The sequence below is a fragment of the Phenylobacterium sp. T106 genome, from assembly GCF_057219735.1.
This window is the reverse complement of record NZ_JBXVWA010000003.1, coordinates 276,057-331,408: the sequence shown is the minus strand read 5'-3', so window position 1 is coordinate 331,408 and position 55,352 is coordinate 276,057. Positions and strand designations below refer to the sequence as shown.

Annotated in this window: 54 protein-coding genes and 1 pseudogene (1 of these 55 only partly in view); 35 read left to right on the top strand and 20 right to left on the bottom strand. The window is 70.2% G+C overall.

What is annotated here, in order from left to right:
- Positions 1-1,286, top strand: the 3' portion of a protein-coding gene (locus tag AC2D8W_RS09250) for a sensor histidine kinase (RefSeq protein WP_484671296.1). The gene continues 229 nt to the left of window position 1, outside the view; 1,286 of the gene's 1,515 nt are visible here — the last part of the coding sequence; its start codon lies off the left edge, out of view; its stop codon occupies positions 1,284-1,286.
- On the opposite strand, the gene AC2D8W_RS09245 is transcribed toward AC2D8W_RS09250, so the two are convergent.
- On the bottom strand, positions 1,269-1,766 hold the full coding sequence (locus AC2D8W_RS09245) for a DUF3833 family protein (RefSeq protein ID WP_484671295.1): 498 nt from the start codon (positions 1,764-1,766) through the stop codon (positions 1,269-1,271). The two genes, AC2D8W_RS09250 and AC2D8W_RS09245, sit on opposite strands and share 18 nt — an antisense overlap.
- A gap of 90 nt (positions 1,767-1,856) precedes the next feature.
- On the opposite strand from AC2D8W_RS09245, the gene AC2D8W_RS09240 reads away from it, so the two are divergent.
- Both AC2D8W_RS09240 and AC2D8W_RS09235 read left to right on the top strand, forming a co-directional pair.
- Entirely contained in the window at positions 1,857-3,014 is a 1,158-nt protein-coding gene (locus tag AC2D8W_RS09240) for a helix-turn-helix transcriptional regulator (RefSeq protein WP_484671294.1), read from the top strand.
- A 158-nt stretch (positions 3,015-3,172) separates the two neighbouring features.
- Positions 3,173-3,718, top strand: a pseudogene (locus tag AC2D8W_RS09235) (choice-of-anchor R domain-containing protein); the annotation flags it as partial.
- On the opposite strand, the gene AC2D8W_RS09230 reads toward AC2D8W_RS09235, so the two are convergent.
- Positions 3,715-5,502, bottom strand: a complete 1,788-nt coding sequence (locus tag AC2D8W_RS09230) for a long-chain-acyl-CoA synthetase (RefSeq protein ID WP_484671293.1) — start codon at positions 5,500-5,502, stop codon at positions 3,715-3,717. The pseudogene AC2D8W_RS09235 and the gene AC2D8W_RS09230 sit on opposite strands and share 4 nt — an antisense overlap.
- A 367-nt stretch (positions 5,503-5,869) precedes the next feature.
- Between AC2D8W_RS09230 and AC2D8W_RS09225 the strand changes: the two genes are divergently transcribed.
- Positions 5,870-6,721: a hypothetical protein gene (locus AC2D8W_RS09225; RefSeq protein WP_484671292.1), complete on the top strand. Its 852-nt coding sequence runs from the start codon at positions 5,870-5,872 to the stop codon at positions 6,719-6,721.
- A 57-nt stretch (positions 6,722-6,778) separates the two neighbouring features.
- Here AC2D8W_RS09225 and AC2D8W_RS09220 read toward each other — a convergent pair whose 3' ends face one another.
- Together AC2D8W_RS09220 and AC2D8W_RS09215 are read right to left on the bottom strand one after the other, a co-directional pair.
- On the bottom strand, positions 6,779-7,873 hold the full coding sequence (locus AC2D8W_RS09220; protein WP_484671291.1) for a hypothetical protein: 1,095 nt from the start codon (positions 7,871-7,873) through the stop codon (positions 6,779-6,781).
- A gap of 107 nt (positions 7,874-7,980) precedes the next feature.
- Positions 7,981-8,478, bottom strand: a complete 498-nt coding sequence (locus AC2D8W_RS09215; protein ID WP_484671290.1) for an FKBP-type peptidyl-prolyl cis-trans isomerase — start codon at positions 8,476-8,478, stop codon at positions 7,981-7,983.
- A 181-nt stretch (positions 8,479-8,659) separates the two neighbouring features.
- On the opposite strand from AC2D8W_RS09215, the gene AC2D8W_RS09210 reads away from it, so the two are divergent.
- The 5 genes from AC2D8W_RS09210 (at position 8,660) to AC2D8W_RS09190 (ending at position 13,820) form a co-directional block, all read left to right on the top strand.
- Positions 8,660-9,229 carry an OmpA family protein gene (locus AC2D8W_RS09210; protein WP_293485516.1) on the top strand — a complete coding sequence of 190 codons (570 nt, stop codon included), beginning with the start codon at positions 8,660-8,662 and terminating at the stop codon, positions 9,227-9,229.
- Between the two features lie 13 nt (positions 9,230-9,242).
- Positions 9,243-9,989: a hypothetical protein gene (locus AC2D8W_RS09205; protein WP_484671289.1), complete on the top strand. Its 747-nt coding sequence runs from the start codon at positions 9,243-9,245 to the stop codon at positions 9,987-9,989.
- Between the two features lie 66 nt (positions 9,990-10,055).
- Entirely contained in the window at positions 10,056-11,669 is a 1,614-nt protein-coding gene (locus tag AC2D8W_RS09200) for a flavin-containing monooxygenase (protein WP_484671288.1), read from the top strand.
- An 86-nt stretch (positions 11,670-11,755) separates the two neighbouring features.
- The gene (locus tag AC2D8W_RS09195; RefSeq protein ID WP_293485927.1) at positions 11,756-12,256 is read left to right on the top strand and encodes a hypothetical protein; all 501 of its coding nucleotides are present in this window, start codon (positions 11,756-11,758) and stop codon (positions 12,254-12,256) included.
- 436 nt (positions 12,257-12,692) lie between these two features.
- The gene (locus tag AC2D8W_RS09190) at positions 12,693-13,820 is read left to right on the top strand and encodes a zinc-binding dehydrogenase (protein WP_484671287.1); all 1,128 of its coding nucleotides are present in this window, start codon (positions 12,693-12,695) and stop codon (positions 13,818-13,820) included.
- Positions 13,821-13,860: 40 nt separating this feature from the next.
- Here AC2D8W_RS09190 and AC2D8W_RS09185 read toward each other — a convergent pair whose 3' ends face one another.
- Positions 13,861-14,991, bottom strand: a complete 1,131-nt coding sequence (locus AC2D8W_RS09185; protein ID WP_484671286.1) for a hypothetical protein — start codon at positions 14,989-14,991, stop codon at positions 13,861-13,863.
- Positions 14,992-15,216: 225 nt separating this feature from the next.
- On the opposite strand from AC2D8W_RS09185, the gene AC2D8W_RS09180 reads away from it, so the two are divergent.
- Both AC2D8W_RS09180 and AC2D8W_RS09175 read left to right on the top strand, forming a co-directional pair.
- Positions 15,217-16,407 (top strand): cytochrome P450, encoded by a 1,191-nt coding sequence (locus AC2D8W_RS09180; RefSeq protein WP_484671285.1) that lies wholly within the window; start codon positions 15,217-15,219, stop codon positions 16,405-16,407.
- Positions 16,407-17,132: an SDR family oxidoreductase gene (locus tag AC2D8W_RS09175; RefSeq protein WP_484671284.1), complete on the top strand. Its 726-nt coding sequence runs from the start codon at positions 16,407-16,409 to the stop codon at positions 17,130-17,132. The genes AC2D8W_RS09180 and AC2D8W_RS09175 overlap by 1 nt, the downstream gene beginning before the upstream one ends.
- Positions 17,133-17,189: 57 nt before the next feature.
- Here AC2D8W_RS09175 and AC2D8W_RS09170 read toward each other — a convergent pair whose 3' ends face one another.
- On the bottom strand, positions 17,190-19,004 hold the full coding sequence (locus AC2D8W_RS09170) for a peptide MFS transporter (protein WP_484671283.1): 1,815 nt from the start codon (positions 19,002-19,004) through the stop codon (positions 17,190-17,192).
- A gap of 409 nt (positions 19,005-19,413) precedes the next feature.
- Between AC2D8W_RS09170 and AC2D8W_RS09165 the strand changes: the two genes are divergently transcribed.
- The 4 genes from AC2D8W_RS09165 (at position 19,414) to AC2D8W_RS09150 (ending at position 22,607) form a co-directional block, all read left to right on the top strand.
- Positions 19,414-20,754 (top strand): hypothetical protein, encoded by a 1,341-nt coding sequence (locus tag AC2D8W_RS09165; protein ID WP_484671282.1) that lies wholly within the window; start codon positions 19,414-19,416, stop codon positions 20,752-20,754.
- Positions 20,755-20,917: 163 nt separating this feature from the next.
- Positions 20,918-21,799, top strand: coding sequence for an IS1 family transposase (locus AC2D8W_RS09160; protein WP_484671281.1), 882 nt, complete (start codon positions 20,918-20,920; stop codon positions 21,797-21,799).
- Positions 21,800-21,804: 5 nt separating this feature from the next.
- Complete coding sequence (locus tag AC2D8W_RS09155) at positions 21,805-21,999, top strand: hypothetical protein (RefSeq protein WP_484671280.1); 195 nt, start codon at positions 21,805-21,807, stop codon at positions 21,997-21,999.
- 104 nt (positions 22,000-22,103) lie between these two features.
- Entirely contained in the window at positions 22,104-22,607 is a 504-nt protein-coding gene (locus tag AC2D8W_RS09150; protein WP_484671279.1) for a DUF427 domain-containing protein, read from the top strand.
- A 200-nt stretch (positions 22,608-22,807) separates the two neighbouring features.
- On the opposite strand, the gene AC2D8W_RS09145 is transcribed toward AC2D8W_RS09150, so the two are convergent.
- The 4 genes from AC2D8W_RS09145 to AC2D8W_RS09130 all read right to left on the bottom strand — a co-directional run bounded on the left by AC2D8W_RS09145 (position 22,808) and on the right by AC2D8W_RS09130 (position 28,009).
- Positions 22,808-23,302, bottom strand: coding sequence for a CYTH domain-containing protein (locus AC2D8W_RS09145; RefSeq protein ID WP_293485913.1), 495 nt, complete (start codon positions 23,300-23,302; stop codon positions 22,808-22,810).
- Positions 23,303-23,508: 206 nt separating this feature from the next.
- Complete coding sequence (locus AC2D8W_RS09140) at positions 23,509-24,864, bottom strand: glutamate--cysteine ligase (RefSeq protein WP_293485911.1); 1,356 nt, start codon at positions 24,862-24,864, stop codon at positions 23,509-23,511.
- Positions 24,865-24,986: 122 nt separating this feature from the next.
- The gene (locus AC2D8W_RS09135; RefSeq protein ID WP_484671278.1) at positions 24,987-26,399 is read right to left on the bottom strand and encodes a sensor histidine kinase; all 1,413 of its coding nucleotides are present in this window, start codon (positions 26,397-26,399) and stop codon (positions 24,987-24,989) included.
- Between the two features lie 167 nt (positions 26,400-26,566).
- Positions 26,567-28,009 (bottom strand): aldehyde dehydrogenase family protein, encoded by a 1,443-nt coding sequence (locus AC2D8W_RS09130; RefSeq protein ID WP_484671277.1) that lies wholly within the window; start codon positions 28,007-28,009, stop codon positions 26,567-26,569.
- A 308-nt stretch (positions 28,010-28,317) separates the two neighbouring features.
- Between AC2D8W_RS09130 and AC2D8W_RS09125 the strand changes: the two genes are divergently transcribed.
- The 3 genes from AC2D8W_RS09125 (at position 28,318) to AC2D8W_RS09115 (ending at position 29,915) form a co-directional block, all read left to right on the top strand.
- Positions 28,318-29,046, top strand: a complete 729-nt coding sequence (locus AC2D8W_RS09125; protein WP_484671276.1) for an SDR family oxidoreductase — start codon at positions 28,318-28,320, stop codon at positions 29,044-29,046.
- 17 nt (positions 29,047-29,063) lie between these two features.
- A complete protein-coding gene (gene folB, locus AC2D8W_RS09120; RefSeq protein WP_293481403.1) occupies positions 29,064-29,417 on the top strand; it encodes a dihydroneopterin aldolase in 354 nt (117 codons plus the stop codon).
- 96 nt (positions 29,418-29,513) lie between these two features.
- Entirely contained in the window at positions 29,514-29,915 is a 402-nt protein-coding gene (locus AC2D8W_RS09115) for a DUF4870 family protein (protein ID WP_484671275.1), read from the top strand.
- A 79-nt stretch (positions 29,916-29,994) separates the two neighbouring features.
- Here the strand turns inward: AC2D8W_RS09115 and AC2D8W_RS09110 are convergent, their stop codons facing one another.
- Positions 29,995-30,882, bottom strand: coding sequence for a branched-chain amino acid aminotransferase (locus AC2D8W_RS09110; protein ID WP_484671274.1), 888 nt, complete (start codon positions 30,880-30,882; stop codon positions 29,995-29,997).
- A 220-nt stretch (positions 30,883-31,102) separates the two neighbouring features.
- On the opposite strand from AC2D8W_RS09110, the gene AC2D8W_RS09105 reads away from it, so the two are divergent.
- From AC2D8W_RS09105 to AC2D8W_RS09095, 3 genes are all read left to right on the top strand, one after another.
- Positions 31,103-31,813: a response regulator gene (locus AC2D8W_RS09105; protein ID WP_293481406.1), complete on the top strand. Its 711-nt coding sequence runs from the start codon at positions 31,103-31,105 to the stop codon at positions 31,811-31,813.
- A 61-nt stretch (positions 31,814-31,874) separates the two neighbouring features.
- Entirely contained in the window at positions 31,875-33,236 is a 1,362-nt protein-coding gene (locus AC2D8W_RS09100; RefSeq protein ID WP_484671273.1) for a sensor histidine kinase, read from the top strand.
- 61 nt (positions 33,237-33,297) lie between these two features.
- Entirely contained in the window at positions 33,298-33,711 is a 414-nt protein-coding gene (locus AC2D8W_RS09095) for a DUF2147 domain-containing protein (RefSeq protein ID WP_293481408.1), read from the top strand.
- Between the two features lie 564 nt (positions 33,712-34,275).
- Here AC2D8W_RS09095 and proC read toward each other — a convergent pair.
- From proC to AC2D8W_RS09080, 3 genes are all read right to left on the bottom strand, one after another.
- A complete protein-coding gene (gene proC / locus AC2D8W_RS09090) occupies positions 34,276-35,070 on the bottom strand; it encodes a pyrroline-5-carboxylate reductase (RefSeq protein ID WP_484671453.1) in 795 nt (264 codons plus the stop codon).
- Positions 35,071-35,201: 131 nt separating this feature from the next.
- Complete coding sequence (locus AC2D8W_RS09085) at positions 35,202-35,705, bottom strand: type III secretion system chaperone family protein (RefSeq protein ID WP_293484133.1); 504 nt, start codon at positions 35,703-35,705, stop codon at positions 35,202-35,204.
- A gap of 139 nt (positions 35,706-35,844) precedes the next feature.
- Complete coding sequence (locus AC2D8W_RS09080; protein WP_293484131.1) at positions 35,845-36,102, bottom strand: accessory factor UbiK family protein; 258 nt, start codon at positions 36,100-36,102, stop codon at positions 35,845-35,847.
- A 120-nt stretch (positions 36,103-36,222) separates the two neighbouring features.
- Here AC2D8W_RS09080 and lgt point away from each other — a divergent pair, with 120 nt between their 5' ends.
- The 3 genes from lgt (at position 36,223) to pgeF (ending at position 39,112) form a co-directional block, all read left to right on the top strand.
- Entirely contained in the window at positions 36,223-37,116 is an 894-nt protein-coding gene (gene lgt / locus AC2D8W_RS09075) for a prolipoprotein diacylglyceryl transferase (protein ID WP_484671272.1), read from the top strand.
- Positions 37,113-38,165 (top strand): class I SAM-dependent methyltransferase, encoded by a 1,053-nt coding sequence (locus AC2D8W_RS09070; protein WP_484671271.1) that lies wholly within the window; start codon positions 37,113-37,115, stop codon positions 38,163-38,165. The genes lgt and AC2D8W_RS09070 overlap by 4 nt, the downstream gene beginning before the upstream one ends.
- Positions 38,166-38,341: 176 nt before the next feature.
- A complete protein-coding gene (gene pgeF / locus AC2D8W_RS09065) occupies positions 38,342-39,112 on the top strand; it encodes a peptidoglycan editing factor PgeF (protein ID WP_484671270.1) in 771 nt (256 codons plus the stop codon).
- Here the strand turns inward: pgeF and ybaL are convergent.
- Positions 39,106-41,061: a YbaL family putative K(+) efflux transporter gene (gene ybaL, locus AC2D8W_RS09060; protein WP_484671269.1), complete on the bottom strand. Its 1,956-nt coding sequence runs from the start codon at positions 41,059-41,061 to the stop codon at positions 39,106-39,108. The two genes, pgeF and ybaL, sit on opposite strands and share 7 nt — an antisense overlap.
- A 172-nt stretch (positions 41,062-41,233) precedes the next feature.
- On the opposite strand from ybaL, the gene AC2D8W_RS09055 reads away from it, so the two are divergent.
- The 7 genes from AC2D8W_RS09055 (at position 41,234) to AC2D8W_RS09025 (ending at position 47,731) form a co-directional block, all read left to right on the top strand.
- Positions 41,234-42,169, top strand: a complete 936-nt coding sequence (locus AC2D8W_RS09055; RefSeq protein ID WP_293484121.1) for a ribose-phosphate pyrophosphokinase — start codon at positions 41,234-41,236, stop codon at positions 42,167-42,169.
- Between the two features lie 105 nt (positions 42,170-42,274).
- Positions 42,275-43,324 carry a hypothetical protein gene (locus tag AC2D8W_RS09050; protein ID WP_293484119.1) on the top strand — a complete coding sequence of 350 codons (1,050 nt, stop codon included), beginning with the start codon at positions 42,275-42,277 and terminating at the stop codon, positions 43,322-43,324.
- 143 nt (positions 43,325-43,467) lie between these two features.
- Positions 43,468-44,079: a 50S ribosomal protein L25/general stress protein Ctc gene (locus AC2D8W_RS09045; RefSeq protein WP_484671268.1), complete on the top strand. Its 612-nt coding sequence runs from the start codon at positions 43,468-43,470 to the stop codon at positions 44,077-44,079.
- A gap of 26 nt (positions 44,080-44,105) precedes the next feature.
- Positions 44,106-44,726, top strand: a complete 621-nt coding sequence (gene pth, locus AC2D8W_RS09040) for an aminoacyl-tRNA hydrolase (protein ID WP_484671267.1) — start codon at positions 44,106-44,108, stop codon at positions 44,724-44,726.
- The gene (locus tag AC2D8W_RS09035) at positions 44,723-45,484 is read left to right on the top strand and encodes a hypothetical protein (protein ID WP_293484113.1); all 762 of its coding nucleotides are present in this window, start codon (positions 44,723-44,725) and stop codon (positions 45,482-45,484) included. The genes pth and AC2D8W_RS09035 overlap by 4 nt, the downstream gene beginning before the upstream one ends.
- A gap of 16 nt (positions 45,485-45,500) precedes the next feature.
- A complete protein-coding gene (locus AC2D8W_RS09030) occupies positions 45,501-46,199 on the top strand; it encodes an SDR family NAD(P)-dependent oxidoreductase (RefSeq protein ID WP_484671266.1) in 699 nt (232 codons plus the stop codon).
- Complete coding sequence (locus tag AC2D8W_RS09025; RefSeq protein ID WP_484671452.1) at positions 46,196-47,731, top strand: cryptochrome/photolyase family protein; 1,536 nt, start codon at positions 46,196-46,198, stop codon at positions 47,729-47,731. The genes AC2D8W_RS09030 and AC2D8W_RS09025 overlap by 4 nt, the downstream gene beginning before the upstream one ends.
- A 4-nt stretch (positions 47,732-47,735) precedes the next feature.
- Here AC2D8W_RS09025 and AC2D8W_RS09020 read toward each other — a convergent pair whose 3' ends face one another.
- Positions 47,736-48,110 carry a VOC family protein gene (locus tag AC2D8W_RS09020; protein ID WP_293484109.1) on the bottom strand — a complete coding sequence of 125 codons (375 nt, stop codon included), beginning with the start codon at positions 48,108-48,110 and terminating at the stop codon, positions 47,736-47,738.
- Positions 48,111-48,579: 469 nt separating this feature from the next.
- Between AC2D8W_RS09020 and ychF the strand changes: the two genes are divergently transcribed.
- The 3 genes from ychF to AC2D8W_RS09005 all read left to right on the top strand — a co-directional run bounded on the left by ychF (position 48,580) and on the right by AC2D8W_RS09005 (position 51,108).
- On the top strand, positions 48,580-49,677 hold the full coding sequence (gene ychF, locus AC2D8W_RS09015; protein WP_293484107.1) for a redox-regulated ATPase YchF: 1,098 nt from the start codon (positions 48,580-48,582) through the stop codon (positions 49,675-49,677).
- A gap of 73 nt (positions 49,678-49,750) precedes the next feature.
- Positions 49,751-50,425, top strand: coding sequence for a dienelactone hydrolase family protein (locus AC2D8W_RS09010; protein ID WP_293484105.1), 675 nt, complete (start codon positions 49,751-49,753; stop codon positions 50,423-50,425).
- A gap of 2 nt (positions 50,426-50,427) precedes the next feature.
- Positions 50,428-51,108, top strand: coding sequence for a dienelactone hydrolase family protein (locus tag AC2D8W_RS09005; RefSeq protein WP_484671265.1), 681 nt, complete (start codon positions 50,428-50,430; stop codon positions 51,106-51,108).
- A gap of 21 nt (positions 51,109-51,129) precedes the next feature.
- Here AC2D8W_RS09005 and AC2D8W_RS09000 read toward each other — a convergent pair whose 3' ends face one another.
- Positions 51,130-51,597 carry a hypothetical protein gene (locus AC2D8W_RS09000; RefSeq protein ID WP_293484101.1) on the bottom strand — a complete coding sequence of 156 codons (468 nt, stop codon included), beginning with the start codon at positions 51,595-51,597 and terminating at the stop codon, positions 51,130-51,132.
- 74 nt (positions 51,598-51,671) lie between these two features.
- Here AC2D8W_RS09000 and AC2D8W_RS08995 point away from each other — a divergent pair, with 74 nt between their 5' ends.
- A complete protein-coding gene (locus AC2D8W_RS08995; protein WP_484671264.1) occupies positions 51,672-52,445 on the top strand; it encodes a pepsin/retropepsin-like aspartic protease family protein in 774 nt (257 codons plus the stop codon).
- Positions 52,446-52,498: 53 nt separating this feature from the next.
- Here AC2D8W_RS08995 and AC2D8W_RS08990 read toward each other — a convergent pair whose 3' ends face one another.
- The 3 genes from AC2D8W_RS08990 to petA are packed head-to-tail and all read right to left on the bottom strand — an operon-like array spanning position 52,499 to position 55,214.
- Entirely contained in the window at positions 52,499-53,344 is an 846-nt protein-coding gene (locus tag AC2D8W_RS08990; protein ID WP_484671263.1) for a cytochrome c1, read from the bottom strand.
- 5 nt (positions 53,345-53,349) lie between these two features.
- Positions 53,350-54,669 carry a cytochrome b gene (locus tag AC2D8W_RS08985; RefSeq protein WP_293484095.1) on the bottom strand — a complete coding sequence of 440 codons (1,320 nt, stop codon included), beginning with the start codon at positions 54,667-54,669 and terminating at the stop codon, positions 53,350-53,352.
- Between the two features lie 5 nt (positions 54,670-54,674).
- The gene (petA, locus tag AC2D8W_RS08980) at positions 54,675-55,214 is read right to left on the bottom strand and encodes a ubiquinol-cytochrome c reductase iron-sulfur subunit (protein WP_293484093.1); all 540 of its coding nucleotides are present in this window, start codon (positions 55,212-55,214) and stop codon (positions 54,675-54,677) included.
- Between the last annotated feature and the right edge of the window lie 138 nt (positions 55,215-55,352).

Genomic DNA, 55,352 nt, shown 5'->3' with positions numbered 1-55,352 from the left:
TTCGCGAGTCGTTCCGGCACGTCCTGGAGACCGGCCGGCGGGATTCCATCCCCCTCATCCCCTATCCGCTCGAGCGGCCGCCCGAACGGGGCGGCGGCCTGGAGATGCGCTACTGGTCGGCGGTCCACGTCCCGCTCCTGGACCGACAGGGCCGCACGCAGTTCATCGTCCAGAACACCGTCGATGTGACGGAACTCGAACGCCTCAAGACCCTGGCCTACGGCCCGGGCGGCGAGCCGACCGCCGGCGTCAAGGAACTGTTGCTGCGGGCCCGGGAGGCCGAGGCCGAGAACCAGTCGCTCGTGCGCGAGACCCGCGGCCTGCGCGACCTCTTCATGCAGGCGCCGGGCTTCATGGCGGTGCTCGCCGGACCGGACTTCCGCTTCGCGCTCGTCAACAGCGCCTACCAGCAGCTCATCGGCCACCGCGCGGTCATCGGCCGCCCGCTGGCGGAGGCCCTGCCCGAGGTGGGGGCCCAGGGTTTCGTGGACCTGCTTCACACCGTCGCCCGGACGGGTCAGCCGCACATCGGCAAGGCGGTGAGCGTACGCCTCCAGCGGACGCCCGACGGCGAGCTCGAGGAGCGGTTCGTCGACTTCATCTACCAGCCGATCCTGGGCGAGAACGGTGAAGCCTCGGGCGTCTTCGTGGAAGGCAGCGACGTCACCGACCGCGTCCTGGCCGAGCGTCGCCAGAAGCTGCTGCTCGACGAGCTGAACCACCGGGTGAAGAACACCCTGGCGACGGTGCAGGCGATCGCCGACCAGACCCTGCGTGCGTCTCCCTCGGCCGCCGCCTTCCGGGAGGCGTTCGAGTCGCGCCTGATCGCCCTGTCCTCGACCCACGACCTGCTGACGGCGAGCAGCTGGGCCGGCGCCAAGCTCTGCGACGTCCTGCGGGCCGAGTTCCGGCCCTTCGCGCCGAACCGCTACAAGTTCGAGGGCGAGGACCTGGAGCTGCCGCCGCATGCGGCGCTCAGCCTCGGGCTGGTGATCCACGAACTGGCGGCGAACGCGGCGAAGTACGGCGCCCTCTCCAACAGCGAAGGCTGCGTCGAGGTGAGCTGGACAGGCGATGGCGGACGCCTCGACCTCGTCTGGCGGGAACGGGGCGGGCCTCCGGTCGCGCCGCCCACGCGACGCGGGTTCGGCTCGCGCCTGATCGAGCGCAGCCTGCAGGGCGCGCTGGGCGGCTCGGCCCGGCAGGTCTTCGAGCCCGACGGTCTGGTCTGCGTCATCGCGCTTCCGCTGGCTGCCCAGCAGAAGCCGTCAGGCGAGGCCGTCTGACGCCGGCAGCTTGCGGTAGGTGACGTAGGCGGTGGCGAACGGCAGCCCGAGCCGTCCTGCCGTCCCCTTGGCGACGTAGCCGTCGTCGTCGATGCGGAAGAACCAGTCGTCGAAGTTCAGCCGGATGGTCTTTCCGTCCGGCTGCGGCGTGTCGCGGCTGTAGCGCCAGTGGAAAGCGCAGCCGGCCTGCTCGCCTTCCGCCTCGCCGGTGCTCCGCGCCTCGCTTCCGGCGTAGCCGCCGTCGGCCTCGCGCCAGATCTCCCAGTCGAGAGTGTCGACGTGGCCGTCGTCGAACGTCCAGGTCTCCCGATAGCGGATCCGGCCGCCCTCCGCGGCGGCGTGTCCTTCCGCGGCGACGGTGAACCGCTTCTGCACGGCGCCCGTCGCGCCCTCCATCACGCCCCACCCTTCCAGGCGGCCGTCGAAAAACGTCTCAGGGCGGAACACCGGGCTCTTGCCGGCGAAGTCTTCGATCTTCATCCGGCCTGAACCGCCGGGGCGCGGGTGGGTTCCCCTCGCGGTTGGGCCGGTGACTGTCGCGTGGGCGGCGATAGCTGTACTTTGCCCGCCATGGCGGCCGAGATGAACCTCGCGGACTACGACGCCGTCGTCGCGGACATCTACGACGCGGCGCTGGCGCCGGCCCACTGGGACGTCGCCCTCACGCATCTCGTCAGCCGCTTCGGCGAGGATCGCTGGGACGTGGCGATGCTGCTGTGGGAGCGGGTGTCGCCCCCCGCGGGCCGTTTCCTGGGCGCCTGCGGCGTGCACGCCATGGCGCAGCACGGCTACGTCCACGTCTTCGCCGGAGCCAACGACTGGAGCGTGCGCGGCCATCGCCAGCCGGTCGGCTCCGTCTTCCACTCGGACCAGCTGATCGACCGCGCCGCCTTCCGGCGCAGCCCGTTCTTCACCGAGTACCTCGACAGCTACGGCTTCGAGGTGGGGCTGATCGCCCTGCTCGACCGTCACGGCGGCGACCATCTGTGCCTGTGCTTTCCGGGGCCCGACGGCAGCTCCGAGCGGCTGGCGGGCGCCGTGCGCCGCCTCACCCCGCACTTCCAGCGCTCGGTCCGGATCTCGCGGCGACTGGCGGAGGCCGAACTGGCCGCGGCCACGGCCCGCGGGGCGCTGGACGCGGCGCCCTCGGCCATCCTGATGTGCGACGCCGGCCTGCAGCTGACCTATGCCAATCCGGCCGGCGAGGCGCTGCTGCGGGACGGGTACATCGGCCTGCGTGACGGTCGCCTTGCGCTGCCGCAGCCGGGCGAGACGCGGCGGCTGCAGGCGCTGGGGAACCCCGCGGAGCCGCTGCGCTGCGCGGCGTTCGCCCTCGAGACGGAAGGCCAAGCCCCTGTCGCGGCCATGGCCGTGCGCATCGCGCCGGGGTCGGGCCTGGTGCATCCCGACTTCGGCTCGGCGGGCCTGATGATCGTGGGAGGACGCAACCACCGCACGACGTTTGCGCACGTCGACCGCCTGAAAGACTGGTTCGGCCTCACGCCGGCCGAGGCGCGGCTGGCCGCCGCCCTGGCCGAGGGCGCCAGCCTGGAGGACTTCGCCGCCACGCGCGGCGTGTCGCTGAACGCCGCGCGGTTCCTGCTGAAGGGCGTCTTCGCCAAGACCGACACGAACCGCCAGCCGCAGCTGGTGGCGCGCCTGCACGAGACCCCCCTGCGGTGGGATGCGGCCAGCGGCACCCCCGATCTGGACAGCCCGCTGCCCTGACCTACTCAAACGCGTAGCGCCGGGCGGCCGGGCTCGGCGCAACGCTGGGGCCTTCAAACGATGGAGGCTCACAAATGCGACCTGCTCACCTCGCCTTCGCGGCCGTGCTCGCCGCGGCGCCCGCCGCCCGGGCCGACGTGCTCCTGTCGAACCTCGCCGAGGACCTGCGCAGCACCTCGCCGCTCTCGGACGCGCTCTGGGCCGCCCAGGCGTTCACCAACGATGGCGACAGCCACGTCCTGACCAGCATCCGCGCGGTGGTGGGCGATGCGAGCGGCGATCCCGACGCCTTCGCCGAGCTTCGGGCAGGATCCCCCACCGGCGCGCTCCTCACCACCTTCGCCCTGCCCGCGCTCGGCGGCGCGCTCGGGGCGCGCAGCTTCACGCCCCTCGCCAGCGTCACCCTCGACCCCGGCGAGACCTACGTCTTCGTCCTTGGCGTCACCGGGGGCGGCTTCGGCTGGAGCTACGCCGAGGGCAATGATCAGGTCGGAACCGGGTCCTTCGGCGCCTACTACTATTCCGAGATGCAGGGCGCCGACTGGACGAACTTCGGCGGGGACAACCCCTTCTTCATGGAGGTGAACGTCTCCGGCGCGGTTCCGGAGCCGGCCGCCTGGGCGCTGATGATCCTGGGCTTCGGCGCAACGGGCGCCATGCTCCGTCGCCGCGGGAGCCCCCGGCCTCGGACGGCGGCCGTCTAGAACTTCAGCGCGCCCGCGACGATCTTCTCGAACACGGCCTTGGTGAGCTTCACGTAGCCGCGCTTCGGGTCGTGGAAGAAGAGCGGACCCTTGATCCGGGCAGGGTCGAACCCGTCCTTCACCAGGTCGCCCTTCTTGATCTTGAAGGTGCCCGTCGTGTCCATCGCGGGCAGCAGCCGCAGGAAGACGGGCTGGGCGTAACCGGGGAGCTCTCGCTTGACGTGGGCGCCGAAGGCCTGGGGGTCGAACGCCCCGTCGAACACGATGGCCGCCATGCCGGCGCGGCCCTCGGCGCCCTCCACCGCCACGCCGTAGACGTTGGCGGTCGCGACGCCCGGGAATGCCTGCAGGCGGGCTTCGACCTCGCTGGTCGAGACGTTCTCGCCCTTCCAGCGGAAGGTGTCGCCGATCCGGTCGACGAAATAGACGTAGCCGTCGGCGTCGGTCCGCATCAGGTCGCCGGTGGCGAACCATGCGTCGCCGCGCTCCAGGACGTTGGTCAGCACCTTTTTCTCGGACGCCGCCTTGTCGAGGTAGCCGGAGAAGTCCGTGCGGGCGTCGCCGGCGATGCGGCCGACGCACTGGCCGACCTGGCCGGGCCCGCACTCGATGCACAGGCCATCGAGCCCCCGCACCAGCTCGCCGCTCTCGACGTCGAACTGCATGATCCGGAAGTTGACCTGTTTCTTGAGCCACTTCGGCGCCCGGCCGATGGCGCCTTCCCGTCCGTCCCAGTTGAACATCGAGACGTTCCCCTCGGTGGAGCCGTAGAACTCCAGGATCTCGGGGATGCGGAAGCGCTGCTTCAGCGTCGGCCAGATGTCGGGTCGCAGGCCGTTGCCGAAGGCGAGGCGGAGCTTGTGGCGGGTCTCGTCGGGATCCTCGACGTGGTTGACCAGATAGCGGCACAGCTCGCCGATGTAGACGAACATGGTGCAGCCCTCGGCCGCGATCTCGGGCCAGAAGTGGCTGGCCGAGAACTTGCGGCGCAGGACCACCGAACCGCCGTTCAGCAGGGCGGCGCCCAGGGCGCAGAGGCCCCCGGTGGCGTGATAGAGCGGCAGCGCCACATAGATGCGGTCGCTGGACCTGGCGCCCGTCGCCCCGGCGAACCCCCGCATGTAGAGCTGGGCGCGCATGTGCGTGATGCGGGCGGCCTTCGGCAGGCCGGTGGTGCCCGATGTGTAGATGAGGAGCGCCGTGTCGGCGGCGGTCATGTCCTCGCGCACCGAGCGGTCGGGCGGGAGCTGGCTGCAGCTCTTGAGGGCCTGGACGAGGTCGCGCTGGTCGCCGTGCGCCGGCCCCAGGACCCACTCATGCATCGTCCGGTCGAGCAGCTTTCGCGCCTGCTCGAAGACCGGGGAGGTCTCGGCGTCGACGATGACGTGCTGGGCGCCCGAGATGTTCAGGCAGTGCGCCAGGGGCATGCCCGCGAGCTGGTTGTTCACCAGCGCCGTCACCACGCCGACCTTGGACAGGCCGTACCAGATGGCGAAGTACTCCAGCCGGTTCGGCATGAAGAGCGCCACGACCTGCCCGCGCCGGATATTCAGCCCCTTCGCCCAGTGCGCGTAGCGGTTCGCCATGGCGTCGAGCTCGCCATAGGTGACGGACCGGCCCTCGAAGGTCATGGCGGGGCGTTCCCGCCACTGCTCCACCGCCGCCTGCAGGTCGTCGCAGATCAGGTTGTCGGACTCGCGGGCGATCGACTTGACCCGCTTCAGGGTGCGCTGCAGCCCCTGCCAGAACTTTAGGTCACGCTTGAGCCTCGCTCGAAACCGCATCCCGGCCCTCTCCGAAGTGGAGGTGAGCTTGGCGAGCGCCGGACCGGGCGGTCAAGGACCGCCGCGACACAGTTCCCGTCGGCGGCGAGTTTTCGGTGCGAGACGGAGGCTTCAGACGCCGGCGCCTGCTCCGGGCAGGAGGGCCTGCATTGCGACGCCATTACGGCGAAAGCTGGACAGCATTCGCCGCATTGCAGAAGTATTCGTGGTGCGACATGAAGTCCACTTCCTGGAATTGCCGAGGCGTCCGGGAACTCCTTCGAGATATCGCCGTTTGATCCCCTCAAATGACGTTGAGGGAACCGAAATGAGCATGGACCACAACAATCACCGCACGCCCGATATGGATGCGAATTCGGACGGAAGCATGTTCGCCCCCACCCCGGTCTGGGATCGCAAGCGCAAGCGTCGGGGCGGCTTCGCCGCTGCGCGCCCCACCGAAAGCGCCGTCGCGGCAGAGCCGCGGAGCTTCGCCGATCCGATGGCCGAGCGTCCGACGTCGCCCGAACGCGACGTGAGCCGGGCTGACCAGACCACTGCCTACGCCCTCGGCCCTGCGGCGGTCGCCTCGACCACCCCTCGCGCCGAGCCCGTGACGCCCCGGACCGAGACCGTGCACGACACGGCCTTCGCGGCGCCCCCGCCCCGGTCCGCCACCGGCGTGAAGACCGCCAAGTCGCGGGGGATGGGCTCGACCGCCATCGCCGGCGCGGCCGTCGGCGTCATCGCCCTGGGCGCGGTCGGCTGGTTCGCCACCCGCGACAACGGCGATGTTCCGGAACTGACGCCGGGCGCGACGACCAGCGAAGTCGCCGCCGCCCCGCTGCCGCCCGTCGACGCGCCGCCCGCGGTTCCGGTCGGCGGCGAGCGCGCGGCAAACATCCTGCCCGAGCGTAGCCCCGCCTCCGCGGAGCCGACCGCCGTCGCCCGAGCCCCGGCCGCGGCTCCGGTCCGCACCGCCCGCGCCCGTCCCGCCGCCGTGGCGGCGGACACCCAAGGCGTCCCGGCGAGCGCCTCCGCCGCCATCCCGGACGGCCCGCAGCCCTACTCGACGCTGAACCCGGACGCGGCCACGACCGCGGTCAATCCCGCGCCCGCGCCTTCGGTGGAGACGGCGCCGGCCGCCGAGCCGATCCCGTCGACGCCGCCGACCATCACGCCGGACCCGTCGACCACGACGGCGCCCGCCGAGACGGCGCCGGCCGACCCGCCGCAATAGCCCGGCTTTCCGTTGGGGATCGAGGGCGGCGCGCAAGCGCCGCCCTTTCTTCTGTTGTCAGGGCTGGGAGGCCGCCGGCGCAGCGCCGCTCTTGGCGGCCGCGGCCTCTTTCTCCTGTTGCCGCGCGCCGCCCAGGATGCCCGGCAACGCGTAGTTGCCCTCGTGGCAGGCGTATTCGTAGATCACGCCCTTCTCCATGGGCGAGAACTCGTACTCGCCGCCCCAGGCGCTTTCCCAGACCGTCGGGTCCTCCACCTGGAAAGCGTAGTGCAGGCGCTGCTTGCCGACGCGCGTGAAGCGCTCGGTGACCTTCAGGTTCTTCCACGAGCCCATGAACTGCTGGGCCTGCGGGATGTGGGTGGTCTCCACCACCAGGGCGTCGCCTTCCCACCAGCCGATGGAGTCGCCCATGTAGGGGCGGACGTCGTCGGTGCGATGCTTGGAGTTCAGCCGCACGACGCGCAGGTCGTGCACCATCTCCACCTCGATCAGCACGGAATCGGGCGTCTGCAGGATCTGGTAGTTGTTGTTGTAGAAGCCGTTGGGGAACATCGGCGGGCCGGCGTTGCGTCCGAACGACAGGATGCAGCGCTCGCCCAGCGACCGCTGCTCGGGATGATCGAACGACCCCATCCCGCCGCGGAAGCCGCCGGCCGACGGCGCGCCGGGCTTGCGGGCCGGCGGCAGGCCGTTCGGCGTGGTGATCAGCGACGTGCGCGGTTCGCCCCGGACGCGCATCACATGGTTGCCGGGGTCGAGCCAGCCGCGGTTGTAGCCGCCCACGTCGCCGCCCGCCGCCGCGAACTCGGGCCGCACGTTCGCGGGGCGCTTGGGCGCCTCGACCGGGGCGTCCGGATCGGTGGGCTCGTTGCCCTCCTCGATCTCCTGAGCCACCGCCGACTCCATCTTCTTCACCTCGTCCTCGGTGTAGACCGAGCGGCCGCCGACCGTCGGCGAGCGGGTCATCGGCGTGAGCGTGGCGTTGGTCCAGTGGCCGGAAAGGTCCGGCTGGCCGAAGGCGGTGCGCGGCGCCTTGTACGCGGCGGCCGATGCGGCCGGCTTGTCGGCCGCGTGGGCGAGCGGCGCCAGCGCGGCGGCGCTCAGCAGGGCGGCGCCAAACAGCGCGGTGGGGGCGAGGGCGGCGCGAGGCAAGGCAGTCTCCCGAACAGGAACGCGCCGCTGTCATGCGGCGCGCGTCATACCGATCTTACGAATAGCGGCGTTGCGCGCTGATTGCGGCGGCGCAATATGCGTGGCGGCTACTCCTCGCCCACGCCCAGCAGCTCGATCTCGAACAGCAGGGTGCTGCCCGGCGGGATGGGCGGGCGGTTGCGCTCGCCGTAAGCGATGGTCGAGGGGATCACGAACTCGAAGGTCTCGCCCACGCGCATCAGGGGCACGCCCTCCTGCCACCCCTTGATGAGCTGCGGCAGCGGGAAGGTCGCCGGCTCGCCACGTCGCCGGGAGGAGTCGAACTCGCGACCGTCGATGAAGCGGCCGACGTAGTGGATCGTCACCGTGTCGGTCGGCTGAGGGCGGGGGCCGGCGCCCCGGCCTTTCACCTTGCGGTACTGCAGGCCGCTCGCCGTCACCTTCCAGCCCGTGCGCGCGGCGCTCCAGGCCTCGTAGGCGCGCTGGCCCTGGACCCACTGTTCCTGGGGTGTCCCGGTGTAGACGACCGGCGGGGCGGCCGGCGCGGTGGCGCAGCCGGCGAGCGCGGCGGCGGCAAGGGCGGAGAGGAGCAAGCGGGACGTCATGGGTCTGTCGTAACGGCTCCGGCCCCGCTTGTCGCGAGTCCCGTTTCGGTTCCCGGCCGCGCGAAAAATATAGCCGCCGCTACAGCAAAGCTGCGCCCGAAAAGTGCCCCTTTCCGCCGCAAGAACCGCGGCAGTGAGAGCTTACGGCCGGGGTGGGGACCAACCGGACGGAGGACTTTGAATGAAAATGCGTAGGTCGAGCGTGATCGTGGTGGGGGCCGCGCTGCTTGGAGCCGTCAGCCTCGGAGGCTGCGCCACCAAGAAGTTCGTGAGAGAGGAAGTGGCCGTCGTCGGGACGCGGGTCGACACCGTCGAAGGCCGCGTGACCACCGTCGAAGGCACCGCCCGCGACGCGCTGGAACGCGCCACGGCGGCCGGCAAGCTGGCCGAGGGCAAGTTCCTGTTCTCGGAGGTGCTGACGGACGACAGCATGAAGTTCGCGGTCGACAAGGCCGACCTCAGCCCCGAGGCCATGGCGCGCCTGGACGCCTTCGTCGAGAAGCTGAAGTCCGAGAACCGCAACGTCTACGTCGAGGTGCAGGGCCACACCGACATCACCGGCGCCAAGGACTACAACTACAAGCTCGGCGAGGAGCGCGCCGAGGCCGTGCGGCGGTATCTGAACCAGAAGGGCGTGGCCCTGAACCGCATCGGCACCATCAGCTACGGTCCCGACGCGCCGGCGGCGCCGAACGAGACACGGGACGGCCGCCAGCAGAACCGTCGCGTGGTGCTGATCGTCCTCGCCTAGCACCGGGACCTATGTGTCCAGGGACCGACCCGCTCGGGACCGGCGACGCCGCATCGCCGCGGCGTCGCTGAGCCTGCTGGCGCACGCGGGCGCGGCGATCGTCGTGGTGCAGGCGGCGCCCAGCGCGCCGCCCGTCCCGGACCTGCCGCCGATCCGCGTGACGCTGGTCGAGCCCCTGCCCCCGCCCGAGCCGCCGGCTCCGCCCAAGCCCGAGCCCAAGGCGGAGCCCGAGCCTGCGCCCGCCAAGGCGAAGCCGACGCCGGTGAAGGCGAAGCCTCCGCCCATCAAGGCGCGCCCGGCCAGGTCGCCGCCGCCCCGGACCGTCGAACCCCTCCCCGCGAGCGAGGGGCCGCCGGACGTGGGCGTCATCGAGGTGGGGGAGTCCGAACTCGCCGGCGCCGGGACGGCGGCGTCCGGAGCGGGCGGCGGGCGCGGCTGCAACATGACCCAGCACCTGCAGGGCAAGCTGCGCCGCGATCGGCGCGTGCAGGCCGCGATCGGGGAGATCCACCGCGGCAAGGCCATCCGCATCTGGGACGGCGCCTGGGTGCGCCACGGCGTACAGGAAGGCGCGGGCCTGGCGGCCGTCCGCGAGGCGATCCAATGGGAAGTCGGATTCGCCCCGGAGGCCTGCAAGGCCGAGCGCGTCAGCGGCCTGGTGGTGATCTCCCTGGCTGACGCGCCGGGCTCCGCGCGTATCGCCCTGGGCGCAGGCAGCTGGCGCTGGACCGACCTGCTGGGCCTGCGCAACCGCCGCTGAAAGCTCGCCCCTCCCCCACGGAAACCGGCTATCGTCGGCCAAAAGCAAAAAGGGTGGGAGGCGACGATGGCGGACCAGGCCTATGACGTGGTCATCGTGGGGGCCGGATTCTCGGGCCTCTACATGCTGCACCGGCTGAAGCAGCTGGGCGTCTCGGCGCGGGTCTACGAGGCCGGCCCCAGCGTGGGCGGCACCTGGTTCTGGAACCGGTATCCGGGCGCGCGCGTCGACATCGAGAGCCAGGAGTACTCCTACTCGTTCTCCCCCGAACTGGACGCGGAGTGGGTCTGGAGCGAGCGCTACGCCACCCAGCCCGAACTGCTGCGCTACCTCAACCATGTGGCCGACCGCTTCGACCTGCGCGGCGACATCCAGCTCGAGACGCGGATCACGGCCGCCCACTGGCAGGAGGCGGCCCGCCGCTGGAGCGTCGCCACCGACGGCGGCGAGACCATATCGGCCCGCTGGTGCGTCATGGCCACGGGATGCCTGTCCGTTCCGAAGGGCGACGAGTTCCCGGGCGAGCGCGAGTTCCGCGGCCCCTCCTGGCACACCAGCCGCTGGCCCGAAGAGGGCGTCGATTTCAAGGGCATGACCGTCGCGGTGATCGGGACGGGCTCGTCGGCGATCCAGTCCATCCCCGTGATCGCCGCCCAAGCGAAACACGTGACGGTGTTCCAGCGCACCCCCAACTTCAGCGTGCCGGCGCACAACGGCCCGATCGACCCGGCCGTCGCGGCCGACTGGGCCGCCAACCGTGCGGCCTATCGCGCCGAGGCCCGGGAGGCCGGCTTCGGGATCCGCGGCGTCGCCATGGGCGACACGCCGGCGCTCGAGGCGACGCCCGAGCAGCGCAAGGAGGCCTTCGAAGCCCGCTGGAGGTATGGCGGCTTCGCCTTCCTGGGCGCCTACAACGACCTCGTGACCGACGTCGAGGCCAACAGCACGGCCGTGGAGTTCATGGCCGAGAAGATCCGCGGGATCGTTCAGGACCCCGCCACCGCCGAGAAGCTGATCCCCAAGACCTACCCCATCGGCGCCAAGCGGCTGTGCGTCGACACCGGCTACTACGCCACCTTCAACCGTCCCAACGTCAGCCTCGTGGACCTGTCCGACGAACCGATCGAGGCGATCACGGCGACCGGGGTGAAGACGGCCGCGAAGAGCTACGACGTGGACGCCATCGTCTACGCCATCGGCTTCGACGCCATGACGGGCGCGCTCTCGAAGATCGACATCCGCGGCCGGGACGGCCGCACGCTGTCCGAGGCCTGGGCCGCCGGCCCGCGGACCTACCTGGGCCTGATGACCGCCGGCTTCCCGAACCTCTTCCTGGTCACCGGCCCCGGAAGCCCTTCGGTCCTCTGCAACATGGCTGTCGCCATCGAGCAGCACGTGGAGTGGATCTCGGACTGCATCGCCTGGATGGGCGGCCGCCAGATGGGCGCGATCGAGGCCACCGAGCCGGCGCAGGACGCCTGGGTGGAGCACGTCAACGAGGTGGCCAACGGCACCATCTACCCGCTGGCCAACAGCTGGTACCTGGGCGCCAACGTCCCCGGAAAGCCGCGGGTCTTCATGCCCTACATCGGCGGCTTCCCCGTCTACCGCGACAAGTGCGCCGAGGTGGCCGCTAGCGGCTACGAAGGCTTCCGTTTGGAGGCTGAAGGGCGACCTTGACTTAGCTGCCCACCTGGGGCTGCCATGCAACCTGGGATCAGGGTTGCCGGCGCGATGCGCGGCATGCTGGCGAGGGAGGCTTCAGGGTGTTCCGCACCGCGGGCGACTTCGATCGCGCGGACTGGGAGCTGTTGCGCCACGGCGCGATCACGCTGTTCTGGCGCGAGGAGCGCTTCGAGGCCAGCAAGGCCGAACTGGGGGCGCTCGGCTACCGGCTCCTGGAGATCGCCTGCGTCACGCCCAGCCAGTTCCGCCGGGCGGTGAGCGAGGCCCTGGGCTGGGGCGACGGGGCGTGGGACGGCAACCTGAACGCCCTGAACGACGGGTTCGCGGCCTTCCCGTTCGGCGACTGCCCGGACGTCGCCATCTGCCTGCGCGACTTCCACGTGATCGCCGGCGAGGAACCGGCGTTCGCGCACGGGGTGCTGGACATCATCGAGGACTGGTCCCGCAACCACCTCCTGACCGGCCGACGCCTGCTGGCCCTGGTGCAGACCAACGACGTCAACTTCCGCTGCGAGGGGCTGGGCGGGCGCTCGGCGTCATGGAACGCGGCCGAGTGGCTGAACGCCGTGCGCGAGCTCTAGGGTGCTGGGGGGAGGGTCGTCGGCTGACCAGGCGCCCGATCAGGGGGGCTGGGGGGGCTGTTCAGGATCCGGACCGGATGCGGGCCAGCCGACGCAATGGAGTAAACGGGCGAGGTGTGTTCGCCTCGGGTCGCAAATTAGGCCATTTCGGGGCGTGTCCGCCGGGTGACAGCCCGCCACGGAGTGCGTCGCGGGCGCACAGGGGGCTTGTGGCCGCCGCGCACATGGAGGATGACGTTCGGGAACGGCGAGCCCACCACGGGCAAGCCGGGGCGTGGGGCCCCGCGACGCTTCCAGGACTTCGGTCCTGCGCGGCACTGAAGAAGCGGCAGAGGCGGTCCGAGAGGGCCGCCTTTCTTGCATCGGGGGCTTGGCTGTGGCCCGCCGACGCGCCATGTCGTCTGCACAACTTCGAAAGCGGCAACGGGAGGCGCGCGTGGGCGGACAGACGGGGCTGCAGCTGCGGTCCATCATCAAGGGTTCGGGCGAGCTGGAGCTCAGCCTGCAGGAGACCGACTTCGGGGCGCCGGGCCCGGACGAGGTGCTGATCCGGGTCGAGGCCTCGCCGCTCAATCCGTCCGACCTGGGCCTGCTGCTGGGCCCCGCCGACCTTTCCACGCTGAAGAGCGCGGGCGGCGTGACGTCCGCGAAGGTGCCGCCCCAGTTCATGCGCGCCATGGCCGCCCGGATCGACCAGTCGATGCCGGTGGGCAACGAGGGCGCGGGCACGGTGGTGGCCGCAGGCTCCGACCCCGCGGCGCAGGCGCTGCTGGGCAAGCGCGTCGCGGTCCTGGGCGGGGCGATGTACGCCCAATACCGCATGGCCAAGGCCGGCGACGTCCTGGTCCTGCCGGCCGACGCCACGGCCGCCGACGGCGCCTCGTGCTTCGTCAACCCGCTCACGGCCCTGGGCATGGTCGAGACCATGCGGGCCGAGGGGCACACGGCCCTGGTCCACACCGCCGCGGCCTCGAACCTCGGCCAGATGCTGGTGAAGATCTGCCTCAAGGACGGGGTGGACCTGGTCAACATCGTCCGCAGCGCCTCGCAGGCGAAGACGCTGAAGGACATCGGCGCCAAGCATGTGCTGGACTCCACGTCGCCCACCTTCATGGACGAGCTGGTCGCCGCCCTCGAGGCCACGGGAGCCACCCTCGCCTTCGACGCGATCGGCGGCGGCAAGCTCGCCGGCCAGATCCTCACCGCCATGGAGATCGCCGCCACCCGCCGCGCCGGGGGCGCCTACAGCCGCTACGGCTCGACCACCTACAAGCAGGTCTACATCTATGGCGGCCTCGACACCGGCCCCACCGAGCTCAACCGCGCCTTCGGGATGAGCTGGGGTCTCGGCGGCTGGCTGCTCACCTACTTCCTGATGAAGGCGGGCCCGGAGAAGGGCCAGGCGCTGCGCCAGCGCGTCGCCGACGAGCTCAAGACGACCTTCGCGAGCCACTACACCGCCGAGATCTCGCTGGCCGAGGCCCTGAACCCCGAGACGATCGCCGCCTACAACGCCAAGCACACCGGGACGAAATACCTGATCAACCCGAACAAGGGCCTCTGAGGGGCCGCTGTCGCCGCAGGCCGAGCGCCTGCGGCGGCGGTCAGGCCACCTTCGCCTGGGGCATGTCCTCGAGGAAACCGAGCCCGTCCTCGAAGTCCAGGAAGATGTCCATCAGTTCCTCGGCGTCGATCGGCGCGGTGCGCTTGCCGGGGAACCGGTAACGCCAGAAGCTGATGATGTGCTGGATCGCCCCGCACTGCTCGCCCAGCGTCATGAACATGTCGGGCGCCGCGAGCAGGAAGTCGCGGAACGCCGTTGGCTGGCCGTCCAGCGTGAGGGACCGGTAGGCGTTGTCGTAGACGCCCAGCATGAGGTTCACCCCCTGCACCACCTGCGAGATGGAGGTCTCCAGGCGCTTGCGCGCGGGGCCGATGTACTCCTTGGCGGGCTGGCTGAGGTGGCCCCGGGGCTGGAGGGTCGAGATCTCCAGCAGGACCTGGCCCAGGCGGGGCGTCAGCTCGTCGAGCACCCACTTGTAGTAGAGGAAGCCCCGCCAGCAGAAGACGCCGTCCTGGTAGTCCTTGTCGCTGAGCCTGAGGGTCTCCTTCAGGGGCTCGAAGCTGTTGTCGGGGTCGCTGGACAGCAGCTTCTCCACCAGCTTCGCGGCGGCCTGGTTGCCCCCGCCCTGCCCCGCCGACAGAGTCACCAGCGCCATGACTTCGGCGCGCACGAACTCGTACATGCGCAGGATGTCGGCGTCCGTGATGGCGAAGTAGGCCCGCGCCGGCTCGAAGCCGTTGCGCTTCAGATGCTCGCGCAGCAGGAACGGGTCCAGCGACGGCAGGCTGTCGATCAGCTCGAGGATCTCGCGATCGGGACGGCCCGGCGCCAGCAGGTCCCCGATCATCTGCTCGGCCGCGCGATCGAAGTCCTTCTGGCCCATCATCAGGAACCGCGCGCCGCAGCGCAGATCCGAGCCGTCCATCGGCACCATGATCTTCGTCGTGGTGGCCAGGGGCTTGGCGAACAGCTCGCGCTCGTGCGGGCGCACGCGATGCTTGACGATGATCCCGTGGTTCAGCGCCTTGCTCTGGAAGAAGGGCTGGGCGGCCAGCGACGGGTCATGGGCGAGCTTCCTGTGGGTCGCGACGAGATTGAGCACGCGCGCCGTGGAGGCGGACTGCTCCAGGGCGATCAGGCTGCGGACGGTGCGGTCGGGAGCTTTCTTCATGGCTTCGGCTGGGAGAAGTGCGCCGGCCGACTTGGCCACAAGTTGGAAAACAACGTGCTAACGACCAGCCCGCGAAGTCCACTCCGAGTGGATTTTTCAGGGCCTTCAGAGGGATCGTATTACCCCTGACGTGCCCTTCTCGCCCCTCGTGCGCCCCACCCGCGACGGGCTTGCGTGACCCGCAGTCAAGCGCGTCCAATCCCCCCGAGATCGGAGCCAGGCCACATGAAGATCGACCTGCTTTCGCCCGCCAGCTTCGCCGGCGGCCAACCGCACGGGCAGTACGACTGGCTGCGGGCCAACGCGCCCGTCCGCTGGCACGACGAGCCGGGCGGCAAGGGCTTCTGGGCCGTCACGCGCCATGCCGACGTCTGGGCGGTCGACCGCGACTTCCAGACCTACTCGTCCGAGCCCACCATCATGATCACGGACCCGCTGGCCGAGGCGGGCGGCTTCGGGCCGTACAAGATGATGCTGATGATGGATCCGCCCGAGCATACGGCGTTCCGCAAGCTGATCCGGTCGGAGTTCACGGAGCCGGCGGCCCGGCTTCGCCAGGCGCGCATCCAGGAGCTGGCCAAGCAGATCGTCGACGCGGTCATCGACAGGGGCGAATGCGACTTCGTCGACCAGGTGGCCGGCGAGATGCCGTCCTACGTGATCGCCGAGCTGATGGGCCTGCCGCTCGAGGACGGGCGCGAGCTCTACAAGCTGACCGAGATCATCCACACCGCGCCCGAGGCGCTGCCGCCCGGCGCCGGCGGCCAGGCGGTGATGAAGATGTTCGAATACGGCTCGAAGGTGATCGCCGAGAAGCGGGCGCGGCCCGGCGACGATCTCGCCTCCAAGCTGCTGGCCTGCGAGGTCGACGGCCGCCGGCTCGAGGACATGGAGTTCCTGCTGTTCTTCCTGCTGCTGGTGGACGCCGGGGGCGACACGACGCGCAACCTCCTGTCGGGCGGCCTCCTCGCGCTGATGGAGCATCCCGAGCAGTACGCCTGGCTCATGGCCGACTTCGACGCGCGCCTGCCGACCGCGCGCGAGGAGCTGCTGCGGTGGACCAGCCCGGTGATCTACATGCGGCGCACGGCCAAGCAGGACGCCGACCTGGCCGGACAGCGCATCGCGGCGGGCGACAAGGTGGTCATGTACTTCGGCGCCGCCAACCGCGACCCCGCCGTCTTCGACCGCCCCGACGTGCTGGATCTCTCGCGCCCCGAGAACCCGCACATCGCCTTCGGGACCGGGCCGCACGGCTGCCTGGGCCAGCACATCGCCCGCATCGAGATCGACGCCATGCTGCGCGAGGTGCTGACGCGGATGACCGGCTTCGAGCTGGCCGCGCCGGTGGAATGGCTGCCGTCCAACTTCATCTCGGGCCCCAAGGCCATGCCGATCCGGTTCCGGGCCGCCTGATGGACCTGGGCGGCAAGCAGATCCTGGTGATCGGCGGCGGGTCCGGCATCGGCTTCGCCGTCGCCGCGGCGGCGTCGCAGGCGGGAGCGGCCGTGACGGTGGCCTCCACGAGCGCCGACAAGCTGGACGCGGCCGTCCAGCGGCTGGGCGAGCGCGCCCGCAGCGCCGTCCTGGACGCCACCGACGAGGCCGCCGTCGCCGGCTTCTTCGAGGGCCGCGCCTTCGACCACATCGTCTACACCGCGGGCGACTGGGGCGGCGCGCGCCGGGGGCCTCTGGCGGACACCGACCTCGCCGCCGCCGCCGGCCTCTTCCGCGTGCGCTTCTGGGGCGCGCTGGCGGTGGCCAAGCACGGCGCGCCGACGCTGCCTCAGAACGGGTCGATCACGCTCACGGACGGAATGATCGCCCAGCGCCCCAGCAAGGGTTCGGTGGTCTCCAGCGCCATGGCCGGCGCGGTCGAGCACATGACCCGCGCCCTGGCGGTGGAGCTGGCGCCGATCCGGGTGAACTGCGTCTGCCCGGGCCTGATCCGCACCGGCGTCTGGGACTCGATCCCGGCCGAGCGCCGCCAGGACCAGTTCGCCCGGCTCACGGCCCGCCAGCTGCTGCCGCGCATCGGCGAGCCCGAGGAGGCCGCCGAGGCCTACCTGTACCTCATGCGCGCCGGCTACACGACGGGCCAGGTCCTCTACGTGGAAGGCGGCAGCGCGCTGGGCCAGTAGCCGGCCTCGCTCCCCCGCCGGGCCGGCGGGGGAGGTTCGGCGGCGCGCGGCGCGGACCTACGGACGGACCGCCTGGCGCTCGCCGTCCGGGGTGGGGGCCGGCGGGTCCTCGACGGGCGCGGTGTCGTTGGCGCCGTGGGCCCAGTGCTTCACGACGAAGCTCAGCGCCACGAAGACGACGCCGCAGGCGAGGCCGCCCCAGCCCAGCTTGTTGAAGCCGTCCATCGACGTGGCGAAGGCCGCCGCACGGTCCGTCACCTGGCCGCCCACCGTGTGGGTCCCCATGGCGCCGGCGATGATCCCGCCGACGTACTGGGCGATCGAGGACGACAGGAACCAGACCGCCATCATGAACGACACCAGCTTGGCAACGCTGAGCTTGGTGATCTGCGACAGGCCCACCGGCGACAGGAACAGCTCGCCCGTGGTGTGCAGCAGGTACAGCAGCGCCAGCATGAAGAGCGGCATGCGGTAGTCCACCGCCAGCGCCTGGCCCCAGACCACCACCAGGAAGCCCAGCCCCACCTGGATGAGGCCGAGGCCGAAGGTCAGCGTCGGATCGAGGTTCCGGCCGCGCTTGCCCAGCCACGCCCAGAGCGCGGCGAAGACCGGCGCGAAGATGAGGATGAAGCCGGCGTTGAACGACTGGGTCTGCCCCGCCGTGACGGGGCCCAGGTCGACGTTGCGCGCCGCGAACAGGTTCAGCGACGTGCCGGCCTGTTCGAAGAGGGTGAAGAACACGACGGCGCCGAAGACGAGGATCATCGCGAGGATCATCCGTTCGGCCTCGACCCGCATGCGCTGCCGGTAGAGGTTGCCGATGAAGTAGGCGATGTAGGCCAGCGACACGACGGTCGAAGCGATCAGGGCGATGCCCACGATGTCGTTGCGCTGGACCAGGAACCACACCGGGATCACGCCCAGGATGCCGCCCAGGTAGATCAGCTGCTCGCGGTTCAGCGGGCCGGCCACCTTCTGCTTCAGCAGGTCCGGGTTCGGCGGCTCGCCCTTGCCTTCCAGCAGCGGCTTGCCGAGCACGAAGACGACGAAGCCCGCCGCCATGCCCACGCCGGCCAGGCCGAAGCCGGCCCACCATCCGAACTCCAGGCCCAGGTAGGCGCAGAGCACCGAGGCCCAGAAGGCCCCGAGGTTGATGCCGTAGTAGTAGAGGGTGAAGCCCGAATCCCGCCGCGGGTCGCCCTGCGGATAGAGCTGGCCCACGATCGTGGAGATGTTCGGCTTCAGGAAGCCCACCCCCATGATGATCAGCGAGACGGCGAGGTAGAAGGCGCCCTGGCCGATGGGATCGACCTGCTTCTTCAGCTCGTACTGGCCCTGCGGCAGGACGGCCGGCAGCGGCGCGCCGGCGGGCAGGTTCTTGATCTCGAGGCCGCCGTCGGCCGTGGCCGAGAACTCGTGCGGCTGGCCGGCGACCATCAGGCGGACCTGACGCTCCTCCATCCGGCCTTCGATCGCCACCTCGTAGCTCTGGCCGGCGTAGACCAGCGTCTGCTTCGCGGGCTGGCCCTCGACCGCCATGGTCAGGTGGCCCGCCACCAGCAGCAGCGCACCGAACGCGACGGCCTTGCGGGTGCCCAGGTAGCGGTCGGCCAGCAGGCCGCCCAGCAGGGGCAGCAGGTAGACGAGCGAGGTGTACGACCCGTACTGCGCGCCCGCGACGTCGTCGTCGAAGAGCAGGTGCTGGGTCAGGTAGAAGATCAGGATCCCGCGCATGCCGTAGTAGGAGAAGCGCTCCCACATCTCGGCGAAGAACAGGATGATGAGGCCGCGCGGATGGTTGCGCAGCATCTGCAGCAGGACAGGCAATCCGGTGACCAGCGTCACCACGATGCCGATGAGGATAATCAACATTCGAGGGGTTTCCGGTATCCCTTGGGGGTGCGCGCCGGGAACGGTCTTGCCCCGCAGCGGCCATTTGGGCGGAGAAAATCACGCGCTCGTCATGCGCACAAGCAAGGCTGCGATCCGGTAGTGGGTCAGTCTGAAATTGCCGCCTCACGCGCGCCCGGATCGTCGGTATAGTGCGAGCCCATGAGCAAGACGCCCCAGCGCCCGCGCGACCCCAACCAGCTTGCGAAGCGGATCGCCGAGATTGCGACGGGGGAGGTTGCCGACTCTCCCTCTAATGGTGCAGCTTCTCCAGAAGCTACCCTTGGGCGACTGGGGGGACTGAAGGGTGGCCGCGCCCGCGCGCAGAAACTTACCCCCGAACGGAGGGCGGAGATAGCAGCCAAGGCCGCTGCCGCCCGATGGGGGAAGGATGACGACCGAAATCGCGGTCATTAACCGCCTTGGGATCGCTCTAGCGACAGACAGCGCAGTAACCATTAGCGGAGCCGGCGAAGAGTCGAAGGTCTTCGACACTGGCGACAAGCTATTTGAACTATGCGAGCACTGCCCTGTCGGCGTGATGATCAACGGCAACATGGATCTCTTGGGAGTCCCATGGGAGTTGATCATTAAGGATTTTCGAGAACAGGCCAGCACCTGCGCGCCAGGAACGATGAAGGACTGGCTTGAGGCCCTCCTGTCATACGCGGCGACACACAAGGCGAAGAACAGCGCTGCTGAGGCTGCTTACATCGTTGATATAGTCTCGCGCGAGATGGACGTTATAAAGGAGCAAGTATCGAAGGAGTTATTTGAGCGTAGAGAGCAGGAACCCGATGTCACCCATATATTTAATGGGAAGCTCGAAGAGAGGTTGAAGTTTTTCAGAGACCGAGGAGTCGCTGGGAGCCTCAAGAATCTTACGCACAAAGACGTGGGGGACAGATATTATAAGGGCCTGCGGCGGCTGATAGAAAACGCATTCCCGATCACCCTAGATCGCGCACAAAAGACCAAGTTGCGCAAAATCGTGCTTAGTCTAATCCTAAGCGAAGCCCCCACCGAACATAGTACCGGCATCGTTGTTGCCGGCTTCGGGGATGGTGACATGTTTCCCTCGCTATGTTCGGCGGAAGTGGATGGAGCGGTGGGAGACCAGCTCAAGTACTCAATTGGCGACCTTAAGAGCGTTGACAGGAGAAACTATCCTGGCGGGGTGATTTCGTTTGCGCAGACCGATGTTATTGAGCGCCTCCTGGGCGGCGCGGACAGCAGGCTAATCAAGAAGACGGAAGAATACATAACGTCGTCTCTTGAAGAGGCCCGGGATTCACTCGTAGAAGCGCTTCAAAAATCTGGCCTTGGAACCGCCGACGCTTCTGCCGTGTTTAACGACGTGATCGACATTGTCGCGCAGCAATACCGAGATAAGTTCTCGGTTGCTGCGAAGGAAGACTTTGAAAGAGACTTCAACTCGATGGTGTCAATGATGCCAAAGAGGGAATTGATAGAGCTGGCAGAAGCACTTGTCGGCATTACCGCAATAGAGCGGAAAGCGCGCAGCTCTCAGGCTACAGTTGGCGGGCCGGTCGATGTTGCTTTCATCACGCGCCACGACGGCTTTGTATGGATTAAGCGCAAGCATTACTTCGACGCCGAGTTGAACCCGAGATACTTCTGGCGTAAGTTCAAACGACGCAGTGCAACGGAGGTAGGAGATGGCACGGAAGGCCCTGAACCAGGATCAAGTTCCGCAACTGCCTCCCCGTAAGAAGGGCGAGGCAACCCTCGAGCGGAACTTGTCCCAAGCGGTAGAGGATTCCGCTGGCCGCGTACGCGAGCTTCTGGACCGCGCAATAGCCGATCGGCTGCGCAGCGCGAAAGTGACCCTTTCTGCTTGACGCTCAAGCATAAGGGTCACTATAACTGAGGGCATGAACAAGCTCTCAGCCGACGAACGCGCGAAGGTTCTTCAGCTTCTCTGCGAGGGCATGTCGATCCGCGCGATCACGCGCGTAACCGGCTACAGCAAGAACACCGTCAGCAAGCTGATGATCGACGCCGGGAAGGCGCTTTCCGACTATCAGGATCGCGCCTTCGTCGAACTCCAGACGAAGCGCGTCCAGCTCGACGAAATCTGGTCGTTCACATACGCCAAGCAAAAGAACGTCGCGACCGCCACCGCAGCGCCCGAAGGCGCGGGTGATACGTGGACCTGGACAGCTATCGACGCGGACTCCAAGCTCGTCATGTCCTGGCTCGTGGGCGGTCGTGACGCCAGCTACGCTCGCGACTTCATCGAGGACGTCTACAGCCGCCTAGCCAATCGCGTGCAGATCACGTCGGACGGTCATGGCCCCTACGTGAACGCGATCCGAGACATCTTCGGCATCGACGTAGACTACGCCCAGTTGGTGAAGGTCTACGGGCAAGCTCCGGAGGCGTTCAAGGGCCGCTACAGCCCCGCGCCGTTCAAGTCGTGCAGCAAGACCCGGATCGAAGGTCGGCCCGATCCGAAGCACGTCAGCACGTCCTATGTGGAACGCCAGAACCTGACCATGCGGATGCACATGCGCCGGTTCACTCGGCTGACGAACGGCTTCTCGAAGAAGGTCGAAAATCACGCCTACGCGGTCGCCCTTCACTTCGCGTATTACAACTTCGTCCGCATCCATAAGACGCTGCGCGTGACCCCTGCCATGGCCGCTGGCGTCACGGATCGCCTCTGGGAAATGGCGGATTTGGTCGCCATCGTGGAGGCGGCTGACGCAAAGCCGCAGCGGCCCGCGACCTACAAGAAGCGGCAGGGGGCCTAGTGCTTGTGCTGGCCATCACGGCTATTGCCATTGCGGCAATGTTCGCGGTCCCGCCGATCTATCGCGCGCTCGATCGACCCGCTCCCAACCGCGAAGACATCGCCGGGTTCGTCGTGTTGATCTTTATGATGACGCCCATGGTCTACCTTGTGCTGGGCGTGATCGCGCGCGCGTTAGGCTGGTGGCCGATTTCAGAATGACCCACTACCTGCGATCCGGCGCCCCTGGCGCGCCGTCCACGCGCCCCCAGATCCTACGCAGCCCGATCGCGCCGGGCGCGTTCCCGACCGCAAGGAGCACGCCGATGAAGACCCCCGGTCCCGACCACCCGATCACCATCCGTCCCGCCGAGAAGCGCTGGCGGGCCCGCTTCGCCGGCCACGTCATCGCCGACAGCGCCGATGCGCTGGTGCTGAAGGAGGCGACCTATCCCGAGGTGATCTACTTCCCCCGGGACGACGTCTCGATGGACTACATGGCGCGCACCGCGCACGCCACGACCTGCCCGTACAAGGGCGAGGCGGCCTACTACACCCTCAAGATGCACAGCGAGATCGCCGAGAACGCGGTGTGGACCTACGAGCAGGCCTATCCCGCCGTGCAGGCGATCGAGGGCCGGCTGGCGTTCTATCCGGACAAGGTCGAGGTCTACGAGGTGGACGACGCGGCGGTGAACCCGGATCACGCCGGCGACCGGTCCCGCGTCGACGAAATCGTGCAGCACACCGACGCCGGGGACGGCCATGCGCAACGCGGGTCCTGGGAGTCGAACGTCGACGGGCCCGGGCCGGAGGGCGGGGTCCGCTAGGGTTCAACGACTTCCGACTGTCCCGGCGAAGGCCGGGACCCAGATCCAGGTGCGGGACCTTGGTGGGAGGGGCTCCGAACCGACGGACCGAGCATCTGAGCCCTTCCATCTGGATCCCGGCCTTCGCCGGGATGACCGGGTGTTGAGTCCGGCGCCTGGAATGTCGGGGCGGTCGCGGCGGCCGGACGTCCCGCCGCGCGTCAGCCCTTCGGCACGGACTGGTCCTGGGCGAGCCGCCAGCCCGTGTAGGCGACCTCGGTCGTCACCTCGCGGAGACACCAGTCGGGAACGTCGAACGCCATCGCCGCCATGCGGTTGGTGGCTTCGCACTCCGCGGTCACGAGGCCGGCGTGCGGGCCTTCGAACATGTCGATCGTGAAGCCGCCCACCTTGTGCCGGCGCTTGGAGACGCGGCGGCCCGGCAGGGTGCTCAGGATGCCGTACTCGTCGGCGTCCAGGTAGAGATTGGTCATCGGCCCGATCAGCGGATTGTCGGGCGCGTACTTCTTCGCCAGCTTGAACTCCTGCTCGCCGCCCGGGAGGGTGATCCGGCGCAGCCGGAGACGCCCAGGCTCGATGTAGAGGTCTTCGATCAGGCGCGCCTCGGCGTCGTTCAGCGGCGGCAGCCGGGCCGGGTCGACCAGGAACCGGCGCTCGGCGACCCAGTGCGCGTACTTCGGCAGCTTGACCGGCATTGGGGGGGCCTCGGTGCGGGCTAGACGTGAGGGACCCTCGCCAGACTGGACGCGGAACGTCAAGGCCGCGCTGACGCCCAGAGCGCGTCCGGCGGAAGTGGAAGCCGGTTTCGCCGCCATAACGCGCTCTAATTCAAAGCGATAGAGCCTGTCCGACCGGCCTCGATGGTTCCATCAAGACCGGACAGGCTCCAGGCGGCCGGACCTCAGTACGCGAAGTCGCCGTAGACGCGGCTGACGTCGCCCTTCCAGGCCCCGTTGTAGAGTTCCACCAGGCGCTCGGCCGGGGTGACGCCCGTGTCGGCGATGTGCTCGAGCTCGGCGAGGTAGCCGCTCTCGTCCACCAGGCCGCCCGACAGGCGGTTGCGGTTCTTGAGGCCGGACCGGGCGATGGCCAGCAGGTCCTTGGCGACGTCCTGCACGGTGCGGCCGGCGATCTCGGCCTTCAGGCCGCGCCGGGCCACGTCGGCGCGCAGGCGCTCGTGGTCCTCGATCTTCCAGTCCTTGCAGAGGTCCCAGGCGGCGGCGAGCGCCGGCGCGTCGTAGAGCACCCCCATCCAGAGGGCCGGCAGCGCGCAGAGGCGGCTCCAGGGCCCGGAATCGGCGCCGCGCATCTCGAGGTACTTCTTCAGCCGCACCTCGGGGAAGATGGTCGTGGTGTGGTCGGCCCAGTCCTTGATCGTCGGCCGCTCGCCCGGGAGCTCGGGCAGCTTGCCCTCCATGAAGTCGATGAAGGAGCGGCCGGCGACGTCGATGTAGCGGCCGTCGCGCTTCACGAAATACATCGGCACGGTCAGGGCGTAGCGCGCGTAGGACTCGAAGCCGAAGCCGTCCTGGAAGACGAAGTCGAGCATGCCCGTCCGGTCGGGGTCGGTGTCGGTCCACACATTCGCGCGGCTCGACACGAAGCCCGACGGCTTGCCCTCGATGAACGGCGAATTGGCGAAGAGCGCGGTGGCGATCGGCTGCAGCGCCAGCGAGGTGCGGAACTTCGCCACCATGTCCGCCTCGTCCGCGAAGTCGAGGTTGGCCTGCACGGTGCAGGTGCGGAACATCATGTCGAGGCCGAGGCCGCCGACCTTCGGCATGTACTGCCGCATGATCTTGTAGCGGCCCTTGGGCATCACGGGGACCTGCTCGCGGGTCCAGGTGGGCGTGAAGCCCAGCCCCAGGAAGCCCAGGCCCAGCTCGTCGGCCACCTGCTTCACCTCGGTGAGGTGCTGGCCCGTCTCCTCGCAGATGTCGTGCACCGTCTCGAGCGGCGCGCCCGAGAGCTCGAACTGCCCGCCGGGCTCGAGGCTGACGTTGGCCATGCCGCGTTCGAGGGCGATGACGTTCTCGCCCTCGTAGACGGGCGTCCAGCCGAACCGGGTGAGGCCCATCAGCAGCGCCTTGATCCCCTGCGGCTCGTAGGGGACCGGCGCGTTGTCCTTCAGGCGGAAGACGAACTTCTCGTGCTCGGCGCCGACCCGCCACTCGCTGGCGGGCTTGGCGCCTTCCGCCATCCAGCGGACCAGATCCTCGAACACCAGGGGACGTTCGTCGCAGGCGGCCTCGGCCATGTGTTTCCTCCAAGGCCCCAAACGCCAGGGCGGCGGGCTCGGGTCCCGCGGCCGGGCATCTTTACGCCGCACAGATAGGTGGGCGCAATTCCGTCGAGCTCAAGACGGGCGCCCGACGCGCGTCAGATCTCGAAGAGCGGGGCCGTCTCCGGCGGCGGCGGCGCCGTCGCCTGGAGGATGCAGACGAGCCCGTCGGGCGCGTAGTCCATCCGCGCCCGCCCCCGCAGCTCCGCGCCGAGGCCGCGCTCGATCAGCCGAGAGCCGAAGCCGCGGCGGGTGGGCGCCCGCACGGGGGGCCCGCCCGATTCCTTCCAGGTGACCTCCAGCGCGCTGCCGTCGATCGTCCAGGTCAGGTCGATCCGGCCTCCGTCGACCGAGAGCGACCCGTACTTGACCGCATTCGTGGCGAGCTCGTGCAGGACCATGGCCATGGTCAGGGCCGCCGCCGGCTGGAGCCACACCTGCGGGCCCTCGATTCGCACATGGCCGGGCTGCGCCGGCCGGAACGGGCCCAGCGCGCGCTCGGCCACGACCTGCAGAGGGGCCCCGTGCCAGCCCTCGTGCGTCAGGATGCCGTGCACGTCGGCGAGGCCCAGCAGACGCGCCTGGAACTTCTCGTACGCCTCGGCCGGATCGTCGCCCTGGCGCAGGGTCTGCGCCGCCATCGACTGGACGGTGGTCAGCGTGTTCTTCACCCGATGGTTCAGCTCGTTGATCATGAGGCGGAGCTGCCCCTCGTAGCGCGCCTGCTCGGCCTCGGCCGCCTTCCGCGCGCCGATGTCCTCGATCATCGAGACGAAGTAGTCGGGCTGTCCGTCGGCCTTGCGGACCAGCGCCACCGTGAGGCTGACCCAGACGGCCGCGCCGCCCTTGGTCACGTACCGCTTCTCCAGCGAGAAGGCCTGGCGCTGCGCGGCCAGCACCTGGCGGACCAGGAGGAGATCGGCGGCCAGGTCGTCGGGGTGGGTGATCTGCTGGAAGGTCAGCGCCTCCAGCTCCTCGCGCGGATAGCCGCAGATCTCGCAGAAGCGCTCGTTGACCTCGAGCATGCGCCCGTCCGGCGACACCCGCGCCACGCCGATCGCGGCGTGGTCGAAGACGGCGCGGTAGCGCTGCTCGGCCGCCTCGATGCGCAGTTGCGTCTCGACCGCCTCGGTCACGACCTCGGTGTAGAGCACCAGCCCGCCGATCTCGCCCGCATCGTCGCGCCACGGGGCCAGGCGCCAGCGGACCCAGACGGTCCGGCCGTCGGGGCCAGGGAAGGCGTCAGCCGGATGGCTCCGCTCCACGCCGTCGCGCAGCGCCGCGGCATGGACCTCGCGCCAGCGCGGGGGGATGCCCGGAAAGACGTCGTAGTGGAGCCGGCCCTCCAGCGGCGTGTCGCCGGGCAGCCCCTGGTCGATCAGGAACTGCCGGGAGGCGGCCAGATATCGCATCTCCCGGTCGAAGATGGCGACCCCGATCGGCGCGTGCTTCAGGGCCGTGACGAGGCCGGACGGCGGCGAGCCCGCCTCGATGTGTTGTCCCGGCCGCAAGGTCACCGCACCCGATCGTCCATCACGGCCGGCGCGGCCGCCCTACCATAGGTAGGTCCATATGCCATCGGGCCAATGGTCAAGCCAGATGCCGCCGTTCGGCGGCACGGGGCGCAAATGAAAAGGGCCACCCCGTGGGGCGGCCCTTCCGTGGCTCGAGGCGAGGCCTACTCCGCGGCGGGCTTCGGCGCGTAGCCGAGCATGGCCTTGGTCTCCAGGAACTCGTGGAAGGCGTAGTCGCCCCACTCGCGCCCGTTGCCGCTCATCTTGTAGCCGCCGAACGGGGCCATCATGTCGCCGCCGCCGCCGTTGATGGACACCTGGCCCGCCCGCAGCTTCGCCGCCACCTTGCGCGCCTTCTCCAGGTCGCCGGCCTGGACATAGGCGGCGAGGCCGTACTCGGTGTCGTTGCCGACCTCGATGGCCTGGTCGAGGCTGTCGTAGCCCAGGATCGACAGGACCGGCCCGAAGATCTCCTCGCGGGCGATGGTCATGTCGTTGGTCACGTTCGCGAAGACCGTGGGCTTCACGTAGTAGCCCTTGTCCAGGCCGTCAGGGCGGCCCGTGCCGCCGATGACCAGGGTCGCGCCCTCGTCGATGCCCTTCTGGATCAGCTTCTGGATCTTCTCGAACTGGACCTTCGAGACCACCGGGCCGAGCTGGGCGTTGCCGTTCGGGTCGCCGACGGTGACCTGGGCCACGGTCTCCCGCGCCACCGCGATCGCCTCGTCCATGCGGCCCTTCGGCACGAGCATCCGGGTGGGCGCGTTGCACGACTGGCCCGAGTTGGTCATCACCGTCGAGGCCCCGCGGGCGACGCCCTTGGCGAAGGCGTCGTCGTCCAGGACGATGTTCGGGCTCTTGCCGCCCAGCTCCTGCGCCACGCGCTTCACGGTCGGGGCGGCCGCCTTGGCCACCTCGATGCCGGCGCGGGTCGAGCCGGTGAACGACACCATGTCGACTTCCGGATGGCTGGAGATCGCGGCGCCCACCGTCGGGCCGTCGCCGTGCACGAGGTTGAACACGCCCTTCGGCACGCCGGCGGCGTGCATGATCTCGGCGAAGATGTGCCCGCTGAACGGCGCCACTTCGGACGGCTTCAGGACCATGGTGCAGCCCGTGGCGATGGCCGGGGCGACCTTGCAGACGATCTGGTTGAGCGGCCAGTTCCAGGGGGTGATGAAGCCGCAGACGCCGATCGGCTCCTTGACGATCATCGTCGGGCCGCGGTCTTCCTCGAACTTAAAGGTCTTCAGGACCTCGGCGGCGGTGGCCAGGTGGGCCATGCCGATCGGAACCTGCGCGCGCTGGGCGAGGCTGGCGGGCGCGCCCATCTCCTCGGTCACCGCGGTGGCGAGGTCGCCGAAGCGCTTCTGGTATTCGGCGAGGATGCGGCCCAGCACCTCCAGGCGCTCTTCGCGGCTGGTCTGGCTCCACGAGGCGAACGCCTTGCGGGCGGCCCTGCAGGCCCGGTCGACGTCGGCCGCCGAGCCGAGCGCGATCTTGCCGCAGACTTCCTCGGTGGCCGGGTTCTCGACGTCGAGCGTCTTCAGGCCCTCGGCCGGATCGACCCACTCGCCGTCGATGTAGAACTTGAGGTACTCGCGCATGACGTCCTCCTGGAAGTCTTTGTTCGTTTGGGAACGGAGGCGCTTTCGCCCCACCCTTCAAACGCTCATTTTAGTGATCAGCGTTAAGGGGGGAAGCCCCTGACGCGGCGTCAGGACGCGAAGTTGCGCGCTTTCCCCTCCCGAAGGGCGCCGCCCGGCCTTGCGGCGCGCCGCCGGCGTCGCTAAAGCCCGGACCGGCAGAGTGACCGGAGGCTACATGGGCGGCATCCTGATGATCGTGGCGTTCATCGCCGTCATGGCGGCGCTGAACCTGTTCGAGTTCGGCCGCCTCGACTGAGGCCCCGCTCGTGACCGGCCGCGGCGCAGCACTGGTGACGGGCGCCGCGCGGCGGATCGGCCGGGTGCTGGCCTCCACCGCAGCCGAGGCCGGCTATGACGTCGCCCTGCATGTGCGCGCGATGGACGACGACGCCGAGGCCGCCGCCGGAGAGGTGCGCGCCCGGGGCCGGAAGGCGCGCATCGTCACCTGCGACCTGCGCAAGGAGAGCGAGACCGTGGCCCTCGTCGGCGAGGCCGAGGCCGAGCTCGGCGCGGTCACGCTGCTCGTGAACTGCGCGTCCGTCTTCGAGGACGACAGCTTCGCCGACATGAACCGGGCGTCGTGGGACCTGCACATGGAGACCAACCTGCGCGCGCCCCTGGTGCTGTCGCAGGCGTTCGCCCGCCGCCTGGCGCCGGACCGCGCGGGCCTGATCGTCAACGTGCTGGACCAGCGGGTCTTCCGCACGCGGCCGGACTTCTTCTCGTACTCCCTCTCCAAGGCGGCCCTTTGGGACGCCACGCGGATGATGGCCCAGGCGCTGGCGCCGCGGATCCGGGTGAACGGCATCGGGCCGGGCCCCACCCTGCCCTCCATCCACCAGGATCAGGCCGCCTTCGACGCCGAAGTGGCGAGCACCCTCTTGAAGCGGCCGTCCGCGCCGCGCGAGATGGCCTCGGCCCTGCGCTACCTGATCGACGCCGAAGCCGTGACCGGCCAGATGATCGCCGTGGACTCCGGCCAGCACCTCTCATGACCCCCGCCCCAGGAGCGTTGACCGCCAGCAAGATCTTCGTCACCGGCCTCCAGGTGCAGGCCCAGATCGGCGTCTACCGGCACGAGATCGGCCGCGTGCAGCCCCTCATCGTGGACGTGGAGCTCGACGTCCCCACCAACGCCTCGGACCGCCTGAGCGAGACGGTGAACTACGAGACCATCCTCGCCGCGGCCCAGGGCCTCGCCGCCGGCGGCCACATCGACCTGGTGGAGACCTTCGCGCACCGGCTGGCGCAGACCTGCCTGGAAGACCCGCGGGTCACGCGCGCCCGGGTGCGGATCGAGAAGCCCCTGGCGCTCGCGCCCCACGCCGTCGGCGCCGGGGTGGAGATCGTCGTCTCGCGCGGGTGAGCAATTTGTAACGCAGGCGGCGCTTTTCGTTACGCCTTTCCGGGTCCATCTGTAGTGCAAGCCCGATCCTCGGGCCGGAGGACCAGACAACCTGCGATGACCGATCTCTACCGCACCGAAGACAAGACGATGCCGGCGGTGTGCTACGCGCTCTACCTGCTCGGCTTCGCGACGGCGGGCGTGACCACGATCATCGGCGCCATCATGGCGCACGCCCAGCAGGGGACCGCCGGCCCCGACATGCGCACGCACTACACCTACCTGATCCGCACCTTCTGGGGCTTCCTGCTCCTGGCGGTCGGAGCGGCGATTGTCGGCGGCGTCGTCTGGGTGATCGGCCTGCCGCTGACGATCGTGCTCGTCGGCTTCGTGTTCTGGGGCCTGGCCGGCCTGATCTGGTGCGTGCCGCCGGTGTGGTTCGGCGTCCGCTGCATCGTGGGCCTGGTCTACCTGAGCCGCGGCGAGCCCCACCCCCGCCCCTACGCCGTCCTGGCGTAGGACCCGAAGGAAACAGCGCCACCCCTCCCACGCGTGCGTGGGAGGGGTCCCGGCGACCGGCCGGAGTCGGCAAAGGACGTCAGGCGTCGACGAGTTCGCGCCGCACGAGGCGGGCGTAGTCGTCCATCAGGCTGAACGAGATGTTGCCCGGCCGGAACCGGTACTCCCCGATCTCGGCCACTGGCGTGACCTCGGCGGCGGAGCCCACCACGAAGCACTCCGAGAAAGTCGACAGCTCCTCGGGCTTGATGTGCCGCTCGATGACCTCGAAGCCCTTCTTGCGGGCGATCTTGATCACCGTCTGGCGCGTGATGCCGTTCAGGAAGCAGTCGGGGGTCGGCGTATGGATCACGCCGTCCCTGACGAAGAACACGTTCGAGCCGGTGCTCTCGGCGATGTAGCCCCGATAGTCGAGCATCATCGCGTCGGTGTAGCCCTCCTTCTCCGCGGCGTGCTTGGAGATGGTGCAGATCATGTAGAGGCCGGTGGCCTTCGCATGGACCGGCTCGGTCTCGGGGCTCGGGCGCTTGTACTTGGCCCAGGTGAGCCGGATGCCCTTGGCCTTCTCCTCGGGGGAGAAGTACGAGGGCCAGTCCCAGCAGGCGATGGCCACGTGGATCTTGGTGTTCTGCGCGGACACGCCGATCATCTCCGAACCGCGCCAGGCGATCGGGCGGATGTAGGCGTCGGTCAGGCCGTTCTTGGCGCACACGTCCTTGCAGGCCTGGTCGATCTCGGCCACCGTGAACGGGATTTCGAAGTCCAGGATCTCCGCGGACTTGAACAGACGCTCGGTATGCGCCGTCAGCTCGAAGATCTCTCCGCCGTACATCCGCTCACCCTCGAACACGGCCGACGCGTAGTGCAGGCCGTGGGTGAGTACGTGCACCTTCGCCTCGCGCCAGGGCACGAACTGGCCATCCAGCCAGATCCATCCGTCGCGATCGTCGAAGGGAACGATAGACATTTGCGGAGTACCTCCTTTCGCAGCGGTTCCTTGAACCTGCCCATTCCGTTCGCGTCAAACGAATTGGGTTCCACGCAGGCCACGCCGCCATGAGTGGCCCGGGCTCGGCGACCGCGATCCGGGGCCGTGACGCGCGCCGGCCGCGTGGACTGGACGGCGCGGGCGCCTTGCGCGCCATACTGCGCGCGGACGGCGAACGACGCCGCGGCGGAGGCTTCGGATGAGCTTCTCGGACGCTCCAGCCCGGGCGCGGCACCTGCTGGTCGTCGACGACGACGACCGCATCCGCGACCTGCTGAAGGAGTACCTGACGCGGGCGGGCTTCCGCGTCACCGCCGCGGCGGGCGGCGCGCCGGCGCGCCGGCTGCTGACGACGCTCGACTTCGACCTGGCGGTGTTCGACGTGATGATGCCCGGCGAGGACGGCTTCTCGCTGACCCGATGGCTGCGCGAGCAGCGCGGGACGCCCGGGCGCACGCCGGTCCTGATGCTGACGGCGAGGAGCGAGTCGTCCGACCGAATCGAGGGCCTGAAGCTGGGCGCCGACGACTACCTCGGCAAGCCGTTCGAGCCGGAGGAGCTGCTGCTGCGCATCGAGGCGATCCTGCGGCGCGCGGCGGACGCCAGGCCCCAGGCCGAGGGACCGCTTTCCCTGGGCCGCTGCGCGTTCGACGCCGAACGGGGGGAGCTGAGCTGCGCGGGCGAGCCGGTGCGGCTCACCGAGGCCGAGGTCACCCTCCTGCGGCAGCTCGCCCGCACCCCGCACGAGGCGGTCGACCGGCTCGAGCTGGCGCGCGGCTCGGTCGACCCGTCCGGGCGCGCCGTGGACGTGCAGGTCACCCGCCTGCGGCGGAAGATCGAGGACGACCCGAAGGCTCCGCGCTACCTGCAGACCGTGCGCGGCGTCGGCTATCGCCTGGCGCCCGACTGATGGGGGCGGTCAAACCACTCACCTCCCCCGTCCGGGGAGGCGAGGCGCAGGGGGCGATCCCATGAAGCTCCCCTCCTCCTTCCGCGTCCTGGTGCGATGGCTGAAGCGGCAGCTGCCGGCGACACTGTTTGCGCGGTCGCTGCTGATCATCGTGCTGCCGGTGGCGCTGATGCAGATCGCGGTGACCTACGTCTTCTTTGACGCCCATTGGCAGACCGTGACGGCGCGACTGTCCGAGGGCCTGGCGGGCGACATCGCCTGGGCGGTCGAGAGCTACAAGGAAGACCCGACACCTGAGGCCTTCGCCAAGCTCAGCGAACGGGCGGAGGAGTCCATGAGCCTCTCCATCGCGCTGCAACCCGGCCGCAAGCTGCCGGAGCGCCGGCGCGACCCCCCGGTGCTGCTGGAGGCCTTTTTCGCGCCCATCGACCGCTCGCTGGACCGGGCGCTGAGCGAGCGGATCGACGCCCCGCTCTGGTTCGACACCACCCGTTACCCCGCCTACGTGGACATCCGCGTGGGCGTTCAGGGCGGGGTGATGCGGATCCTGGCGCCTCGCGAGCGGGCGTTCGCGACCCAGGGGCACATCTTCGTCCTCTGGATGACGGTGGCGACGGTGCTGCTGACCGCCATCGCGCTGCTGTTCATCCGTAACCAGGTGCGCGCTATCGAGCGGCTGGCCAATGCGGCCGAGGCCTTCGGCCGTGGCGCGGACGTGGCGGCGTTCAAGCCGCACGGCGCCAAGGAGGTGCGCGCCGCGGCGACCGCCTTCCTGGACATGCGCGCCCGGATCCAGCGTCACATCGAGCAGCGCACCGCGCTGCTGGCCTCGGTGAGCCACGACCTGCGCACGCCGCTGACCCGGCTGAAGCTGGCCCTGGCGCTGGCCGAGCCGAACAAGCGCACCGCCGAGATGAAGCGCGACGTCTCGGAGATGGAGCACATGGTCGACGAGTACCTCGCCTTCGCCCGCGGCGAGGGCGGCGAGGCGGCCGAGGCGGTCCGCCTGCGGCCGCTGCTGGACGCGGTGGTCGAGGGCGCCCGGCGCATGGGGGCGCAGGTGAAGGTGAGCGCCGACCCCGACCTGACGGCGACCGCGCGGCCGAGCGCGCTCAAGCGGGCGCTGGCCAACCTGGTCACCAACGCCGCGGCGCACGGCGACCGCGTGGAGGTGGCGGTCCGCCGCACCGCGGCCGGCCTGGAGATCGTGGTGGACGACGACGGACCCGGCATCCCGGCCGAGCGGCGCGAGGAGGCCTTCAAGGCGTTCGTGCGCCTGGACGAGAGCCGCAACCAGAACACCAAGGGCGTGGGCCTGGGCCTCGCCATCGCGCGGGACGTCGCGCGCGGCCACGGGGGCGACATCCACCTCGACAGCTCGCCGCTCGGGGGCCTGCGCGCCGTCGTGCGGCTGCCGGGATAGCGGCGTTCATCGGGAGTTCACGGGCGACGGCGAAGCTTCCGCCCAGGCAAGGGGGATCCGCATGCGCAACCTGGTGCTCGCCGCCGTCCTGGCGCTCGCCGCCACGCCCGCCTTCGCGGCCGATCCCGTGGAGGGCGAATGGATGAACCCCTCCGGCAGCGGCAAGGTCCGGCTCGCGCCCTGCGCCGGAGGCCGGCTGTGTGGGAACATCGTCTGGCTCAGGAACCCCGCGGACGCCAAGGCCACCGACCGGGCGAACCCAGACCCCAACCTGCGGACGCGCCCGATCATGGGCCTCTTGATGATGTGGGGCTTCAAGCCGGCGGGACCGGGCAAGTGGACCGGCGGGCGCATCTACGACCCCAACACCGGCAAGACCTACGACAGCAAGCTGACCATCAACGCCAACGGGACGCTGAAGGTGGAGGGCTGCATCCTGATGGTGTGCCAGGCGCAGACCTGGCGGCGGGGCTAGCTAGGTCGTGTACTCATCTCCATCCCCCCGTCATCCCGGGCGGAGCGCTCGAAAGAGCGCGCAGACCCGGGACCCAGCCCCTGCGCCCGTAAAGCTGCGCCATGACCGGCGATACGGCCCACTGTTGGAGACGTCTTCCAGGAGCCGCGTCGAGAGCTGTGCGGCTGGGTCCCGGGTCTTCGCGCTCTGGCGAGCGCTGCGCCCGGGATGACGGAGGTTGGGGCGCAGGCGTCGATGTCCGCAACGGGTCGAACGCGGCCTCTGGGGGCTCCGCCGGGAGCAGACCGTCAGCAACGGTGGATTGCGGGCGCCTTACCTCCGCCGCGAAGCGGCAGGAGGGGGACCGCCCGCCGAAGCCGGCGCGAGCCGGCTGGAGAGCGGGGGGTGGAGGGGGCGAGCCTCGACCGCTGAGCGAGATACAGCCTGAACGGTCGCCCCTGCCAGCGGCTCGCCCCCTCCACCACTCGCTCTTCGGCTGCGCCTCGGCGAGCGGTCCCCCTCCCGCCGTCGCTGCCGCGACGGGGGAGGCAAGGCGCCCTCAGCGGGCGTTGCGAGTACACGCCCTTAGGCCCCCAGCTCCCTGGAACGGCGCACGGCGGCGGCCACCGCCTCGCGCAGCAGGGGCGGAAGGCCCGCGTCGCCGAGCAGGACGTCGAGCGCCGCCTCGGTGGTGCCGCCGGGCGAGGTGACCTGCCGGCGAAGCTCGGCCGGTTCGCCGCCGTTGCGGGCCAGCAGGGCGGCCGCGCCGGTCAAGGTGGAGCGGGCGAGCCGCTGGGCCTCGCGCGACGACAGCCCCGCCTCGACCCCCGCGGCCTCGAGGGCCTCGATGAAGGCGTAGAGGTAGGCCGGCGCCGACCCCGACACGGCGGTCGCGGCGTGCATCAGGCTCTCGTCGTTCAGGTCGACGACGGCGCCGAGCGGCTCGAAGAGGGCGTGGGCGCGCGCCAGGGCGGCAGGATCGTCGGCGTAGAGGCTGGCGGTCCCCTGCCCGATCGCCGCGGCGGTGGTGGGCATGACGCGGGCGACGCAGCGGCCCCCGAACGCCTTGGCGATGTCCCGCGACATGACGCCCGCGGCGATGGAGACGACGACCGCGCCCGAACTCAGCCAGGCGGCGGTCTCGCCGGCGGCGTCGCGCCACAGCTGGGGCTTCACGGCCAGGACGACGGTGTGGGCCCGGGCGAGCTCGGCGTCGGGCGGGTTGAGGGTGGCGCCGGCCTGCTCGGCGGCGAGCGCCGCGGGCCCGGGGTGCGGATCGCGGATGATGAGGTCGGCGCCCGCGAACGCCCCGGCGGACAGCCAGCCCTCGATCATGGCGCCGCCCATGCGCCCCGCGCCCAGCATCAGGATCGGCGTGATCATGAGGAGGAGCCTTATCCGACGGGGCGCAAAGGCAAAACCCCGAACGGCGCTCCGCCGGTTCCGATTGACGGTCGTCGTTCGGTCGGCGCGGTGTTCCGCTCTAATGCGTGGTCGCCGACCGGCGAGGCTCAGGCCTCGCCGACGGTCTCGAACATGCAGGCCGCGATGGCTTCCTGCGGGGTCTTGGCGCCCCGCAGCAGGAAGTCGAAGGCCGGGAAGAAGCGGTCGGCGGCCTCGACGGCCACGTCGATCATGGCCGCGGCCTGGGCCAGGCTCGGCTGCTCGCCGGTCATCAGCGCCATCCCGTGGCGGAAGATGATCTCGCCCTCGTCCCACAGCTCGAAGTGGCCGAGCCAGACGCGGGGGTTGATGGTGGCGATCAGCTCCTGCGCCGTCTGGCGCTGCAGCTTGGGCACGTTCAGATCCATGGACAGGCACAGCTGCAGCGTGTCGCCCTCGGGCCGCCACGCGAACCACAGCTCGTAGTCCTTCCAGTCGCCCGCCAGCGTGAAGGCGAGGTCGCCCTCCTCCGTCCGGTCGAACGGCAGGTTCTCCGCGGTCAGGACGTGCTCGACGACGTCGAGGGGATCGTTCGTCAGGACGACGCTGTCGTCCGTCTGGGAGGTGTCCATCACGACCCCTTTCGACACGGACGGGGAGCGGAACGCCACCCCCGAATCGTCCGCAGGTTCGAAGCTAAACTGTTTCTGGAACGAGGTGTCAGCGGGTTCTTGCGTAGCGCGAGCGCGTTTCGCGTCCCGTGCAGCGTTTTCACGACGATTGCGCCGATTTTCCGCTCGATCGGGCCGGTTTGGCCGCCTTCAACGCCTCGATTTCGGCTCGAAGCGCCGCGACTTCGGCCTTCAGCGCTTCGAAATCCTCGCGGCGCACCAGGTCCATCTCGGCCACGAGGCGGTCGGTCTGGCTGCGGAAGGCGGCCTTGGCCTCGTCGCCGGCCGCCTGGGCCAGGCCCATCGCGGCGGTGGTGAGCTTGGCGATCTCGTCGAGGATCGGGTTCTGTGTCTGCATCAGTCTCTTTCGGGTCCTGGGAGGCAGGTCCCTGGTCGCCTCTATATGGCCCTTCGGGGGTGAAAGCGAAGGGCTTCTCGTCTAGACGCATAAGGTCCTAACGCCGCAGAAGGTCCGACAGTGCCGTTCCCAGAGATCGACCCGATCGTGCACATCGGCGACTTCGCCCTGCAGTGGGGTCCTTTCGCGATACGCTGGTACGCCCTCGCCTATGTGGCGGGCATCCTGCTCGGCTGGCGCTACGCGGTGGCGCTGCTGAAGAACGACCGGCTCTGGACGCGGCGTCCGCCGCCCCTCACGCCCGACCAGATGGACGACCTGATCCTGTGGATCGCGCTGGGCGTGATCGGGGGCGGCCGGCTCGGCCACGTGCTGTTCTACACGCCGGCGATGATCTGGGAGGATCCGATCGGGATCATCCAGGTCTGGGAAGGCGGCATGAGCTTCCACGGCGGCGCCATCGGGGTCGCCATCGCGCTCATCGTCTATGCCTGGCGCAACAAGCTAGACCTGCTGCGGATCGCCGACGTGGTGGCGCCCGCCTATCCGATCGGCCACTTCCTGGGGCGCTGCGCCAACTTCATCAACGGCGAGCTCTGGGGCCGCCCGGCGCCGCCGGACCTGCCGTGGGCCATCGTCTTCTGCAACGACAAGATCATCGAGACCTACGGCAAGTGCCACGCCGGGACGGTTCCCCGGCATCCGAGCCAGCTCTACGAGGCGCTGTTCGAGGGGCTGGTGCTGTTCCTGATCCTGCGTTGGGCGACGCACGGGGCGAAGCTGGGGAACCGGCGGGGCGTCGTGGCGGGGCTGTTCCTGGCCTTCTACGGGGTGTTCCGGATCGCCATCGAGACCGTGCGCGAGCCCGACGCGGGCCTCGAGAACCTGCCGCTCGGCCTGACCATGGGCATGTACCTGTCGATCCCGATGGTGCTGGCGGGCGCATGGCTCGTCTGGCGCGGGATGCGCGAGGCGCTGCCGCCGGAGGCCGCGGCCCAGCCCGCCAAGGCATGAGCCTCGCCGACAAGCTGGCGGCCGAGATCGCGCAGACGGGGCCGCTGACGGTGGCCCAGTACATGACGGCGTGCCTTCACGATCCGCAGTTCGGCTACTACGCGACGCGGCCGGCTCTGGGCGAGACGGGCGACTTCGTGACCGCCCCGCTGGTGAGCCAGATGTTCGGCGAGCTGATCGGCGTCTGGGCGGCCTCGGCGTGGAGCCTGATGGGCGAGCCCGAGCGGGTCGTCCTGGCCGAGATGGGGCCGGGCGACGGCACGCTGATGGACGATCTCCTGCGGGCCGGGCGCGCCCTCCCGGGCTTCCTGGAGGCCGCCGACGTCTGGCTGGTGGAAACCTCCGCGCCCCTGGCGGCGCGGCAGGCCGAGCGGCTGGGCGCGCGCGTGCGCTGGGCCCGAAGCCTGGACGAGGTCCCGGGAGGCGCTCCTCTGCTGCTGATCGCCAACGAGCTGCTCGACTGCCTGCCCGCCCGCCAGTTCGTCCGCACCGCCGCGGGCTGGGACGAGCAGGTGGTGGGCGTCGGCCCCGACGGCCGCCTGGCGTTCGCGCGCGTGCCGGCCGCGGCCCCGGTGGCCGACGCCCGCGAGGGCGCCGTGGTGGAGGTGTCCGGCGCGCAGGCGGCGCTGGGCGCGGCGCTCGGCGCTCGGCTGGCGCGGGACGGCGGGGCCGCGCTGCTGGTGGACTACGGCCGCGCAGAGCCGGGATCGGGCGACACGCTGCAGGCCCTGCGGCGGCACGAGAAGGTGGACCCGCTCGCCTGCCCCGGCGAAGCGGACCTCACGGTCTGGGCCGATTTCCCCGCGGTGATGGCGGCGGCCGAGGCCGAGGGCGCGGCCGCGGCGATCCTGACCCAGGCCGCGTTCCTCGCCCGCATGGGGATCGGAGAGCGCGCCGAGGCCCTGGTGCGCGCGCGGCCCGAGAAGGCCGCGGTGATCGGGCGTCAGCTGCACCGGCTGGTGGGCGGCGACCAGATGGGGGAGCTGTTCAAGGTCTGCTGCCTCCACGCGCCCGACTGGACGCCGCCCGGGTTCGAGGAAGCGGCCTGAGCCCGGCGGCGCCGTGAGCCTGATCCCCACACCGCATTTGCAAGGTCCTCCCCCTGGGGGGGAGGATCGGACCACCGGCCTGGCTCCCCGCAAGAGGGAGGGAACCTGCTGGCCCTATGCGATCGCCGGAGAGCGGCGGGGGATGACGCCGCGGGGAATCGGAGCGATGGGAAGGCATGGCCGACCTTCCCGTCCTGACCTCGCCGCTGCTGGACCTGCCCGGCGTCCGCCACGCCTTCTTCACCCGCCAGGGCGGCGTGTCGCAGGGCGTCTACGCGTCGCTGAACGTGGGCGCGGGGTCGAAGGACGATCCCGCCGCGGTGGCCGAGAACCGCCTGCGCGCCGCCCGCCGGATGGGGGGCGACCTGGTCACCGCCTACCAGGTGCATTCCGCCCGCGCCGAGCGCGCCGAGGGTCCATGGCCCGGCAAGCCGCCCGAGGCCGACGCCGTCGTGACCCGGACGCCCGGCGTGGTCTGCGGCGCCCTGGCCGCCGACTGCGCGCCGATTCTGATGGCCGACCCGCAGGCGCGGGTCGTCGCGGCTGTCCACGCCGGCTGGCAGGGCGCGCTGGCCGGCGTGGCCGAGGCGGCCATCGACCGTATGGTCGAGCTGGGCGCGGCGCCCGGGCGGATCCAGGCCGCCATCGGGCCGTGCATCGGCCCCGGAAGCTATGAGGTGGGCCTGGAGTACGTGGCGCGGTTCACCGAGGCCGACCCCGCCTACGCCCGGTTCTTCACGCCCGGCGCCACGGCGGACAAGCGGAACTTCGACCTGCCGGCGTTCGTGCTGGCGCGCCTCCGCGCCGCGGGCGTCGGGGCGTGCGGCTGGATCGGCCGGGACACCTGCGCGGAGCCCGACCACTTCTTCTCGAACCGACGGGCCTTCCGGCAGGGCGAGCCCGACTATGGCCGGCTGCTCTCGGCGATCGTGCTGACGCCTCAGTAGCTCGGGGCGGCCGCGGCCTGCAGCGCGCCGGCCGGCGTCAGCGCCACCCGCTCGTCGCCGAGGATGGCGATCAGGTCACGGGCCGCCAGCGCGTCCACGGCCGCGGCCAGCCGGTCCGGCTGGAAGGCGCCGAAGCGGGCCGCGGCGGCGCACAGGTCGGTCCGGTCCGTCGCCTGGCCTGGACGCAGCTCCTGGAAGCGGGCCGCCGCCAGCACCGCCCATTCGGCGTCGTCGAGCAGCAGCGGCGCCGGCGCGACCGGGACGGCAGGCGCCGCCGAAGGCGCAGGCTGAGGCTGGCCGGGCGGACGCAGCGCCCCCAGCATGGCGGCGGCCATCTCCCGCTCGCCCGAGATGGCCGAGTCGCTGCCGTGCCGGAGCAGGTGTTCGACCTCAGCGTCGGAATGCGCGCGGGCGATGATCTCCAGGTCCGGGTTCACCCGGCGCGCCTCCTCGGTGACCCCGCCGGATTCGAACCCGTCGGGGGCGGTGCAGATCAGCCGCGTCGCCCTGGCCACATTGGCGGTCGCCAGCACCAGCGGATCGGCCGCATTGCCGTCCACGACCTCGTAGCCGGCGTCGCGCGCCCTCTGCGCGGCGGTCTCGCCGACTTCGACCACCACGAACGGGCGGTCCGCGGCGCGCAGCCCCTCGGCGACCGCCGCCCCGACGCGACCGAAGCCCACCACGATCACATGGTCGGTCAGGCCCGTGGCGGCCGGGCGCGGCGCGGGCGGCTGCGACGCCACGATCTCCCGGGGCGCGCCGGGACGAACGCGGCCGATGGCGGCGAAGATCAGCGGGTTCAGCAGGATGGAGACGATGGCGCCGCCCAGGATGAGGTCGCGCCCCTCCTCGGGAAGCAGGTTCAGGTCGACGCCGAGGCCCGCGAGGATGAACGAGAACTCGCCGATCTGCGCCAGCGAGGCGGCGATGGTCAGGGCGGTGGGGCTGTCGTGCCGGAAAGCCCGCACGATGGCGAACGCCGCGACCGACTTGCCCAGCACGATGATGGCGACGGTCGCCAGCAGCGGCCAGAACTGCTCGACCAGCACCATCGGGTTGAAGAGCATCCCGACCGACACGAAGAACAGGACCGCGAAGGCGTCGCGGAGCGGCAGGGTCTCCTCGGCCGCGCGCTGGCTGAGCTCGGACTCGGCCAGGATCATGCCGGCGAAGAAGGCGCCCAGGGCGAACGAGACGTCGAACAGCAGGGCCGCGCCGAACGCCACGCCCAGGGCGATCGCGAAGACGGCCAGGCGGAACAGCTCGCGGGAGCCGGTGTGCGCCGTCCAGTGCAGGATCCAGGGGATCACGCGGCGGCCCACGATGAGCATGAAGGCCACGAAGGCGATCACCTTGCCGATGGTCACCGCCAGGGGAATCACCCAGCCGGTGACGGCGCCGCCGGAGCCGTCGGCGCTCGCCAGCGCGCCGGCCAGGGCGGGCAGCAGGACGAGGGCCAGCACCATCGCCAGGTCCTCGACGATCAGCCAGCCGACCGCGATGCGCCCACGGTTGGTCTGGACGATCCGCCGCTCCTGCAGGGCCCGCAGCAGAACCACGGTCGACGCCACGGACAGCGCGAGGCCGAAGACGAGCCCCGCCACGGGCGTCCATCCCATCAGATAGGCGAGCCCCATGCCGAGCAGGGTCGCCACGGCCATCTGGCCGACGGCGCCCGGGATCGCGATCTTGCGGACCGACAGCAGGTCCTTGAGCGAGAAGTGCAGCCCCACCCCGAACATCAGCAGGATGACGCCGATCTCGGCCAGCTCCAGCGCGAGCTTCTGATCCGCCACGAACCCCGGCGTGAACGGTCCCACGAGGACGCCCGCCGCGAGGTAGCCGACCAGCGGCGAGATCCGGAAGCGGTGGGCCAGGGCCCCCAGCGCGAATGCGACGGTGAGGCCCGCGACGATGGTGGCGATCAGCGGCGTATGGTGGGGCATGCGGCTCCGTGGCGTGGGCGTCGAAGTGCGGCGTCGGACTTCTGCCTATCGGGAGGCAGCCGCCCTGGCCAATAGAGCCGCCGTGATCGTCGGCGACGTGTTCCCCTGGCGGAAGGGGTGGACTCAGGCGAAGGCGCTGGTATTAGCCCGCGCATCCGCCAAGGGGGGTCCGATGAAGCTGCTCGCCGGCAACTCGAATCGTACGCTCGCGCAGGCGGTCGCCTCGCACCTCGACGTCCCGCTCTGCCGGGCTCAGGTGAAGCGGTTCGCCGACAACGAAGTCTGGGTGACCATCGACGAGAACGTCCGCGGCGAGGATGTGTTCATCCTGCAGTCGACGAGCTATCCGGCCAACGACCACCTGATGGAGCTGCTGGTCTGCATCGACGCGCTGAAGCGCGCGTCGGCGCGGCGGATCACCGCGGTGACGCCCTACTTCGGATACGCCCGGCAGGACCGCAAGACCGGCGGCCGCACGCCCATCTCGGCCAAGCTCGTGGCGAACCTGATCACCCGCGCCGGCGCCGATCGTGTGCTGACGATGGATCTGCACTCGGGGCAGATCCAGGGCTTCTTCGACATCCCCACGGACAACCTCCTGTCGGCGCCGCTGCTGGCGGCCGACATCAAGGAGAACTACGAGAAGCCCAAGGACATCCTGATCGTCTCGCCCGACGTGGGCGGGGTGGTCCGGGCGCTGGCGGTCGCCAGCCGACTGAACGCCGACCTGGCCATCGTGGACAAGCGGCGCGCCGGTCCCGGCAAGAGCGAGGTGGCCAACATCATCGGCGACGTGGCCGGCCGCCGATGCATCCTGTTCGACGACATGATCGACGGGGGCGGCACCCTGTGCAACGCGGCCCAGGCGCTGATGGACGGCGGCGCGTCCGAGGTCAGCGCCTACTGCAGTCACGGCGTGCTCTCGGGCGGCGCCGTGGAGCGGGTCGAGGGCTCGGTGCTGAAGGAGCTGGTGGTGACCGACTCGATCGCCGCCCCGCAGCACATCGGCTCGTCCACGAAGATCCGCTACGTGAGCTGCGCCAGCCTGATCGCCGAGGCGGTCCGCCGCATCGCCAATGAAGAGAGCGTGTCGAAGCTCTTCGACTGAGCCCGGCTGCGCTGACGCTTGCCCAACGCCGCGAACGGCGGGTAAGCCATGGACCCTCGGGGGACTGACGCTGGAATCACCGCTCGCAAGAGGGGAAGGTTGCTGATGCCGTTCCGCCTACCCGTTCGTTTCGCCGCCGCCATCGGGCTCGCCGCCGCCGTGCTGGCGGGCTGCGCCGACGCCCCGACGGTCATCGCCCCGCCCCCGCCGCCGCAGGCTCCGGCCGTGACGCTCTCGCCGCGCCTGGTGGAGCTGGCCAGCGCGTACCGGTCGTACGTCGAGGCGACCAGCGCCATCAGCCCGGCCTTCGCAGACGCCGAGGGGGTGCAGCGCTCGCTGTCCACCGGCGTCGCCTACGAGCCGAATCAGATGGTGCGCGGCGCGATCGCCTATGCCGCCGTGGTGGCCCTGCAGGACCGCGCCTTCGTCGAGGGCGTCCGCGTCTACGCCAAGGACCCGACCCAGCGGGGGCAGGTCGCCTACGAGATCCTGAAGGACCCCGCCTACGCGATCGGCCTCCAGGGCTCCGCCAGCGCGGCCGGCCTGGTGATCGCCACCATGGGCGGCGAGGCCCAGCGCCTCTACGACGGCGGCAAGGCCGTGAAGCAGTCGGCCTACGAGATCCAGAAGCAGCCCTGGTCGAAGTCCGAGGCGCCGGCGCCCATGCGCGACGCCCGGCTCGCCAACGCCAAGTCGCTGTCGACCACGGCCATGCGGGGAGACGTCAACCAGACCGCCCGCCTGCAGCAGGCGTCCACCGGCGCGGCGAGCCTGGGACTTTCGGCCCAGGCGGCGGCGCCGCCCTACACGCCCACCGTCGTCCGCGGCCTCGCCGTGGCGGCCCTGGCGGTGCTGGGCCAGGCCGGCGACGCCAATGTCGACCAGGTCATGGGCCTGATGGCCGAGCCGAACGTCGGCAGCTGCATGAGCATGTCGAAGCTGAACCTCTACCAGTGCCTGGCCGTGGCGCGGCCGCACTACGAGGACGTCTTCTGCCTGGGCCAGCACGCGATGATGGACACCGGCCGCTGCATGATCCGCGCGGCGGGCCTGCCCGAGCCGCACGAGCCCCGTTTCGTCCCCAGCGCGGCCTCCGCCGCCAAGGGCTATCCGGCCAAGAAGCCGCCGCCGAAGAAGGGCCGCCGCAAGAGCTGAGCGGCCTCGCGCGACGACGCCACGGGCCCCGTTGCGTCGCCCAGGGCTTTTGTGTATCTACGCGCACCCAATTCGACCCTCCGGGGTTTGAACCCGCCGCCGCGCGCGCGTCCGCGCGGCGCATTCGTTTTGAAGGCAAGGCCATGGCCGAGATCGTTTTGAACGTTGAAGTGCGCGAGCAGACCGGGACCGGCAGCGCGCGCGCGACCCGCCGCGACGGCAAGGTGCCCGGCGTCCTCTACGGCGGCGGCAAGGATCCGGTGGCGATCTCGGTCCGCTCGAACGAGTTCCGCAAGGCGCTCTACACCGGCAAGCTGCTGGGCCACCTCGTGACCCTGAAGTACGGCCAGGAGACCCAGCCGGTCATCGCCAAGGCCGTGGACATGCACCCCGTGACGGACGAGCCCTGGCACTTCGACCTCTACCGGGTCGACGCCCACCAGGAGATCAAGATCGAGGTCCCGGTGCACTTCGCCAACCAGGACGACAGCCCGGGCCTGAAGCGCGGCGGCTCGCTGAACGTCGCGCTGCACACGGTGACCGTGTCCTGCCACGCCGACGAGATCCCGGAAGAGATCGTCGTCGACCTGACCGGCAAGGAAATCGGCGACAGCATCCGCGTCTCCGACCTGAAGCTTCCGGGCAAGGGCGTGGTGGCGCTCGACGGCGACGCGACGGTGGCCTCGATCGCCGCCGCCAAGGTCGACACCGGCGAGGCCGAGGGCGAGGCCGCCGAGGGCGAAGCCGAGGCCTGAGGCCTGGCGCTCGCGCGGGGGCCGATGTGCTGATCATCGCCGGCCTGGGCAATCCGGGCCAGACCTACGCGAAGAACCGCCACAACATCGGCTTCATGGCCGTTGACGAGATCGCGCGCCGCTGGGGCTTCCCCGCGGCGCGTTCGCGTTTCCAGGCGCAGGTGGCGGAAGGCGCCATCGACACGCCGCAGGGGCCTGTGCGGACCCTGCTGATGAAGCCGCAGACCTTCTACAACGAGAGCGGCCGCGCGGTCGGCGAGGCGGTCAAGTTCTTCAAGCTGGACCCCGCGTTGGACCTCGTCGTGTTCTACGACGAGATCGACCTGGCGCCGGGGCGGTTCCGGATGAAGGCGGGCGGCGGCGCGGCGGGCAACAACGGCGTCCGCTCGATCACCAGCCAGGTCGGACCGCATTTCCGCCGCGCGCGCCTGGGCACCGGACATCCGGGCCAGAAGGAGCTGGTGCACGGCCACGTGCTTTCCGACTTCCACAAGGCCGACATGGCCTGGGTCGAGCCGCTGCTGCAGGCCTGCGCCGACGCCGCGCCGCTTCTGGCGCGGGGCGAGGACGAGAAGTACCAGGCCGAGGTCATGCGCCTCGCCCCCGCGGAGAAGCTCGATCCGCGCAAGCAGGCGCGCGGGGAATGAACAGCTTCAGCGCCCTCTTCGGCGGCTCGCTGTGGCTGCTCGGACTGTCGCTGGTGGTCTCGATCGCGCTCGCGGTCCACGTGGTGCGCACCGGACGCGAACTGTTCTGGCTCTGGATCATCCTGATCTTCCAGCCGATCGGAGGCCTCGTCTACATCGTGGCCATCCTGCTGCCCGAGATGATGGGGGGATCTGGCGCCAAGCGGCTCGGCGCCAGCGCGCGCGCCGCGCTGGATCCCGGACGCGAGTACCGCGAGGCGAAGCAGGCCGTCGAAGACACGCCCACGGTGCGCAACCAGTCCCGGCTGGCGCAGGCCGCCGCTGGACTGGGCCGTCACGACGAGGCCGAACGGCTGTACGCCGAGGCGGCGCAGGGAATCCACGCCGACGACCCGGCGCTGCTCCTGGGCCGCGCCAATGCGCTGCTCGAACTGGACCGCGGCCAGGACGCGCTCGCCGTCCTGGAGCGGCTCGTGGCCGACCCCGAGGGCCATACGCCGGCCGCCACCCTGGCGTTCGGGCGCGCCTACGACGCGGTGGGCCGCGCCGACGAGGCCGAGAGCTTCCTGCGCAGCGCCGCCGAGCGCGTGCCGGGCTTCGAGGGCATGGCCCGCCTGGCCGCCTTCCTGCGCCGGCAGGGACGGCGCGACGAGGCGCGCGACATCGTGGCCGAGCTGGACAAGCGCATGACCCGGCTGCGGGGGCCGTTCCTGAAGGAAGCCCGGCGCTGGCGCGACCTCGCCGCCCGCGACGCCTGAGCCGGAGCGCGCGGCCTTGAGGTCCTTTCCGGAGGAGTTCGAAGCCGTGGTGGTGGGCGCGTCCGGCGGGCTGGGCGATGCGCTGGCCACGACGCTCGAGGCCGATCCGTCTACGGGGCGCGTGCACCGCTTCGGCCGCAGCCGGGGCGCCTTCCTCGACCTCCTCGACGAGGGCTCGATCGCCGCGGCGGCCGCCGCCACCGACCAGCCGCGCCTGGTGATCGTGGCCACCGGGCTCCTGCACGACGGCGACCTGCAGCCCGAGAAGCGCCTGGCCGACCTCGACCCCGAGCGGCTGGCCCGCACCTTCGCCGTCAACACGATCGGCCCGGCGCTGGTGCTGAAGCACTTCGGGCCGAAGCTGCCCCGCGACGGCAAGAGCGTGATCGCCGTGCTCACCGCGCGCGTGGGCTCCATCGCCGACAACCGCAAGGGCGGCTGGTACGGCTACAGGGCCTCCAAGGCCGCGGCCAACCAGCTGGTCCGCACCGCGGCGATCGAGCTGGCGGTGCGCCGGCCCGACTGCGCCTGCGTGGCCCTGCATCCCGGCACGGTCGACACCGCGCTCTCCGCGCCCTTCCAGCGCGGCGTGCCCGAGGGACAGCTGTTCACGCCGGACGCCGCCGCGGCGCGCCTGCTGTCGGTCATCGACGGCCTGACGGGAGCGGACACCGGCCGGTTCTTCGCCTGGGACGGACAGGAGATCCCGTTCTGACCGCCGCGCTGCGCCTCGTCCTCGGCGACCAGCTCACCGACGGCCTCTCGGCGCTGCGGGACGCCGGGCCCGGCGACACCATCCTGATGGCCGAGGTCATGGCCGAGGCCTCGTACGTGCGCCACCACAAGCAGAAGCTGGTGATGGTGTTCGCCGCCATGCGACGGTTCGCCGGACGCCTGCGCGCCCGGGGCCTGCATGTCCGCTACGTAGGCCTGGACGATCCCGCCAGCACCGGGGCGATCGACGGCGAGATCCTGCGGGCGCTGGAGGCCGGGCGGTACGACCGCGTGATCGTCACCGAGCCCGGAGAATGGCGGCTGGCGCAGGCGTTCGAGGCCCTGGCGCTGGCCTCGCCCGTCCCGGTGGAGGTCCGCGCCGACGACCGGTTCATCTGCAACCGCGAGCGCTTCGAAGCCTGGGCCGCCGGCCGCAAGGACCTGCGCATGGAGTTCTTCTACCGCGAGATGCGGCGGGCCACGGGCCTCCTGATGGACGGGACGCAGCCCGTGGGCGGGCGCTGGAACTTCGACGCCGAGAACCGCAAGAAGCTGCCGCGCGGCGTTCGCCCGCCGGACCGCCTCCGAATCGCCCCTGCCCCCGACGTGCGCGAGGCGATGGCCCTCGTCGCCGAGCGGTTCGGCGACCACTTCGGCGACCTCGACACGTTCGGCTGGGCCGTCGACGCCGACGAGGCCCGACGGCTCGCCGACCACTTCATCGCCGAGATCCTGCCGGGCTTCGGCGACTGGCAGGACGCCATGGCGGGGGGCGCGCCGTTCCTGTGGCACGCGCGCCTGTCGGCCGCGATCAACATCGGCCTCCTGGATCCCCTGGAGATCTGCCGGCGCGCCGAGGCGGCCTTCCGCGCGGGCGCGGCGCCGCTCAACGCCGTGGAAGGCTTCATCCGCCAGATCCTGGGCTGGCGCGAGTTCGTGCGCGGCGTCTACTGGCTGAGCGGACCGGACTACGTGCGGACCAACGCGCTCTCCGCCGACCGCGAGCTGCCGTGGTTCTACTGGTCGGGCGAGACCGGCATGGCCTGCGTGCGCGACGTGGTGGAGATGACGCGCCGCCACGCCTACGCCCACCACATCCAGCGCCTCATGGTGACGGGCAATCTCGCCCTGCTTCTCGGCGTCCATCCCGACGCCGTGAACGACTGGTACATGACCGTCTTCATCGACGCCTTCGAGTGGGTGGAGGCGCCCAACACCCACGGCATGGCGATCTTCGCCGACGGCGGCGTCGTCGGCTCCAAGCCCTATGCGGCGAGCGGGGCCTACATCAACCGGATGAGCGACTACTGCCGGGGCTGCGCCTACGACGTCTCCGCCAGGCGCGGCGAGGGCGCCTGCCCGTTCAACCGGCTCTACTGGGACTTCCTGCTGCGCAACCGCGACGTCCTGGGGTCCAATCCCCGGCTGGCGATGCCGTACCGGACGCTGGACGGCATGGCGGGCGAGCATGCGGCGATCCGGGCGGACGCCGAGGCGGCGCGGCTCGAGCTCGGGGCCAGGCCGCGCCGCTAGGGCGCTACATGCGGTGCAGCGCGCAGAGCTTGTTGCCGTCCGGGTCGCGCAGGTAGGCGAGGTACATCTTGCCCATGCCGCCTTCGCGCACGCCCGGGGGCTCCTCGCAGGTGGTCCCGCCGTTGGCGACGCCGGCGTCGTGCCAGGCCTTGGCCTGCTCGGGCGAGCTGCAGGCGAACCCGATGGTGCCGCCGTTGGCGTAGGAGCAGGGCTCGCCGTTGATCGGCAGCGACACGGCGAAGACGCCGCCGTTGTGCATGTAGAACATGCGGTGCCCGTCCACCATCGCGGGGCCGGCGCCCAGGGTGGCCATCAGCGGGTCATAGAATTTCTTGGCGCGCTCGAGATCGCTCGTGCCGACCATGATGTGCGAGAACATGTATGCCTCCTCCGTTCGGGCCCGGACGTTGCGTCCGCTCCGCTGCGGAAGGCAAGGGCTTGTCCTGTGTGCGCCGCGCCATCCCCCCTCCCCCACCAGCGGGCAGGGCCATCGCATATGGCTCGGGAGCGGGCTTCAGCCCCCTCTGGGCCATCGGCCCACCTCCTCTTGCAGACCTTGCCCCGGGGGCAAAGCCAGGTCCGATCCTCCCCCGCAGGGGGAGGGGGACCGCCGAAGGCGGTGGAGGGGGCCGATCCACGGCGCCAGCGACCCCTCCACCCTGCTGACGCAGGGTTCCCCTCCCCTTGCAGGGGAGGACCTTGCAAAGCTCTGCCGAAGGCGGTGAGGGGTTCAGGCCCTCGGGGCCTCATATGCGACAACCCTCCGCCGGCGGGGGAGGAGCGGAGGGTTCGCGCGCTCGAGGCTATGTGCTAATCGCGGCGCCTCGCAAAGGAACCGCTGTCTATCCATGGCCCTCAAAGTCGCCATCGTCGGCCTGCCGAACGTGGGCAAGTCGACGCTCTTCAACGCGCTCACCCAGACCGCGGCCGCCCAGGCCGCGAACTATCCCTTCTGCACCATCGAGCCCAACGTGGGCGACGTGGCCGTCCCTGAGCCGCGCCTGGAGGCGCTGGCGAAGATCGCGGGCTCGAAGGAGATCATCCCGGCGCGGATGAACTTCGTGGACGTGGCCGGCCTGGTGCGCGGCGCCAGCAAGGGCGAGGGCCTGGGCAACCAGTTCCTGGCCAACATCCGCGACTGCGACGCCATCGCCTTCGTCGCCCGGTGCTTCATCGACGACGACATCACCCACGTGGAAGGCCGCATCGACCCGCTGGCCGACCTGGACACCATCGAGACCGAGCTGATGCTCGCCGACATGGAGAGTCTCGAGAAGCGCGTGGTGAACCTCGAGAAGCGGGCCAAGGTGGGCGACAAGGACGCCGCCCAGACCCTGCGCCTCGTCAAGGCCGCTCTGGCCGAGCTGAACGAGGGCCGGCCCGCCCGGGTCGCCAAGGTCGCCGCCGAGGACGAGAAGGCCTGGCGGATGCTTCAGCTGCTCACGTCGAAGCCGGCGCTCTACGTCGCCAACGTGGACGAGGCCTCGGCCGCCGAGGGCAACGCGCTGTCGAAGCAGGTGCAGGAGCGCGCCGCCCGCGACGGCGCCGACAGCGTGGTCATCTCGGCCAAGATCGAGAGCGAGATCGCCCTGCTGGACGCCGAGGAGCGCGGCGAGTTCCTGGAAACGCTGGGCCTCTCCGAGCCGGGGCTGAACCGCCTGATCCGCGAGGCCTATCACCTGCTGGGCCTGCAGACCTACTTCACGGCCGGTCCCAAGGAGGCGCGCGCCTGGACCATCCACAAGGGCGACACCGCCCCGCAGGCCGCCGGCGTGATCCACACCGACTTCGAGAAGGGCTTCATCCGGGCCGAGACCATCGCCTTCGAGGACTATGTGCGCCTGAATGGCGAAGCCGGCGCGCGCGACGCCGGACGCCTCCGCTCGGAAGGCAAGGAGTACGTCGTCCAGGACGGCGACGTGATGAACTTCCGCTTCAACGTCTGACGAACGCCTGCGCCGCTTGCCTGCAGCGCGGGCCTCCGGGCAGTGTGCGCCGCCAGAGGCTTGGGAGGACGAAATGGCCGAGACGATCACCCTGACGGGCGCGGACGGGTTCGCGTTCTCGGCCTACCACGAACCGGCGTTCACGCCCCGCAAGGGCGGCGTGATCGTGATCCAGGAGATCTTCGGGATCGACCGCCACGTGCGCGCCGACGTCGAGCGCTGGGCCAAGATGGGCTACGAGGCGATCGCGCCCGCCATGTTCGACCGCCTGCAGCGCGACTTCCACGCCGAGCACGACGACGCCGGCATCAAGGCCGGCATCGAGAAGGCCCGTGCGACGCCCCTGGAGCAGGCCCTGGGCGACATCGCCGCGTGCCGCGACTTCCTCAGGCAGCACGGCGAGAAGGTCTGCATCGTCGGCTACTGCTACGGCGGCTCGCTGACGTGGCTGTCGGCCTGCAAGGTCGAAGGCCTGGCCGCGGCGTCCAGCTACTACGGCTCGATGGTGCAGGCGAACGCCGCCCTGTCGCCCATGTGCCCCACCATCGTCCACCTGGGCCGCACCGACGCCGGCATTCCGGCCGACGACGTGGCCGCGGCCATCGCCGAGCACCACGGCGAGAAGGTCCCGGTGCACATCTACGAAGGCGCCGGCCACGGCTTCAACAACGAAAGCCCCGAGCGCTACAACGCCGAGGCGGCGGACCTGGCGCGCCACCGCACGCTCGAACTCTTCGACAACGCCTGACCATGGGCGAGACGATCCGGCTCAAGAGCCGCTTCGACGGCTTCGAATTCGACGCCTACCGCGCGCCCCCGGGCGACGCCCGCCGCGGCGGGCTCCTGCTGATCCAGGAGATCTTCGGCGTCACGGAGCACATACGCGAGCTCTGCGACGGCTATGCGGAGGACGGCTACGAGGTGATCGCGCCGGCGTTCTACGACCGGCTGGAGCGCGGCTTCGCCTGCGACTATTCCGAGGCCTCGATCCAGCGGGGCGTGCAGATGAGCCAGGCGACGCCCTGGGACCAGGTCGCGGGCGACGCCCAGGCGGCGCTGGACGCGCTCGGCGGGCCCAGGTTCGTCACCGGCTACTGCTGGGGCGGCGCGGCCACCTGGCTGGCCGCCTGCCGCTGCGAAGGTGTCGACGCCGCGGCCTGCTTCTACGGCCGCCGGATCAGCGAGCTGGTGGACGAGACGCCGCGCTGTCCCACCATCCTGCACTTCGGCAAGACCGACGCCTCGATCCCGATGGAGAAGGTGGAGGAAATCCGAGAGAAGCATCCCGAGCTTCCGATCTACCTCTATGAGGCCGGGCACGGCTTCGTGTCGGACCGGCGGCGCGACTACCATGAGGACTCGGCGCGGCTGGCCCGGTTGCGCACCCTGGCCCTGTTCTCCCGCCATTCGGGCGTCCGCAGCGAGGCCTGAGCCCCGAGACCGGCCAGCGGGTCAGATCTCGATCTCGCGGCGCACGTCCGGATGCCTTTCCAGCACGCGCACCAGCAGCGCCTGGGCGGCCAGGATGCCGATGCCGGCCGCATAGCCCGAGAAGACGCCGGCGGGGTATCGCCCGCCGTTCGCGGCGTTGGAGATCTGCCAGTACATGAAGGCCGCCGCCGCGGTCAGCAGCACCACGCCCGAGAGGATGGACCGGACCGTCTGGCCGAAGCCCGCCCGGAAGCTCATCCAGACGTAGCGGGTCAGCGTCCGGCGCAAGGGGCCGACCACGAGCGGCAGGCCGAGCGACAGGGACAGGAAGACGCCGGGCCAGACCAGCGTCCGCTGCGCGATCAGCGCCGCCTCGCCCGGGAGGTTGTTGAACGCGTGCACGACGGCGCCCGCATAGATGAGCGAGGCCGTCACGACCGTGAGGTCCTCGGTGCGCTTGAAGTTCCGCCAGGCGGGCGTGTGGGCCATGTCCCAATGTAGGGGGCTCCAGGCGGCGGCCGTAAGGCGGAATGCCGCGCGTGTCGCGCTATGGTCGCCGGGTGATGCGCGTGAGTCTCGCCAGCCTCGTCCTGATCGCCGCGGCCCCGGCGTCCGCGGCCGAGGTCGCGTGCCGCTATGACGCAGGCGCGATCACCGTGCCGGCGGTGATCGCGGGCATCGCCGGGGACTACATCCTCGACACCGGCTCGGCGGCCAGCGTCCTGGACGAGACCCAGGCCCAGGCGGCGGGCTTCACCGGATCGACCGCGTCGGGAGACGTCAAGGTGGCGGGCCTGACGCTGCAGGGCCGCCCCCTGCGCGTGGCGCCGCTGGACGTGCGGACCTGGAACCAGCCGACCCCCGCCTCGGGCGTCATCGGAGCCGACGTGCTGCAGGGGTTCGTGGTGGACGTCTCGTATGCGCCCTGCCGCGTGCGCCTCTCGACGCCGGGGACCGCGCCGCCGTTTCTGGGCCAGACGCTCGCGCTGGGATGGGACGCCGGAAGGCCCACGGCCGAGGCGTCCGTTTCCGACGGCGCCCGCGAGCTGGTCGGCCGCTTCGTGATCGCCACGGGGATGAACGCGCCCCTGCGGCTCGCGGACGACCTCGCCGACGCGCCGGGCGCGTCGCGGCCGGACGAGCTCTATCCCGACGGCGTGTGGCTCGCGCGGCTGTCGGTCGTCCGGTTCGGCGGTTCGGTCGGCCGCGACGTCGCCGCCGGGCTGATGAAGCCGGACGGCGAGGCGGCGGGGATGCTGGGCGCCCAGGTGCTCGCCAACTTCCGCCTGCGCTTCGACTTCCCGGCCGGGCGGCTGGTGGTGGCTCCGGCCCGATAGGAAAAGGGCCCCGGATCGCTCCAGGGCCCTCGGTTCCAGTCGCTGATCGGCGCCTAGTGGGCGACGTTGCGCCAGACGCGGCGATAGCTGAAGTACAGGATCACCGTGAAGATCAGCAGGTAGACCATGGCGCCCAGGCCGAACTGCTTGCGCTCGACCATCTTGGGCTCGGCGGCCCACATCAGGAAGGCCGCGACGTCCTTGGCCTGCTGATCGATCGTCGACTTGGTGCCGTCGTCGAACGTCACCTTGTCGGGCGCCAGCTGCGGGGGCATCGCGATGAAGCCGCCGGTCGGGACGTGCTTCGGATCGCCCGTCCAGTACGGCGCCAGGTCGCCGGCGAAGTACTTGTTGTAGTTCATCCCCGGGGTGACCGTCAGGCCGGCCGGCGGCTGAACGTAGCCCGTCAGCAGCGAGTAGATGTAGTCCGGGCCGCCCGCGCGGGCCTTGGCGATGACCGACAGGTCGGGCGGGATCGCCCCGCCGTTGGACGCCGCCGCGGCCGCGTCGTTCGGGAAGGGAGACGGGAAGCGATCGGCGGGCGTCGCCGCCCGCTGGATGGCGTCGCCGGTTTCCGAGTCTATGTCCCCCACCTGGATGTCGGCGGCCAGCGCCTTCACATAGGGGTTGTCGTTCGGGTTCTTGTACTTGGCGTCGTAGAACGGACCGCCCCGCTCACCCAGGTTGCGGAAGGACAGCAGCTTCATGCCGTGGCAGGCCGCGCAGACCTCCCGGTAGACCTTGTAGCCGCGCTGGAGTTGGGCCGTGTCGAACTTGCCGAACGGTCCGGCGAACGACCAGCTCTCGTGGCGGAGCTCGATGTGGCCGCCGGCCGCGGCCGCCGGACCGGCGACGCAGGCGAGCCCCAGGACGGCCAGCGCGATAGCTTTGCGCAGCATGAGGCTCAGCCCCTCTTTTCAGGCGACGCCGTGGCGCCCGCAGGCGTCGTGGCGGGATGCGACAGGACAGGTTCGGAGATGCCTTCCGGCTGCGGCAACGGGGTTTCCGTCAGGCCCAGGACGGGGAGGATCAGCCAGAAGTAGGCGAAGAAGTAGAGCGTCGCCACGCGGCTCAGCCAGACGAAGCTGTTGATGTCCGCGTCGAGCAGGATCAGGCCGCTGGCGGCCCCGATCACCGGATCGTCCGGCAGGCGCGCGCCGCAGAGGCCCAGCACCAGGCAGGCGAATACGAAGATGAAGAAGTAGAGCCGCGCCGTCGGCCGGTAGCGCATGGAGCGCACCTTGGACGTGTCGAGCCAGGGCAGCACGAACAGCGTCGCGATGGCGCCGAACATCAGGAGCACGCCGCCCAGCTTGTCCGGCACCGCGCGGAGGATCGCGTAGAACGGCAGGAAGTACCATTCGGGCACGATGTGCGCGGGCGTCACCAGGGGGTTGGCCGGGATGTAGTTGTCCGCATGGCCCAGGGCGTTCGGGTTGTAGAACACGAAGGCGCCGTAGAGCAGCAGGAACACCGCGATCGCGAAGCCGTCCTTCACCGTGTAGTACGGGTGGAAGGGCACCGTATCGGCCGCCGACTTCACGTTGACGCCGGTGGGGTTGTTGTTGCCCGGCACGTGCAGCGCCCAGACGTGCAGGACCACGAGGCCCGCGATCACGAACGGCAGCAGGTAGTGCAGCGAGAAGAAGCGGTTGAGCGTGGGGTTGTCCACGGCGAAGCCGCCCCAGAGCCAGGTCGTGATCGGCTCGCCGATGATCGGGAGCGCGCCGAACAGGTTGGTGATCACCACCGCCCCGTGGAAGCTCATCTGGCCCCAGGGCAGCACGTAGCCGATGAAGCCCGTGGCCATCATGGCCAGGTAGATCAGGCAGCCGATGATCCACAGCACCTCGCGCGGCGCCTTGTACGAGCCGTAGTAGAGGCCCCGCATCATGTGGATATAGACCGCCAGGAAGAACATCGAGGCGCCGTTGGCGTGCATGTAGCGGATCAGCCAACCGTAGTTGACGTCGCGCATGATGCGCTCGACCGAGGCGAAGGCATGATCCACGTGCGGCACGTAGTGCATCGCGAGCACGATGCCGGTGGCGAGCTGGATGCCGAGCATCAGCGCCAGGATGCCGCCGAAGGTCCACCAGTAGTTGAGGTTCTTCGGGGTCGGGAAGTTGAGCGCGGTGTCGTACGCGAAGCGCACGATCGGAAGGCGGGTGTCGAGCCAGCGCTCGATGCCGGTCTTCGGCTCGTAGGTGGAAGGTCCGCTCATCGGTCTTAGCCCACCTTGATCTTGGTGTCGGAGAGGAAATCCCAGTCCGGCACGACGAGGTTCTTGGGCGCCGGACCCTTACGGATGCGGCCTGAGGTGTCGTAGTGCGAGCCGTGGCACGGGCAGAACCAGCCGCCGTACTCGCCGCCGCCGAAGGTGGGCACGCAGCCCAGGTGCGTGCAGGTGCCGACCAGGACCAGCCACTGGGGCTTTCCGGGCTTGTGGCGGGCGTCGTCCGACTGCGGGTCGCGCAGCTCCGACATCGGCGTCGCCACGGCCTTCTGGATCTCCGCGGCGGTGCGGTTGCGCACGAACAGCGGCTTGCCGCGCCACTTGATGACCACCTGCTGGCCCTCGGCGACCTTGGTGAGGTCGAACTCGATGGAGGCCAGGGCCAGGGTGTCGCCGGCCGGGTTCATCTGGTCGATCAACGGCCAGACCACCGCCACGGCGGCGCCGCCGGCGGCCGCGGCCGCAGCGATATGGATGAAGTCGCGCCGGCTTGGATCGGCGTGCGGGTCGGCGCCCACGACGGTGTCAGCCACCTTGAAGCTACCCTTCGGTTGGGGCCCTGGGCGGTGAGCCCGTGGCCCGAAAGCTGTCGGCCCGCGCCAGACGTCTGGTGGCGAGCCGTTTCGGGGGACGGTCGGAGGCTGGGCACGCTACAGAGGGACCATGCGAAA

Bases quoted from the DNA above. Each gene is read 5' to 3' on its own strand.
- AC2D8W_RS09185 (WP_484671286.1), bottom strand. From the start codon at position 14,991: ATGAAGAAAGCTCCCGACCGCACCGTCCGCAGCCTGATCGCCCTGGAG.
- AC2D8W_RS09100 (WP_484671273.1), top strand. From the start codon at position 31,875: ATGAAGCTCCCCTCCTCCTTCCGCGTCCTGGTGCGATGGCTGAAGCGG.
- AC2D8W_RS09180 (WP_484671285.1), top strand. From the start codon at position 15,217: ATGAAGATCGACCTGCTTTCGCCCGCCAGCTTCGCCGGCGGCCAACCG.
- AC2D8W_RS09130 (WP_484671277.1), bottom strand. From the start codon at position 28,009: ATGCGCGAGTACCTCAAGTTCTACATCGACGGCGAGTGGGTCGATCCG.
- AC2D8W_RS09035 (WP_293484113.1), top strand. From the start codon at position 44,723: ATGAACAGCTTCAGCGCCCTCTTCGGCGGCTCGCTGTGGCTGCTCGGA.
- AC2D8W_RS09010 (WP_293484105.1), top strand. From the start codon at position 49,751: ATGGCCGAGACGATCACCCTGACGGGCGCGGACGGGTTCGCGTTCTCG.
- AC2D8W_RS09000 (WP_293484101.1), bottom strand. From the start codon at position 51,597: ATGGCCCACACGCCCGCCTGGCGGAACTTCAAGCGCACCGAGGACCTC.
- ybaL (WP_484671269.1), bottom strand. From the start codon at position 41,061: ATGCCCCACCATACGCCGCTGATCGCCACCATCGTCGCGGGCCTCACC.
- AC2D8W_RS09005 (WP_484671265.1), top strand. From the start codon at position 50,428: ATGGGCGAGACGATCCGGCTCAAGAGCCGCTTCGACGGCTTCGAATTC.
- AC2D8W_RS09055 (WP_293484121.1), top strand. From the start codon at position 41,234: ATGAAGCTGCTCGCCGGCAACTCGAATCGTACGCTCGCGCAGGCGGTC.
- pgeF (WP_484671270.1), top strand. From the start codon at position 38,342: ATGGCCGACCTTCCCGTCCTGACCTCGCCGCTGCTGGACCTGCCCGGC.
- AC2D8W_RS09170 (WP_484671283.1), bottom strand. From the start codon at position 19,004: ATGTTGATTATCCTCATCGGCATCGTGGTGACGCTGGTCACCGGATTG.
- AC2D8W_RS09240 (WP_484671294.1), top strand. From the start codon at position 1,857: ATGGCGGCCGAGATGAACCTCGCGGACTACGACGCCGTCGTCGCGGAC.
- AC2D8W_RS09105 (WP_293481406.1), top strand. From the start codon at position 31,103: ATGAGCTTCTCGGACGCTCCAGCCCGGGCGCGGCACCTGCTGGTCGTC.
- AC2D8W_RS09020 (WP_293484109.1), bottom strand. From the start codon at position 48,110: ATGTTCTCGCACATCATGGTCGGCACGAGCGATCTCGAGCGCGCCAAG.
- AC2D8W_RS09245 (WP_484671295.1), bottom strand. From the start codon at position 1,766: ATGAAGATCGAAGACTTCGCCGGCAAGAGCCCGGTGTTCCGCCCTGAG.
- AC2D8W_RS09175 (WP_484671284.1), top strand. From the start codon at position 16,407: ATGGACCTGGGCGGCAAGCAGATCCTGGTGATCGGCGGCGGGTCCGGC.
- AC2D8W_RS09110 (WP_484671274.1), bottom strand. From the start codon at position 30,882: ATGTCTATCGTTCCCTTCGACGATCGCGACGGATGGATCTGGCTGGAT.
- AC2D8W_RS09165 (WP_484671282.1), top strand. From the start codon at position 19,414: ATGACGACCGAAATCGCGGTCATTAACCGCCTTGGGATCGCTCTAGCG.
- AC2D8W_RS09095 (WP_293481408.1), top strand. From the start codon at position 33,298: ATGCGCAACCTGGTGCTCGCCGCCGTCCTGGCGCTCGCCGCCACGCCC.
- AC2D8W_RS09230 (WP_484671293.1), bottom strand. From the start codon at position 5,502: ATGCGGTTTCGAGCGAGGCTCAAGCGTGACCTAAAGTTCTGGCAGGGG.
- AC2D8W_RS09085 (WP_293484133.1), bottom strand. From the start codon at position 35,705: ATGGACACCTCCCAGACGGACGACAGCGTCGTCCTGACGAACGATCCC.
- AC2D8W_RS08990 (WP_484671263.1), bottom strand. From the start codon at position 53,344: ATGCTGCGCAAAGCTATCGCGCTGGCCGTCCTGGGGCTCGCCTGCGTC.
- AC2D8W_RS09140 (WP_293485911.1), bottom strand. From the start codon at position 24,864: ATGGCCGAGGCCGCCTGCGACGAACGTCCCCTGGTGTTCGAGGATCTG.
- AC2D8W_RS09150 (WP_484671279.1), top strand. From the start codon at position 22,104: ATGAAGACCCCCGGTCCCGACCACCCGATCACCATCCGTCCCGCCGAG.
- AC2D8W_RS08985 (WP_293484095.1), bottom strand. From the start codon at position 54,669: ATGAGCGGACCTTCCACCTACGAGCCGAAGACCGGCATCGAGCGCTGG.
- AC2D8W_RS09160 (WP_484671281.1), top strand. From the start codon at position 20,918: ATGAACAAGCTCTCAGCCGACGAACGCGCGAAGGTTCTTCAGCTTCTC.
- AC2D8W_RS08995 (WP_484671264.1), top strand. From the start codon at position 51,672: ATGCGCGTGAGTCTCGCCAGCCTCGTCCTGATCGCCGCGGCCCCGGCG.
- AC2D8W_RS09210 (WP_293485516.1), top strand. From the start codon at position 8,660: ATGAAAATGCGTAGGTCGAGCGTGATCGTGGTGGGGGCCGCGCTGCTT.
- AC2D8W_RS09215 (WP_484671290.1), bottom strand. From the start codon at position 8,478: ATGACGTCCCGCTTGCTCCTCTCCGCCCTTGCCGCCGCCGCGCTCGCC.
- AC2D8W_RS09080 (WP_293484131.1), bottom strand. From the start codon at position 36,102: ATGCAGACACAGAACCCGATCCTCGACGAGATCGCCAAGCTCACCACC.
- AC2D8W_RS09115 (WP_484671275.1), top strand. From the start codon at position 29,514: ATGACCGATCTCTACCGCACCGAAGACAAGACGATGCCGGCGGTGTGC.
- AC2D8W_RS09050 (WP_293484119.1), top strand. From the start codon at position 42,275: ATGCCGTTCCGCCTACCCGTTCGTTTCGCCGCCGCCATCGGGCTCGCC.
- ychF (WP_293484107.1), top strand. From the start codon at position 48,580: ATGGCCCTCAAAGTCGCCATCGTCGGCCTGCCGAACGTGGGCAAGTCG.
- AC2D8W_RS09045 (WP_484671268.1), top strand. From the start codon at position 43,468: ATGGCCGAGATCGTTTTGAACGTTGAAGTGCGCGAGCAGACCGGGACC.
- AC2D8W_RS09200 (WP_484671288.1), top strand. From the start codon at position 10,056: ATGGCGGACCAGGCCTATGACGTGGTCATCGTGGGGGCCGGATTCTCG.
- AC2D8W_RS09225 (WP_484671292.1), top strand. From the start codon at position 5,870: ATGTTCGCCCCCACCCCGGTCTGGGATCGCAAGCGCAAGCGTCGGGGC.
- AC2D8W_RS09145 (WP_293485913.1), bottom strand. From the start codon at position 23,302: ATGCCGGTCAAGCTGCCGAAGTACGCGCACTGGGTCGCCGAGCGCCGG.
- AC2D8W_RS09070 (WP_484671271.1), top strand. From the start codon at position 37,113: ATGAGCCTCGCCGACAAGCTGGCGGCCGAGATCGCGCAGACGGGGCCG.